A 57,671-nucleotide genomic window follows, 5' to 3' on the forward strand; every position below is an offset into this window, starting at 1 on the left:
CGTCTTCTTTTTTAACAGATACAGGAGCTGATATAAATGAAGCTATTTCATCAGGATTCTTACTCATAATATCAATTATATTATTTAAATTTTCCTCTGTTAAGCCTGAAGTTTTTTCTATTAATTGACTTATTGCATCTTGGAATTCACTAAGTTTGCTTGTTATTTGATCAGCCTGTTGGCTAGCAACATCACTACTAGCAATTCCAAATGTAGCTAAAGCATTTAACTGAGGAATAACAATCTTTGTTGTCTCTAATACTGAGTTTGCAGTATCTAATCCACCCTTTAATGAATCTCCTATAGTATTTAAAGCCGGCATACCATTACTATAAAAATTATTTGAAACAGTCACTAAAGATGAACTTATTTCATTACTTACATTTGAAATTGAATCTATTGCTTTAGCTATATTTTCCTTACTTTCATTATTTGATAAAGCTGTTTTTAAGGCAACTAATTGCTCTCTTTCATTTGTTACTAAATCTTTTGTTTTATTTAATTTATTTATTAAATCGCTTATTGCAGAATTTGGTTTTACTGCATTAATTTTTTCTAATGCTTCTATATTACTAGTTATAACTTTATTTAATGAATCTGTTGATGCTATTAATTTATCTATGGTCTCAATCATTTTTGAATTATCCATAGCTGCACTTAATTCTTTAAGCTTTGTAAGTAAGCTTTGTAATTCTTGATTCATTGATTGCATTGTTATAACATCACCGCTAAAGCTATTTGAAACTGAACTAACTGTTTGTTGAGTTGATGTTATTAAACTCTTACTTGCCTCAACAGTATTTTGTAGGTTATTTATTTGCTCAGTTACCTTTGGCAAATCACTTTTAACACTAGCTAAGTAAGTACTTAAATTCTTTGAATCACCATTAGCTTTTTGAACAAAATCTTGAATTTCTTTTAAACTACTATTAGCACTTTCTAAAGTATTTCTTATTTGTAGTATTTCCGGTTTATTAGTTTCTAGTTTTCCTCCTAATTGGTTTAAAAGATCAAAAGCTTCTTTGTTTACTGTATCAACGAAGTTAGATTTTATTTCTTTTGTAACTTCATCCTTAGCAACATCTGTTATTTTATTTGCTATGGCATTTGTTTTCTCGTTTACCTTATATATAATATCTGGCTTCTGAGGATTTCCTGTAGTTAAACTTGTTAATCCTTCTGAAAAGTTTGAAGGTATTTCAATCATTGCATAATACTTACCTTCATTTAATCCATAATTTCCTTGCCAACTATCTACAAATTGCCATCCTATATTATTATCTTTTTTAAGTTCATCTATTATCTCATTTCCTACATTTGCCTCTTTACCATTTACCACAGCGCCCTTGTCATTATTGACAACGGCAACTGGTAAATTTCCTGTATTAACATAAGGATCCCAACATGCTTTAATGTTAATCCATGCGTAAAGAGATGGTATTATACATAATCCAATGACTATTGCTAAAGCCGCTGGATTTTTTCTTATATTTCTTAAATCTCTTCTAAAGATTTTAAAAATTTTCTTCATATTTCACCTCTTAAAATACAGCTTATTCTGCTATTCCAGATTCCTCAAACATATCTTCAAACTTTCTAACTCTAGGATTTAAAGGTCCTTTTAATAAGTATCCTAGAAGTATAAATGCTAATCCCATTAAAGATAAAACAGCGAAATCTAGAATCACAGTACTTACTAAAGGCCCAGCAATAGCTTCTCTATACCCTGATATAGCATAGGTAAATGGGAATGCTGGTTGAACTATTCTAAAGAATAATGGGTCAACTTGTATAGGATATGATCCACCACTTCCTGCTAATTGTAAAACCATAAGTATAATAGCTAAGGCTTTACCTAAGTTTCCGAATACTGACATAAGAGTAAAGACTATTATAGTAAATATAGCTGATGCAAACATTGATATAAAAATCAATAATGCTGTATTAACACTTTGAACTCCTAAAAGGAATTTATCTCCAAAGGCTACTATAAATCCTTGTATTATACCTAAACTCACGAAAGTCATCATCTTTCCGAAATGTTTTTCTCTTAAATTAATCTTTTCACTACCTTCAAACTCAGCAGATTCTGTTTTTAATAGAGATATTAATATTAATGAACCAACCCATAGAGCTAGAACTGAATATATAGGAGCCATACCTGATCCGTAGTTTGCAACCTTATATATTGCATCAACTTTTATATTGAATGGGTTCGCAATAAAATCTCCCATAAATGCTGGGTTACTTTGAAGAATGCTTACTATTTTCCCTAATTCATCATCGCTAACATTTTGAAGCTTAGAACTTAACTCACTTATGACACCTGAGAATTCATCTAAACTATCTTTAAGCTTCTCTGATGTTGAATTTGCAAGCTGAGCGCCTTGATTGGCTGTACTTAGTAAATTATTTATTTGATCAACTAATCCATTAGCTTTATTTAATAAATCTGATGCTCCTTGAGTAGCCTTAACAAGTCCATCTGCCATTGTATTTAAAGCTGGTCTTGTATCATTATCAAATCTATTTATTGCATTTCCTACTTGGTCTTCTATTTGCTTAGTTAAGTCATTTATTGAATTAACTAATCCTTTATCTACACTTTGACCATTATTAACTTTATTTTGTAAGTCATTAAGTTTATTTTTTTCTTCATTTAATGAAGTTTGAACTCCTTTTAAAGAAGTTATCATACTAGATATCTTATCATTAGGATTTGTTTTATTAATGGCCTCTAAGAAATTAATTACAGCTGTAACACTATTATCAACCTTGTTAACTTCACTAATAGCTCTGTTTATTGTAGCACTAATTTTAGCAGAACCAGCATCACTTGCCATCGATGATAGCTCATCTAAACTATTTTGAACCTTATCTAAAGAAGTTTTTGATTCTGTTAAATTTAACCTGATATTATCAAAGGTATTATTTAAAGACTCTTTAGAGCTATTTATTAAATTCCCTGTATTCTCTGCCCCTTGTGATATATTATTTAAACCACTTGTTATTGAAGGCATTGTTTGTTGAACTTGTTGTAAATATGTGCTTAAATTTGCTGAGTTACTATTTATATTATTAAGCATATTTTTAATAGAGCTCATATTTTTATCTATAGCTATTATAGAATTTTTCAATTGAATTATATTTTCTTTATTTTTATCAATGTCGTATCCTACTCCATTTAATGAAGAGAATATAGTTTCATTAACAGTTGTTATAAAATTAGATGTTATCTCATTTACAAGAGTACTCTCTGCAACCTCAGTTATTTTTCCTGCAACAGGATTTGCTTTTGTATTAACCTTATATATTATTTCTGGTTTCTTTGGATTTTCAGACATAACACTAGTTAAATCTTCTGAAAAATCCTCAGGAATTTCTATCATTGCATAGTAAGTACCATCTATTAGTCCCATATCTGCCTGTTTAGCATTAACAATTTTCCATCCAATGTCATGGTTATTTTTAAGTTCATCAATGACATCATCTCCTACATTCATTTCTTTGCCATTGAATGAAGCTCCCTTATCATTATTTACTACAGCAATTGGGACTGTACTTGTATTTTCATAAGGATCCCAACATGCTGCTATATTTATCCATGCATAAAGTGATGGTATAAAGCATATTCCACCTATTATTAAAAGTGCTATTGGATTTTTTATTATTGCTTTAATATCTCTCTTAAACACTTTTAAAATATTACTCCACTTCATTTACACACCTCCATTTAATAAAACTAAAATAACTAAGTCCCCTTATATTCTATCTTAAATCATAAATTTAAAGAGATTCTTAAAAACTCTTAATTACTATAGTATCAAAAATTAGTTTACAAATAAACCTTTTTAAAGTGATTTTATAGATTTTTATTAGTTTATCGTTTTCAAATTAAAGTATTTTAATTAATTCAACAAATCATTGTATTATATATAAATACGTCTAATTGATTCTTTTCCTTAATATTATTTATTATTTTATTGAAATTATTATTTATATATAAATTTTTGCTTTAAATCACATAAAATATTTAATATTATTTATATTATAAATTTACAAATAGAAAATAAGTTTTGGGAGATGTTTATTATGAAAAAATTTGTTTGTAATGATTGTGGATATATTTATGATCCAGCTGTAGGTGATCCAGATAACGGAGTTGCTCCAGGAACAGCTTTCGAAAATCTTCCTAGCGATTGGGTTTGCCCACTTTGCGGTGCTGAAAAAAGTGAATTTTCTGAAGCTGAATAATCTTTAGAATATATACCTAATAAATATAAATTTATATTTACTAGGTATATATTTTTGCTCTATTGTTTTAAACTTATAAAAAATACTTAAAATTATAATATAACTAAAAAACAAAAAGGAACATAATATTATTATGTTCCTTTTAATTAATTATATTTTTTTAACAAACTCTGATTTTAAACTCATAGCTCCAAATCCATCTATTTTACAGTCTATATTGTGATCACCTTCAACTAGACGTATGTTCTTAACTTTTGTACCCTTCTTTAAAGCTGATGAAGCTCCTTTTACTTTAAGGTCTTTTATTATAGTTACAGTATCTCCATCTTGAAGTATATTTCCGTTTGAGTCTTTAACTACTAATACATCCTCATCTGCGTTTTCACTTCCTGGAGTCCACTCGTAAGCACACTCTGGGCAAACTAAAAGATTTCCATCTTCGTAAGTGTATTCAGAATTACATTTAGGGCAATTTGGTAATTTATCCATTCTACATATCCTCCGTTCATTAGTTTCAATTCCCTTAGTATAAACAAGCTTAATTCTTTTATACATATAGGGATTTACTTATAGGCTTATATAATATCATAGTCTAGCAATAATGACAAATTTTAAGCTTTTTTAAGATAAATTACTATAATCTTCTAAAATCTTAATTAATAATAAAATTTATTCTAATTTACTAAAATTCTAGGTAATTCTATCCTCAATATAAGATTTTTATCTTTTAAATTTATATTAAACTCTCCCCCCATTTGTTCTGTTAATTTTTTTGCTATGAATAATCCTAAACCATTATTTTTATTGCTTCTAGATTTATCAGCTGTAAAAAATCTGTTATGTAAAAGCTCTACGTCATCTTTATTTAAATCAAGAGCTTTATTTTTAAACTCTACAAATACCCACTTTTCATTGCAATATAAATTTATTGATACCTCATTTTCTGCATGCTTTAATACATTTTGAATTAAATTTACAAAAATTCTTTTTAAAGCCTTTTTATCTGCCAATGCCAATATATTTTCTTCAAGAATAGAAACCTTAGGTTCTATTTGTTTCAAATTAAAATCCTCATAAAAACTAAGTATAATATCAGTAAGTATGCTATTCACATTTACTTTTTCTATTTCTATTAGGTACTTTTTTTCTTCTATATTTGATAACTCAAAAAAGCTATCAAGTAATTCTTGAAGTACTATTGCTTTTTCATTTACTATATTCAAATAATTTTTTATTTCTTCTGTATCCATAGATCTATTATTAACATACTGAATATATCCTTTTATTGAGGTTAACGGAGTTCTTAAATCATGAGATATATTAGTTATCATTTCTTTTATATTTTTATTATTCTTTTCATAATAAATCCTATTTTCATCTTTCTCATCTAATATAGAGTTTATCTCATTGATTAACCCAATAATTTGTTTGTCCATAGATACGCTTGTTATTCTCTTATTTGTATTATTGTTCTTTATAATGTTCAAATTATCATTTATGTTTTTTATATCTTTCTTAAATGAGAATATTTTTATCATAGCTAGTACAAATGCACATAAAAGAATTCCTATAAATATGTTTCCCATTTCACTCATCCTAAACCTACTCTTATTTAAAATCTGTTTAATAAAAAAATTCTACTTAATATCCATCCTATTTATTTTAGTTAAGCCAATAAACATTGTTACTACTAATATTACTAATCCAATTGCTATAAAAATTAAATTATCACTAAATGTATTAGAACCTATATGTGCCACCTTATCTAAGTTACTTATTGGTTCATATTGCATTATGTTAGAAATTTTATCTCCTAAAGCTATAAATATAGTTTCTGCAACAAATTGATATAATAAATAAACTGTTATTACAACTGTCTTGTTTTGAGTTAATACTCCAATCATAAAGGCAGTTGAGATTATGCCTATATATATTGGCATTTGTATAACTATAACCTTTAATGTGTTTAATATTAAATTTAAATCTAAGTTTCCATCGTATCCATTTTTTATTGTAACCATTAAAAATGCCACAATTACATAAAACAAAACTATAAATATACATGTAATACTGCAAACTACTAATTTACTTAAATAAATTTTACTTCTAGAATATCCTGATATTATATTGTTTTTTACAGTTCCTGCTGAAAAATCTGTCATAAGCACAGATGAAATTATAGGTAAAAATAATAATATTAAAATATCTCCTGACTTTAATATCTCAACAGTAATATTAGATCCACTATTAAAATTAACTCTATTAGTACCTAAAATATTTTTTAATCCTATGACTATATAATCATGTGCAAATTTAGACATAATAAAAAATAGTAGAACTATGAGTAATAAAACAATATAAACATTTTTTTCTTTTTTTAACTTAAAAAACTCAGATCTAATTAAATTCATCATTATATATCACCTCTTTTTTCATCAGCAATCAGGCTTATAAAATAATCTTCTAAATTTAATCCTACCTCTTTAATAGAATTAACTCTTACTCCATTGCTGTTTAATTGAAATGATACTTCAGATGGATTGTCTAAATAGTCATATAATCTTATTTCACGATCATTAATTACAGTAAAATTATTTGTATTTAAATTTTCTTCTATTATTACAATAGCTTTTTCCACATTATCAACTACAATCGAAATACTCTTATTACATTCATCATTAAGTTCATCAATTGTTATTTCTTTTAATAAACATCCATTGTCAATAAACCTAAACTTAGTGGCAACTTGTGCTAATTCACTTAATATATGACTTGATAAAATAATCGTTATGTTTTGCTCCTCATTTAACTTTTTAATCATCTCTCTTAATTCTGCTATTCCCATAGGATCAAGTCCATTTAAAGGTTCATCTAAAATCAAGAAATCTGGATTATTCATAATAGCTAGAGCTATTCCAAGCCTTTGTTTCATTCCTAAAGAAAAATTTTTAAACTTCTTTTTTCCTGTATCATCTAAGTTTACCTTCTCTAGAACTTCATTGATTATGTTTTTATCCACTATTCCTTTTTGTATTCTATAAAATTCTAAATTCTCTTTAGCTGATAGATTAGGATAAAATACTGGATTTTCAATAACAGCTCCAATTCTACTCTTTGTTAGCATATCACTCTTTTCTATATTCTCTCCAAATATCATAACCTCTCCACTACTTGGAAATATTAAAGATGTTATTAATCTTAAGGTTGTAGTCTTTCCAGAACCATTTTTTCCTATGAACCCATATATATCTCCCTTTTTTATTGTCATATTAAGATTATTTACTGAACATACATTCCCAAAGTTCTTAGTAAGGTTATTGGTTTTTAAAACTAATTCTTCCATAATGTCCTCCTTGTCCATATCTTATATATTAATCTTAAAATTTACTTTTTAAGATTATTTAAAGAAAAACCTTAAGAAAGTATTAAGTTTAATCTTCCATCTTAAAACCAATTCCCCAGACAGTTCTTATATAATTTTCCTCACTATTTATTTTATTTAATTTACTCCTTAAATTACTGACATGAACATTTACAGTATTCTCATCTCCAAAAAAATTATCTTTCCAAATGCTTTCAAATATATTACTCTTAGAAAATACCTTCTTAGGATTAGTGAGAAGCAACTCTAATATATCAAATTCTTTAGTCGTTAATTGAACTTCCTCTTCCCCAACAAAAACTTTTCTACTTAAACTATTTAATTCTATATCTTTATAAAAAAATGTTCTTTTTTCATCTTCTTTATTATTGAGTGTTCTTCTTAAAACAACCTCTATTCTTGCTAAAACCTCTCTTTCATCAAAAGGCTTAGTTATATAATCATCAGCTCCCATTTTTAAAACACTTATTTTACTATCAATATCACTTTTCGCTGATATAACAATTATTGAACTTTTATATTTTTCTCTTATTTCTTCTATTAAATTTTCTCCTGAAACCCCAGGCAACATTAAATCTAATAAAATAACCTGATATTCTTCTTCTTTAAGGCAGAATTTAGCCTCAGTTCCTGAAAAAGCTTGAGTAACTTTATATTTTTCATCTCTTAATATATTTGCTAATAAGTCATTTATAGCATTGTCATCTTCAACTACTAAAATCTTCATCATTTTTTCTACTCCTAAGCTTAAGACCCTGATAAAACACTTCCATCAGAACCAACTACAAAAAGTTCTGAATTATTGATATCACCATTCTTTTTCACAATTACCTGATAGACTTTTGCACCATGTATATCTGTGTATTCTTGAAAGTTTTCATAAACATTATTAGGGTTATCTCCTATTTCTTTCTTTACAAATTCAACAGCTTGTTCAAAAGTAAAATTACCATTCAGATTATTCTCTTCCTCTGGTGTAACTTTCGAACTTGCTTTTTCGTATATTTCATTAGCTCTAGCTTCTTGATTAGGTGACATAGCATTTCCTCTAGTTAACTTACTCATAAATATTTTTGCCTCAAGATATTTACCTGAAGCATAAAGTTTTTGTCCTTCCTCTATCTGGTCATTTACCTGTTTTGCAAAATAAAATCTATCTTTCTCAAGTTCAACCTTTGCTAAAGCATCTCTATTAGTTATAGTTTCATATAATCTTATAGCCTCATCAAAATCTTCTCTATCGTAGGCATCACGAGCTTTATAAAAAATCTCATATCCCTCCATTATATCTTGTTCCTTAGGCTTTATATTTTCATCACCTTGCTTTTCCTTCTTGTTAGAGTTATCTTGGTCACTATTTTCTTGAGCTATTTCCACTTGTTCTTCTTTATTAGATTCCTCTTGTTTATCGTCCACTTTCTCTTCCATATTAACTACTTCTTTACTTTCTTCTTCTTTACTACTAGTAGCCTTTTCATTTTCACTAATACTCTCTTTCTTAGCTTCAGAATAATTATTATTCAAGGCTATAGCAGCCGTGGTTCCTCCAACAAGTATAGTCCCTACTATAGCCACAATAATTAACCTCTTTTTCATATCTTATCCCCCTAAAAATTAATTTAACATTACAAATTATTACTTTTAATTATACTATTGGAAATATTAAAAAACCATAAAAACACCTGATATTTAATTGATAAAAAATAGAGGATTACTAAAAAGTAATCCTCTATTTTTAAGCCTTAACAGCGACTATTAAATTTCTATTTATTGATTGGTCTACTCTATGTAAATAATTGTGGTAAGGTGCTTCATCAAGAACCTTAAAGCCATTTTTCTCTAAAACCACAGCTACATCATCATACTTCATAGTAAATTCGTTATATGATAAAACAAGACTTCCTTTAGTTTTTAATGCATTGTGCCATGCTGGAATTGCTTCTTTTAAAAGACCTAGTGGACTTCTCTCCATTAAAGAATCTCTATCATTTTTACTTCCATGTTGAACTCCATAAGGTAAATCAGATATTATAATATCACATGATTTTTTCTTAATAAGAAAATCTGCTTTTCTAGTATCTGAGTTAAATAATTGGAATGATTGTACCTCTCCTGAGTTAAAAGCATCCTTCTCTGAGGCTGCAGTTAAAGTAAATACATTAGCAATCTTTTTACCTTTAGCATCAGATTGTTTTGATTTCTGTGTTTTATGCTTATATTTTCCTTCTTTTAAGAATCTAACAATATATGTTTGAATTTCTTGAGTCCATTGCTCATTTATCTCAATTCCTTTAACATCAAACCCTCTTATAAAACCTTCATATAAGGTTGTCCCTTTACCACACATAGGGTCAAATAAAGTTATCTTTTTACTTCCAGTTTTACATGCACTTAAAGCAAGATTTACCATAAGCCTAGTAAATTGCTCATTAGTCTTTCCATTGTATTTTAATATTTGAACCATACTCTCTGGGAATGTATGAAAATCAGGTACACTAATAGGTCTTAATAGATTTCCTTCTACTATTTCAAATAAAGCATAGTAAATTGACGAAAAACCTAATGCTTTAAAATCCTCTTCCTTAAGCTCTCTATTTGTGCTGAAACATATTGAAGCTGGAAGCCCTAAATTTCCTTCCTCAATCTCACTAATCTCCATATCATAAGCTTCTGCAATTGCTTCTAATTCTGAGACTGCAATCTTAAGCGCTGTATCAAAATAGATACGATTATGTCCTGGATTTGCAAGTATCGCATATCTGCTCATATAAAAACATCCTCATTTCTTCTTATCTTGTACTTCTATTTTTTTATCCATAATATTATAACATCACATAGATTAAATATTAATATAAAAAAACAGAGTACTTTTTACCAAAAATACTCTGTTTTTTATATTTTATTTAAATGATTTGTTTAAGATAGATACAACATCTTCATCAGTTATTACAATTGGATCTACTTGAAATAATCCACCCATAGTTTCTCTTGCATTCCTAGCATACTTCTCCATATCTTCTTTTTTAATTTCCCAATCAGACATCTTTAAATTGTCAACTCCACAGCCTTTCATTAAGTCTTTTAAAGCTACAACAAAATCCATAGCTTTGTTAGCATCTTTTTTACCTAGAGCTTTAGCCATGTCTATCATTCTATCATCGTATTTTCCACTTTGAGCAATATGAGTATAATAAGCCTCACTTATCATTATTAATCCAGCTCCATGAGTAAGTTCAGGATGATATGCGCTTAATGCATGTTCAATTGAATGTTCTGATGTACACCCTGAAGTTGATTCAACAAGACCTGATAATGTGTTAGCTAAAGCAACATCCGATCTTGCCTCTTCGTCATTTCCATCTTCAACAGCTTTAGCTAATGACTTACCTATTAACTCAATAGCTTTAATAGCATACATATCACTTATAGCATAAGCAGTATTATTTAAATATCCCTCTGTGCTATGGAATAAAGCATCAAATCCTTGAAATGCTGTTAGCATTGGAGGCACTGTCATCATTAATTCTGGATCAACTATTGATAAAGTAGGAAATGTTTTTTCATAACCAAAGCCTATTTTTTCATTAGTATCTTCATTTGTTATTACAGTCCATGGATCAGCCTCTGTTCCAGTGCCTGCTGTAGTCGTAATAGCTACTATAGGAAGTGGATTGTTTTTAACTTCAAATCCTTTTCCTGTTCCTCCATCGATATAATCCCAATAATCACCTTCATTTGTAGCTATTACAGCTATGCTCTTAGCCGTATCAATACTGCTTCCGCCTCCTAGTCCTATAACAAAGTCACATTCATTATCTTTTGCTATTTTAGCACCCTCCATAACATGTGATTTTATTGGATTTGGAAGAATCTTATCAAATAAAATATATTCAATATTAGCTAATTCTAGTTGTTCTTCTAGCCTTCTCAAATATCCAAATTTCTTTGTTGATTTTCCTGAAGATATTATTATCAAAGCTTTCTTTCCTGGTAACTTCTCCTTATGAAGATTATTTAATTGTCCTTTTCCGAATAAAAGTCTTGTTGGCATGTAATAATTAAAATTCATATTCCCATCTCCTTTTAGAATACCTTTTATTTATATCTTTATCATAACTCTTAGAGTAAACTCCAAGTCAAGATATTATAATTCCTTCTAACATTTATATTCTAAAAATCAGAATTTAATATAAAAAAAGGAATGACTAATCATTCCTTTTTTTATGACAACAAATCCTATACTATTTTATTTCCTCTAAAAACTTATTCATAATTTCACTATTTTCACTTGTTAAAACCAATGTATCACTAGGTTTAATAATAGTAAATCCTTTTGGAATAACAACCTTATTCTCTCTTTTTATCATAACAATTAAAATTTCATCTGGAATTTCTGAATCCATTATAGCTTTATTTACAATCTTATTGTTCTCTCCAACTTTGACTTCAAATATATAGTCTTTTATCCTATTTTTAAGCTTCTTTTTATTCTCACTTTCATCATTTTCATGACATATTAGATCTAATTTCTTTGCAAACCAAGGTATTAATGTTCCCTGAATTGCTACTGAGAATAATGCAATAAAGAATATAATATGAAAAATATCATTTTCAATTGCTGAAGTCCTAGTTATTGCATATATAGCAAAAACTAATGAAGCTGCTCCTCTAAGACCAACCCAAGATATGAATACTTGCTCCTTTATAGGAACTTTAAACCAACTTAATATTGAGAATACAGCTATTGGTCTTCCTACCAATATCAAAAATATTGAAATAGCTATTCCCTCAAATGCAACGCTTGGAAGTTGTGATGGAAATGCTAAAAGTCCTAACATAAAAAATAGCATTATCTGCATTATCCATGATAACCCATCAAAAAACTGATTTAAACTCTTCTTGTGAGGTATTTTAGAGTTTCCCATTACTATACCAGCAATAAAGACACTTAAGTATCCATTTCCACCTAAAAATTCACTGATTGAATAAGCCAAAATAGCCACTGTTATAGTGAATATAGGATATAATCCCTCAATTTCAAACTCTACTTTTCTTAATATAAAAACTGCAAGCTTTGATAAAAGAAAACCAACTGCTACACCAAAAACCACTTGTTTAAATATCATACCAACAAGTCCGATACCTATTGATTCATTGCTTGTAATAAAAATTAACATAACACTTGTTAGCATATATGCAGTTGGATCGTTACTTCCACTTTCAAACTCTACTAATGTATCAATATTATTTTTTAGCTTTAAATTTCTTGAACGTAAAATGGACATAACTGAAGCTGCATCTGTAGAAGCAACAATACATCCTAATAATAATCCTTCAAATATGCTTGTTTTCAATACAAAATAACAAAATAGACCTGTAAGTCCTGCGGTTATTACAACACCTAAGGTAGACAACATAATTGCAGGCACAGATATAGTCTTTGCCTTTTTCCACTCAGTGCAAAAACCACCATAAAACATTATAAATACCAAGGCTATTGATGATAAAGAATAGGTAATATTATAGTTATCAAAATATATTCCACCAATACCATCAGATCCAAATAGCATCCCTATTATAATAAATACTAAAAGTACAGGCACCCCCCACTTATAAAAAATCTTACTAGATATTATGCATGTAAGTAGTACTAGTCCACTTAGTATCATTAAATTCACCATATTAAAGTACCCCCTTAAATTTATTTGCAAATACCTCTTTATTTTTTCCTCGACTTTTAAATTTGATTTCCCCAATTATACTTTTTATATTAAATTATAATTTTTAAGATTTTATGTGCTTAAAATTAAAAATATAAAAAAAATAAAAAAACTGCTGTTAACTTAGTTATCAGCAGTTAATAAATTATAATTTTTAATACTCTCAATTTTGTTATATAAATCTTTAAAATTACATAACTTTAGTAGGAATTACTGCATCTATAATTCCAATAACTAAAGCGGCTAATAACGCACCTATAATAGATACACTCATGCTTGGAACTAAGAATTGTGTTACGTATATTATTATTGCAGCAATTATAAATCCTTTTATTCCTTTACCAAAAGGTGATGCATCAACACCCATAAATAATTCTACTAAATAATCTAGTACTGATATTATAACAGCAGCTATTAAAAATGGCCAAAATCCCTTTATTGAAAAACCTGGAGTTACAAATGATGTTACTAATAAAACTATTGCAACTAATATGAATCTTCCTATCCATTTTAATATGCTACCTTCACCTTTTTTATTATTTTCGTTTCCCATAAGATTTCCTCCTTTGATAAAATTATGTTTTTTACAAAACACCTTTTAAATTATTATTTTAACTTAATCCATAAAACTATATCTAATTTCCAAGTATTGATTGAATAATTAGATATTAATTGTAAAATAAGTAATACATGTTTATATAATTACTTATTTTATTTACACTTATATGTTGACCACTATATGAAATAATATTCTCTATAATGTTTTTAAGATTAAAATTTTCTATAAAAACTTACTTTATAATATAAATATTAATACTACTGATATCTTTAAAATTTGTAATGATAAAATTAACTCTTACTTCTTCTTTCAATTTTATCCTATGTATAATCATGACGACTATAAGTCTACTAATCAATGAGCGTATCATTGTGGTCAAATCACCTTAACTCAAGCTAATACATATGATAATTAATAATCAATATTCTTTAAAAATTATAAAAGTGAGTTTAGATAAATATACAAACTCACTTCTAAAATAAAAAAGATATAAAAGTAGGTTTAACCTTCTACTTTTATATCCGTTTATTATATATTTTATTTTCTAGGTACTTAATCCTCCTGTATTAGACTCTTCTTTCACTTGAATTTCTCCAGACATTTTAAATGCTTGCTTAGCTAAAAATACTGCTATAATCTCATTTATAACTGCCGCCGCTGCAATAGTACCTTGTATCATCATGGCGTACTCTGGCTCAAATGGAAATAATGCATCAACTGCAATTCCTGTAAATATAAGAGATACTCCTGAGTGAGGTAAAAGAGATAAACCCAAATATTTACATACCTTATCATCAGCTTTTACCAACTTACCACTTGTGTAAGCACCTAATATCTTACCAATTCCACGAGATACTATATATATTACAGTAAGTAATCCTGCACCAAATATTAAATTATAATCTAGTGGTGCTCCTAAATTTACTACCATTACAACTAAACCTATGCCTATTATAGGATTAAAAAGTTCCATTATCTCATTTAATCTTTCTTTTTCAACTTTATTTACAATAATAGCGAAGAAAGATATACCAGAAAGTAATAAGTTTATTGATAGTATATTATCATTTACATATCTTCCAATAATAACTGTAATGCCTATAAGGAATGAGAGCTTTAATAAAATTTCTAACTTTGAATTTTTATTAGGTAAAACTTTATTTTCTGTTTCATCTGAGTCATCTACGTCTTTACATTTTTTATTTTGTAATATTTTAGCTCCTATAATACCTGTAAATGCTCCAATACCTAATGGCAATATTATCATCATTAATATAGAAATAATATTTACCGATTCTCCAGTCATACTTCCTGAAACTACACCTATAACTAAGAAGAATACAATTAGTGCTAACACATCATCTAATGCAGCAAGAGGTATTAAAGTCTTTGAAACCGGCCCCTTAGCATTATACTCCTTAACTATTGACAAAGATGGTGCTGGTGCTGTTGCTAAGGCAATTGCTCCAAATATTAAAGCTATAGAAATTGGAACATCTGCAAATATTAAAAATGCCACTGTAACAACTATAAATGCCGTCATACCTTCAAAAAGGCATATAGTCAATATTTGTTTTCCCGACTTCTTAAGCTCTTCTAATATTAACTCAGCACCTATTAGCATACCTACTAAAACTTCTCCAACATTACTTATAATATGAAACCAACTTGTATCCATTATGCTACTATTCATCCAATTTAGTGCATGTGGACCTATTATCATGCCAGTTAATAACCATCCAAGTATAGATGGTAAATTAAGCTTTGAAACTAATTTTCCGACCATTAATGCTATAATTGTAAATACTGCTAATAATATAATTCCTTTTATCATTTAGATAACCTCCCTTATATTCATCAATACCCTTAAATAATATTTATATTATTATTCTTACGTAGTAATACCTCTATTTTAAATTTTTCTTTATTTATAACATCAACAAAAGGTTAATAAGGTATTAATAAAGTGTTATCTTTGGATTTTATTATTTTTTATGGAATTTCATATACTCTTTTTTGTATATTTTATAAATATTTACAATAAAACAACTAAAAAATATAAAGAAATACCTTTTTAAGATATTTCTTTATATTCTTATTACACTTTTATTCTATAAATTTATTTTATCCTAATTAATAAAGATATAAGCTTCTAAATTAATATAACTTAATTCATTTAATTAATGTTTATAAAATTATATATAATTCATTTTTTTAAAGGCATATATTAAAAATTCCTCTGCTAAACTTTCACTTTTAATATTCTCTAGTGCATCTTTAAAAGTAAACCATTGTGCTTTATCAATTTCCTCATTAACTTGATTTAAATCTTCACTGTCTACTGTACAAATAAAATTGCACATTAGTGTATTAGTTCTTTCAAAATATCTACTCTTCATATATTGATAATCCTTAACATTAAGACCTGTTTCTTCTTTTATTTCTCTTACTAAAGTCTGTTCTGCATCTTCACCTTTATTGATATATCCTGCTACAAGTATATTATCTACTCGTCCATACTGTTGTATAAGCAATACTTTATTTTTATCAGGATTTAAAATAATCGCACTTATGGCTGAACTAAAGGTAGGAAAACGAAATACTTCACATTTACTGCAATATGGAATTTCTCCTTCATTATTACATGGCTTATTTATTAACTTAGTTCCACATTGAAAACAATAACTCATATTATTACTCCTTTTACATCTATATGGTCTATAAATTATAATACTATATTACCATTCAGTTATAAAGTAAATAGAAAAAAGAACCTCATTCATATAGATTCGGTTCTTCTTTATTATTTTGCTCTGGTATTAACTCATTTAAACATCTAATTGCATTTAATCATCTATAATGTCTTTAGTCGCTGGACTTCCTATTAATCGTCCCTTATAATCAAATCTTGATCCATGACATGGACAATCCCATGTTAATTCATCTGCATTCCAACTAAGTTGGCATCCTAAGTGAGCACATTTTGTTGATACAATAAATTCTTTTCCCTCTTTATTTTTATAAACACCGACCTTCTCTCCATTATACTCAACAATTCCAGCATGACCATTTTGGATATGTTCTATATCACTACTTGGAATATATATCTTTTGTGCAATAAAGTTCTTAGCTGTTGTAATTAAATCATTAGCAATATTATTTATTGATGATGATAGCTCAAACCTTTTTGGAGAAAATATTTCTGAAAAATCATTTTCTTTTTCTAATATCATATCTGATATTATCATGGCTGACACCATAGAACTTGTCATTCCCCATTTATTAAATCCTGTGGCAACGTATATATTAGGTGTTTCATCAGAATATTTCCCTATGTAAGGTATTCCATCCACAGTCATACAGTCTTGAGCTGACCAATGATACCTTTCTTTTGACTTTGGATACAATTCTTTTGCAACCCTTCTTAACTCATCATAGCTTCCACCCTCTTCATTTTCTCCTGTTCTTTGCTTTATACCGCCTAACAATAATAAATCTTTATACATTCTAAAGGAGTATCCGCTTTTATCAACATCTATATACATACCATCAATATCTTTTACATTTTCTAAAGCTATAACATATGATCTTTCTTGATGCATTTTCATAAAATAATACCCTGGTGCATTCATTATTGGATAATGTGTTGCTACCACTATATTATTTGCAGTTATATTTCCACCCTTTGTAACTACTAAATTTTCTTTAATTTCTAATGCTTTAGTATTTTCATAGATAATTAAATCCTTTGAAATATCATTTAAAAATTTAAGTGGATTAAATTGTGCCTGATTATTAAATTTAACGGCTCCATTAATTTCAAAAGGAAGATTAGAAGTTTCTACAAATTCAGCATTAATACCGACTTTATTAGCTGCTTCTACCTCTTCTTTAAGACTATCTATTTCATTTAAAGAATAGACATATGCTGCTTTCTCTTCAAAGTCACAATCTATTCCCCTTTCTTCAATAATTTCTTTATATTTTTTTATAGCAAGTTCATTTGCTTTCGCATATTGTCTAGCCTTTTCTTCTCCAAATTCTGATATTAATTTATTATAAATTAAGTCATGTTGAGATGTTATCTTTGCAGTAGTATTTTTAGTATTTCCACTTGCTATTTCAGCTGCATCAATTAAAACTACATCCTTACCATTTTGCTTTAACATGTATGCTGTTAATATCCCTGCTATTCCAGCACCGATAATTACAGTATCTATTTTTATATCTTTATTCAAACTATTTCTTTTTCTTAGTTTACAACTTTCACTCCATACTGATTTCACAAAATCACCTCATTTTAGTATTCTATTTTTAAAATTATATACATAAGATATATTTTGCAAACTTTCACAAATATATGTAAAATCTCATAGAATAATTACTGTTATAAATCTTTTAGGAGAATTAAATGAATCCATATCATGATAATGATATAAACATTGAAAATTTACCTAAAAACTTTCCACCTCAACATCAAATGCTTCAACCTGGAATTGAATCAATAATGGATCCCCTACCTATATTTGATAACCCTAATTATAAAGGTAGTGGTAAATTAAAGAATAAATCTGTATTAATCACTGGAGGAGATAGTGGAATTGGTAGAGCCATCTCAGTAGCTTTTGCAAAAGAAGGAGCAAATATTGTAATTTCCTACCTTTATGAACATGATGATGCTGAGACTACTAAAAAATATGTTGAAAAATATGGTGGTAAATGTTATCTAATACCTGGTGATATAATGCATAAAGAGTTTTGCAAAAAGCTAGTTCAATTTACCGTTGATACTCTTGGAGGTATAGATATTTTAATAAATAATGCAGGTGTTCAATTCCCACAAGATAGCATAGAATGTATTTCAGAATCTCAATTAGAGCTAACATTTAAAATAAATATTTTTCCTATGTTCTATCTTACACAAGAAGCTCTAAAACATATGAAAAGAGGAAGTAAAATAGTAAATACCACCTCTATTACAGCCTATCAAGGTAAAAAAAATCTTATAGATTATTCATCAACTAAAGGAGCAGTTGTAACATTCACAAGATCTCTATCTCAATCCTTAGTTAAAGACGGAATAAGAGTTAATGCAGTTGCACCTGGTCCCATTTGGACACCACTTATAGTTTCAAGCTTTTCAGCTGAAGAGGTAGCTAAATTTGGATCCGATGTACCTATGAAGCGTGCGGGACAACCTTTTGAACTTGCTCCTGCTTATGTCTACTTAGCATCTGATGATTCCTCCTACGTAACAGGACAAGTTATTCATGTAAATGGTGGTGCAATGGTTGAAAGCTAAATGAATTAAGTAAATAAAAATATGTGCTTATAAACTTAAGCACATATTTTTATTAATTAATTTCTAAATTGACTTATACTAATACAAAATAAGTATTAATATATGCTATCACTTTGTTTTTTTATTTTATACTTAGTAAAAACCTCATTTACTTGTGATACGGTTCTCCGTATCATATTTAAGTGATATTTTTTATAATAAGAAATTATCCTTTTAAATCTAATTACTATCATTATTTTCTATTTTACTTTTTTGTTGATAATACTCTTTAATCATTTTTTCCAATTCATTATCATCATCAAATATTGAACTTTTTACTTTTTCCTTATTTATAAAACTCTCCTTAAATACTTTTATAATCTCTATATCTTTATTCTTTTCAAAATTAAAAAGTGCATAATTTACATATCTATTATCTTTTACAGATTTATATGCTACTCCATTATATCCAATTTGCTCACATATCATTTGAATTATATTAGTAATTATATACTTTTTCTTTAAACAATTATCATCTACAGAATTATCATTTATGAAGCCATCAAAATCATCAAAAATCAAATCTACTGGAAGTAAATTCATAGGCTTTAATAACCTAAGTACTGCAAAATTATACTCTTCATCTTTATTAGCCTTTATCTCTTTTTTTAATATCTCAATATTATTAGAGCAATATAACACAGACTTACCATGGAAATTATATCTACCTTGATTAGGTTTACCACTTGGTGGATTCCACATTGATTCTTTTGTATATATTTGTCCAGTTTTATTTAATCTTGTTCTAAATAATCTTTTAGAAGAGTATAGTAAAATAATTTGTTTTTTTCTGTAAGTTTCTTCTAATTTTGAATATATAATTTTAAATACTTTATTATTAAAAATAAATATTGGATTTTTCATATATTCATCTCTAAATTTTTCAAGTTCATCTACAGTTATTGTTTCATCAACTAGTTTTAAGTATTTCTTTATTTCTGGATAATCTCCATAAAATTTTTCATCAAATAATTCAATATCTCTTCTAGTATATACCTCTGAATATTTATCAAATTTCTCATAATCCATTGTATCTTTACTATATGCACCTCCACCATTTCCACATTTCGGACATCTAATATTATCTATTATTAAATAATAATATTCTTCATCTATTAAACTATTATCACATATTAACTCTTGTAATTCTGTAGATACATTATATTTATCCCATAACTCCTCATATTCATTATCTTCTTTGAAATAAGTATATAAACTTGCTTGAAAATCTTTCATTCTATTCCCATGTCCACAATTTGAACATGACTTAATATTTTTTTCTATAGCTTTTGCAACTTCATAACACAAATCTTCTTTAATATCATCAACTTCCGAATATTCCTCATCTAAATAATAATCTCCATATAATATATCTTCATTACAACTATTACACTTTAAAATTTTATTTGACTCGTTTTTACTTAATCCATATTTATCAGGATTGAAACTAATTAATAAATTATCTATACTATTTATCAAATTAGAACAATTTAAACATCTCATAAACTATATCTCCTTTTATATTAATTAACATAATTTATACTAATTTCTTCTTTACTTTATATTATAACTTTTTTATTTTAAAGACTAAACACTTATAGTCTTATATTAAAATCCAATATTTTAAATCACTAAATTCAACTTCATTCTACCAAATCTAAAATGTTGCATAAGAAAAGAAGAAGCACCTTTCATAGGCACTTCTTCTTCATTACTTAAATAGTCTATTAAACCATCATTTATTTTTAGTTTTATTGAATCTATTTCTCTATCTTTTCCTATTGTTATTTCTGAAACTATCATATGTAGTAACATCTTTTGTTTTTCTCTACTTGTGCAATTACTCATTATTCTTCCAAAGCTTTGTAGAATTTCTTTTATTACATCATATGAAACTTCTGTTTGATTTTCGTCTGTTACTGTTATTAAAAGTTTTTGTCTTTCTTCTTCTAATGCACTTATATTCTTATCTAGCTCTGATTTCCTTTCAACTAATTCTTCCTTTGTTATTAAGTCATCTTCATATGCTTCTAGTATTTTTGTTTTTCTACTTTTTAGCTTACTTAGTTCTTTATCTATTTTCTCTAACTTTTTCTTGTTTGGTTCTACATTGCTTCTTCTAGTGTTATTTATGTTTTCTATTATTGATTTAACCATCTTTTCATTAGACAGTAGTTCTTCTATCTTTCCAAAGACATATTCATTAGCTTTATCGACTCTTATTGCATTAGAATTACAGACTGCTGTACCTTTATTCTTCCAGTTCCCACAAGCATAGTATGTTATTCTTTTCTTAGTTCCATCTTTTAGTTTATTGGTTGTTCTCATTATGACCATTCCTGCTCCACAAACTGGACATCTAAGTATTCCTGTTAAAGGATATTCACCATCGTATATTCTAGCTGGCTTACCTTTCTTTGATTCTAGTATTTTCTGAACCTTGTCCCACAATTCTTCACTTATTATTGCTTCATGAAGTCCATCAACCATTATTGGATTAGGGTTTATATTCTTTCTTCTCTTTTCTGACCAATCTTGTCTTACATTATATCTAATTTTTCCTATGTAAACTGGATTAGTTAGAATGTCTTTGATTGAACCAACTGAAAAGTTATTTCCCTTTTTAGTTTTATATCCTAGTTTATTTAGCTTATTAGTTATGGCTTTATATCCATTACCATTACTGTATTCATTGAAAATTAGTCTAACTGTTTCAGCTTCTTTTTCATTTATTACTAACTTAGTTTCTTTTCTCTTTTTATTTAGTGAACCTTCAACAGGAACTATATCGTAGCCTAGAACTCTATTTCCACACCACTTACCTTCTCTGGCTCGTGCTAACATTCCCATCTTAACATTCTGCGCTATTGTTCCTCTTTCAAACTCTCCTATTAATGCCATCATCTGAAATTGCATTTTTCCTGCTGGTGTATTGGTTTCAAATGGCTCTGAGTATGATTTAAATGTTACATTATTCTTTTCAAAGAGTTCTACCATTTTTAAAACATCAGCTAGCTTTCTACTTAGACGATTTATCTTCCAAACTAAAACCATATCAAACTTATCTTCTTCCGAATCTTTCAACATTTCTTTTAGTTCTGGTCTATGTTTTATATCTTTACCACTTATCCCTCTATCAGAATAAGTTTTATATACCTCTAAATCATGCTTATCACAGTATTCTCTTAGTAGCCTTTCTTGTTCATCTATACTATATCCTTCTTCTGCTTGTTCAACAGTTGAAACTCTAGCATATATAGCAACTTTTTTCTTATCCATATATATCACTCCTTTAATTAACTAATCCTAATCAAAAAAATAATATATATTTATTCTTTTTCTTCAATTCCTTCTCTATCAGTTACTATTTTCTGTCTTAACTCATCAAAAATCATATCTACAACTAAATCTATTACATCTTTTATATTAAAATTTTCATTCATCTTAATTACCTCTTTCTTTAGAAACTCAACTTTAATTTAAAAATCCCGTTTTCCCGTAGATTTTTAAACATCTCAAAATTTTTAGGCTCTATTTACTAATTTATACAATTAAAAAATTAAAATTTAAGAAAAAAATATTTATGTTTTAAAATTGACGGGGAAACGGGGTTTTCTCCCTTTTCCCCTTATGGATTTTAAGAACTCTTTGTTAATATAGCCGTACATTGATTTAAGCTAACAACTATGTAATCAACAGTTATCCCAAATTCATTTTTTCTACTTCTAGTGTATCTATCCGATTCACAGTTTAAAAATCCACTAGCTTTTAATTCTTTTAGAACAACATTTTTATCTTCAAATCCACCTTCTTTTATCATTCTTTCAAAAGAAATCTTGTCCATTTGGACTTCAATGTTATTGTTATTATTTTTATTTTTAATTAACTTACCAAAAATGTCATTTGATGAATTTGTATTACCTTCTGTTATGAATTTATTTTTGTATTTTTCAACATATTGCTTTATGTAGTCTATTGCACTTTCTTTAAAGTTTCTGTTCTTAATTGATTCTTTTTCAACTTCAATTAACATTTCCTTTATTTCTTCTATTTTTAATTGAACATTCATCATCTCTTCAAACAAGTAAGCTGTTTGTAGAATTATTGCATACTTCTCACATCTTCTATCAATCATATTATCTGAAATTTCCTTTTGCTCTAACTCATCTTTAAAACTATTTTTAACTTCTTTAAATTGATTTATTAATGCTTCTTTTTCCTTTTGCATTACAAACCCAGCAAATTCAAGCCCTATATGACCATAGCTTTCAAGTATAGCTTCTTTTATATTCTCTGCATTTTTAGCGTCCTTAGTCCAAGTAACATTTTCTAACTCTATTACTCTTATTTGAACACCAGCATTTTTATTAGATGATGAAATTAGTGACCTTTCACCATTAGACAAAATTGTCGTTAGCCAAGTTTCTTTTTCTTTAAGTTCAGAGTCTTTATTAAGACGATCTTTATCAGTTCCATTTGCTACACTATAGACAAAATTAGTAAAGTTATTTGTGTGTGACATTGAAATTTCATCTAATGCAAGTGGAACACCTTTTAATCCTGTAAGTTTCTTTAAAATTGCATTGTTTGTTGAGTTATATGTACTGTATAATCCATTTCTTTTTACATCAGGATATCCAAAGCATGAAATTGCTAGTTTTAATGCTGTAGACTTTCCTGTTGTAGAATTTCCTACTAAATGTATCAACAGTGAATCTAGCCCAAGTTCTTCTCCTATGTATCCTAATGTTACTGCTGACAATGATGAAGCTATGACAAATTCTAATTCACATTTCCCAAAGACTTCATTTTTAAGCATTTCTATGTACTTTTCTTTAGAACCTCTTGGTTTAACATCATATTCTCCAACATATTCTGATTTTATGCCTATTGCATTGTAAAGTTTGTAGATTTCATTTCCGTTGTAATTTGAAAATCCTAATTTAGAGTGAACATTCTTTTTAACTGCTTTGTATTCGCATTCTCTTAAATATTCTATTAAATCGTTAACATTACTACTTACAACATCCAAACCTTTATTTTGTAAATCTATTAACTTATTTTTATTTAAGTATATTTCCCTACCAACTGTTATATTAGAAATTCCATTTAAGGTAAGAAACTCTAAGTTTGCTTTAAAAGTTTTATCATCTATATTATTCAGAATTTCTGTTATTTTCATGTATCTACTTAATCTCTTCTTTTCTCCGTTATTTTCGATCCATAAGAATTTTTTATCAGTTGTTATATTTTTAGTCATTTTTAATTACCTCCAAGTTTTGATTTATTTTTAGTTTTGTTCCCCTAGATTTTCTAGGGGAACTCTATTACTTATCAAACTTCTTCTTGGTAATCATCTTCAATGACATTTTCTTCTTCAAAGTAACTTTCTTCTGGACATTCCATTATTTCAAGAATATTAAGGTATTCATTTCTAAAACCAACATTTATTCTAATTTTCAGACCAACAAAATCTTGTTCATTTATCGCAAAATCTATTTGATTTATGTTTTCATCATTAACATCATTGTACCTTAGCTTTAAAAGAGTATCTATCTTTTCATTATCTGATGTTTTTATGTTAAAACTTTTAATAGTACCTTCATGATTTACAACATATAATTTAAGCAATTCAAATCCATTTTTACTAATGTTTACCTCTGCTTTTATTATTTCAACATCGTTTAATCCTACTGTTATTCCTTGTTTTCTAAAAAAATTCATTTGAAATTCCTCCTTATTTCAAGGAGTGTGCACACCCTATTATTAAATATTTTTTCAACTAGCTTGTCTATTATATTAAAATATTTGAAGTTTACCTTCAACTTCCTAAAAACGCGGAATTTCGCGATTAACATTTTTTTCTCTTTACATTTTTTGTTAATTTAGGAGTACGCGGCAACACGCCGTCGGCGCGTCTTCCTCAGACTTTTTTGGCAATTTTTACATAAATATTGTAAAAAAAGATAATATATTCTAATATTTTTTCAATATCTTAGCAACTTATACATAATCTATCTTTTTTGTAAAATAGGAACAGCTCTTGTTTCCTCTTTAATTCTTTAAATTTCGAATTTTACAAAATTTAAATTGTAAAATATAATTTTTCAATTATTACATATTGTATTTTCAGCTATTTTTTATTAAAATTACTAAAAAAAATAGGAATCTAAAATAGAATTCCTATTTAGTAATTAACTTCTCTTTTAACATCATCTACTATTTCACCAGTTACAATTATTGTTTTGTATTTATCATCTATTGCATCTTTCATTGCTTTTCTTGTATTTACCCATATTCTTTCATTAATTTCAAATCTCTCCTTACTTTTCTTTATCACTTGCTTCTGAATTATCACTTATTTCTTTATTATCATTTTCTTCTTCACTTCCACTTAACTTACCAGTTATTAATCCTATTACTGCTAAAATTACTGCTCCTATTAAAATCCACTTTAAAATTTTAAATCCAAAGATTAAAACTCCACTAAATGACTTTAATAAGAACTCTGTTATTGTTGTTCCTATTATGAAACATACTACCCATTCAGTTACAACTGCTCCACATCCAAAGTATGCAACATCAAACATACTATGGTATAGTCTGTTTATTAAAACTGCTAAACCTGTTCCTACTACTAAAACTATTAATCCTAAAAGCATGTCCATTTTATTCTTCTCCTTTGCTAATTATTTTTTTCATTTACAATCTCATCTAGTTCTATTTCAACGCCTAACTCTTTAAACAATCTAAGCATTGTTTTTACAGATGGATTTGTCCTTCCTTTTTCTATATCACATAGATATGAACAAGAAATCTCAGCCTTTTCAGCTAATGTTTTTTGATTTATCTTTTTATTCTTTCTTATATTTTTAATACTTTCTCCTATTTCCATTTAATCCCTCCCTAAGACAATTTTACGTTATTTAAGTATAAAATGCAATATTTTTACGCTAAAAAAGAATATTTTAGCCTTATTTTACAAAAATTATGCTTTATTCTATAATGTATCTAAGTAAAAATACGTTATTTACGTATTGAAAGGAGTAAAATTATGAGTATAGGTGCTAAATTACAAGAAGCTAGAAAGAAAAAAGGATTTAGTTTAAAAACTCTTTCTTCTAAAATTGGAAAGTCAACATCTTTTTTAAGTGACATTGAACATGACAGAAGTAAACCATCTATTGAAACATTAAAAAGTCTTTGTGATGTTTTAAATCTTTCCTTAGATTCTTTATTTGATGAAACTCCTTCTAAAAATCAAACTTTAATTCTTGATTTATCTGAACTGCTTCCCTATCTTGAAGATTTTTCTACATGGAATGACTATGACAAACAAGAATTAATTTGTTATCTTAAAGCAAAAAATTTAGTTAGAAAGCAAAATTAAGAGGACGTTTTTACGCCCTCTTCTTACTTTTAATTATTTTTCAGTTTTAGTTTCTCCTTCATCTAAGATTGTTGCTATTACAGTTAAAACAGTTCCTATTATTTTTATTATTTTATTTAACTCCATTACTTTTCCCCCTTCAAGTAAGTATAGATGTATGAGTAACTATCTCTAACAGGAACTAATTTGATCACATACTTAGCAATTTCTAAATCTATGTAGACTAATGTTTCATTATCATATCCTCTACCATTACAGAACCTTACTACAGTATCAAAGTTATTTATTAAATCAAATTGAATGTAGTTTAATTCTTTCTGTAACTTCTTTAAATCTATTTCCTTTTTATCATTTAACTCAATTATTAAATCTCTAGGATTCCATTGATTAGCAAGTCCTCCATCATAGAAATCAAATCTCATTACCCCAAGTAGTTCCTTAGAACTATACTCAAAAGTCTTTTCTTTACTTAGTTCTTTCATTTTCTTACCTCCTAATATTCTTCTGCTAACATCATAGTTGAGTATTCTTCATCATCTATTACAAATACTTTTAAGGTTTCATTAACCTCTACATCATTTAAAACTAGAACATACTTTTCTTTGTAATTTGGTACTTCTTGACTATGTTCAATTACAATTCCTTCTTCACATTTTCTCACTTTGAAAACTTGCAAGTAGTCTAATTCCTTACCCTCTTCATTTAACTTATCAATCATACTCCAAAGTATAAGTTGTAATCTTAAATCTAACTTTTCATTAGCTCCTCTCGTTATATATCTGCTCTCTTTCTTAAACATATTAATCCTCCTAAAAATAAATAAAGCTACCTAATTACTTTTCTTGTAATTAGGTAGCTATTTTAATTCTTGCTTTAGCATATCTATGAAATCATCTGAAAATACTTTCTCTTTAATGGACTTCTTTATTAATTCCATTAACTCTAATTCAGTTACATCTAAACTTCTTGGAACATAGATATCATCACCTCTTACAGTATCTTTGTAAATAGCGAATCTTATTTCATATCTGTTCATAGATTTGACAAAAATCTTCTCTATGCAATATGTGTAATCCTCATCTTTTAGACTAGCTTGTTTTAGAAGATTACAATATCTAGTGCTTTTTATTATTTCCTCTTCAACCTTTTTAGCCACACTATCACCTCCTTAATCTAGTAGGAACTTAGAAAGTTCTTCATCAGCTATTACTATTACTGAAAAATCACTAGAAAGTAAAAATAGTGAAGAAGTATAATTAACTCCTCCACTACATATAATCTCATCTGTGTATTCTGGTAGTATATCTTTCAACATTCCACTTTTAAGCTCTTTAACATCTTCTATGTTTTCAACTACTAAAACATATCCTCCTAAATCTTTATCTACATTTCTGTTTTCTCCATAGTTTTCATTAAATATATCTATATTTTCAAAAATACTTTTGATTACTTCTACAGGATAATTATTTAACTCTACTAATTGTTTCTTTAAATAAATTTTCTTCATTAACTATTTCTCCTTTCTAAAGTAAAAAAGACCATTACCCATATCTAAAATATAGGTAATAGTCCTCTTAAATTAAACTTCTATAAAATTCTTCTGTTGGATTTTCATTCTCTACTAAAAGCATTAACTTTTCATATGTATTATTGTAAAATCCATTATCTTTAGCATATTTAATTGCTTCTTCATATGTTAACTCAAAAATATTGTCTACTATGTTATAGTAAAAATCATCATTTAACACACCAAAGAAATATTTAACTGCCTCTTCATAAGTCATTCTTGGTTCTTCTTCTAAATCACATTCTTCATCTATATAGTATCCATTTTTATCATTCCATTGAAGAAATTTTGTTATTTTAATTTTCTGACTATTCATAGTAAAATTTACCTCCTGTATATCCTTTCATTATAATAATATATATTTATATATTATTTAAAATACATAAGTTATCCAGTATAATTGCTTTAACGTGAGGTTTTATACTATCATTATTTTTAATTTCTTCTTTACAAAAAAAATTATCCTTTGAATTGAATTTTTTCACCTTTTGAACCTGTTGCATATGTCCATGATAATCCAGTACCAAATCCTCCCTTTGCAGGATTTCCTTTTTTATCTGTACTTATATGTCTTATATATTCATCTATATTATAAACGCCTGATTCTTTTACTTCTAAACTTTTCTTATCTAATTGAAATTTAATTATATATCTTGGAACTCTAATATCATTCTTATCCTTTACTGGACTCATTGTTAATATCCATCTTAATAGCTTTTCTTTATTATGGTCTTTCTCCAATTCTCTTTTTAAAACTTCCTTTTCCTCTACTGAGAAATTTTTTGCACTTGCATCCTTTTGATGTTTTTTCATTAGTCTTTCAACTTCTGTATTTTTTATCCCTGTTTCTTTTAATATTGTATCAACATCATATTCAGCCATAGCAACCTTAGCTACAGTAGTTTGTTTTATACTAATTGGCGTATTGATTATTTGTCCATCTTTTTTATAAATTGTTAATAATACATCTGTTTTTGGATTCCCACCGTTATCTCTTTTAGGAATTTTATCTGTTGCTTCAATTTTTAATATTTCATTAATATTTATCCCTTCTTTTTCAATAATACTTTTAAATATACTCTCGTCTAATTTTGAATTGCTAAGATTTTCAAAGTTACTTATGTAACTTCTGTCACTAAACACACTTACTACAAAACTCTCATAAGCATCTCCTAGCTTATCTCCTATTTCTCCATATGATAAATTTTCTATATTATACTTTGCATATGCTTGCTTTATTTTATTGCACATAAAAATACCCCCTAATATAGTATATATATATATTATATACCATATTAGAGAGTTATTTCTATAAATTTACTTAGTTATTATAACTTCACTTAACGAATTACCATCTATTTTATCTAATGCCATTTTTAACTTTTCAGCTAATGCTTTAACTAATAACACCGGAATTGCATCACCACATTGTTCATATTTGTCTTGAAGTGGATCTGAATGAAATTTAACATAATCTCCTTCAAAAACATACCAATCTGGGAATGATTGTAACCTAGCTGTTTCTCTTGGTGTTAATGCTCTATTACTAATTGGATGAACCATCTCATCTAAACAATGACTTGTTACTGTAAATGAAGGTTCATTTTCTTTTAATCGCCTATTTCTAGCCGCATATAATTTCTTAGGAAAATACATTTCAACAATTTCTTTTCTTCCTTCATCAATTAATCTTTCTGCAGCTTTTTTCATTCCTTCACCTTGATTTATATAGCTTAATCTTTGCACCATTTTTTCTCTATGGTTTACAGCCTTATGATTAGCTATCTCAGTTACATATTGGTTATGATTTATATGACTTGGAATATATCCCTCTTTACCAGAAATGAACTTTATATATTTATAAAATCCTTCATTTATTTCATTATTATTAAATTCCTCTTCATACGAATAATTAATATCTTGAATATCTTCTCCTTCTCCACTATTTAATGATGGTAAATATTTCAATGCTTCTCCTACAGTTATATATGGATATTGTCTACCTTCTCCATGAGTTTTTTCTGGATAATTAAATTTATTTTCCCCATATTTATCATTCATAGCTATTAGAAAAACTCTTTCTCTATTCTGTGGCACTCCATAGTCTGCCGCTAAGCACTTAATTACATTTCTATCTGTACTTGCTAACTTATATCCATGATTATTAAATTCATCAACAATAATATCAAATACATTAATATCATTACTTTTTTTAGTTAACAATCCTGGTACATTCTCAAAGAAGATATACTTACTTTCAGTTGCTTGAGCTATTCTTAACATATTTTCAAACAAGTTGTCTCTTTCATCTCCATCAGCTCTTTTCCCAGCCATTGAAAATGACTCACATGGTGGTCCACCAGCAACTACATCAACACTAGTTACTTTAAATTTCTTATATAAAATTTCCTTTATTATTTCATTATCTACTAATCTAATATCTCCATGTATTAATGCAGTATTATCACTCTCTATATTTAATATAGCTTCCAAACTTCCTTTATTATCAATCAAATCTTGTAATTTATATATTTCTGCATCATGGTTTCTAGCATAAGTTAATACTGTATTATCACTCATTTCAACCGCTATTAATGGTTTAAATCCAGCATTTTTAAATCCTGTACATAATCCCCCTGGCCCTGCAAATAAATCTATATATGTATACATTCTTTTCTCTCCTTGTAACCAATTTAACTTGATGTTTCTTATTCTAAACTAATTTAATAGAGATACCAATATTAATTGATATCTCTAAAAGTTTTATTTATGTATTTGTATTATAGCATATAATTTTTATTTTTATTTATCCAATTTTAGTAAAAACCTCATTTATTTATGGTACGGTTCATTCTTCATTATTCTAAAAGCCCTATAGATTTGTTCTAAAAGCATAACTCTAAATAATTGATGTGGAAAAGTCATTTTAGAAAAACATAGTTTATAGTCTGCTCTTTTTATTACTTCCTGTGATAATCCAAGACTTCCACCTATTACGAAAGTAATATTTGAGTTTCCCATAACACCACAATTCTCTATGTATTTTGAAAACTTCTCTGAAGTTATTTCATTTCCTTTTAAGTCCATTGCAATAACATGCATATTATCTTTTATCTTTGAAAGTATTAACTTTCCCTCTTTTTCTTTTATTTGTAGTTCTTCTTTTTCAGATGCATTATCTGGTGTTTTTTCATCTGGAAGTTCTATTATTTCTAATTTGCAATATCTACTTAATCTCTTTGAATACTCATCAATAGCTTGCTTTAAGTATTTTTCTTTTAACTTCCCTACTGAAATCACTGTTATATTCATCTTTTTCTCCTCCTAGGCATTACTACAAATAATATTACCATAAAACTTTGAACTATTCTAAAAATAAAAGGCCATGTAAATTTAATATTTTACATAACCTTAGTCTTATTTCTATATAATAAATAAATTCAATTTAAATAAAAAAGAGAGTAAAAACTCCCTCTAAAAAATCTAATCCTATAGCATATGCATTGCGGCTCCAGTAAAGAAAGGTATTAACCAAATCACCCAAACTATTATACTAAATTTGTGGAACTTAGCCATCATATTTCTATCTTTCTTAATAAGAACTATAGTTGCCCAGATAGCATGTACTAACATTAATATTAAAGCTGCTGCTCCAGTAATTGTGTGGAAACTTAAATTTATTCCACCAGCTATTTTTTCCATTGCGCCAGTTCCTGTAGTATCACATATTAAACCTAAATAGAAAAATGCTAAATGCCATGGTTTTAAAGTTTTTTGTATCTTCTCAGACCAAACCCCTATACTATAAAATAATAGTGCTAAATTCATAAATACGATTGCTATAATTAATTCTTTTGACATTACTTTTATCTCCTTTTCTGAACTATGTTCATATTATAATACTATTATATTATACTTACAATTCATAAATATTAATTTCTTAATAAAAAGGCCTTATTTATTTTTAAAATTTAATAATTGCAAAGCAATACATTTAATAATAATTATCTGTAAATTATTATTATTTATTAAATTTAGATTTATAATAAAAAAAGTAAGAACACTTTAAAATGTTCTCACTTTTTCTGAAATTAAACTATATATTAAACTAGAGTTGATTTTTAGCTAGATATGAAAGTCTATCTAGCTAAGAATTAACATTTATCTAAAATAATGCCTAAAATTAATATCCTAATTCCTCGTTTAAGAATATTACATGTATTCTATCTGTATTACTTTGACTTCTTATTAAAGTGTATTCTCTACATAATCTTTCTGGACTCTTACAATCCATACAAAATCCTACCTTAGCACAAGGTGTTTTCTTATCTAATCTCTTAGCATTAGCAGGTGCCGAAATCATTCTATTTCTTTTTATTGCTTCATCTAAATCTCCCACAATTTTATTGTATCCCGCTACAATTATAACTTTATCTGGTCCATAAAGCATTGCCGCTACTCTATTTCCATTACCGTCAACGTTATATATCTCTCCATTCTCAGTGATTGCATTTGCACTTGTAAAAAAAACATCAGCTGAGAAAGTTTCTCTGAGTATTTTCTTAGTATCTTCTGGTTTTAATCCTTCTTTGTATCTGTCTAAAAACTCATATCTTCCACTTCTAAGATGCTCTATAACTCCAGCTTCAAATAATGACATAGATCCTCCACAAGCTACTACATCTCCCTCTTTAGTTAATTCATCAATCTTATTTATAAGTTCTTCTTTTGAATTAACTAAGTATCCGTTCATTCTATTTACTTCTAAAGCTTTTATAGTCTTATTAATTCTGCTTTCTCTTAACCATAATACATTCTTATCCATAACATAACCACCTTTGAATAAATACTATCTAAATTATATCACAATAGAATATGTTAAAAATATATGAAAAAATAGGTAGACTAAAGTCTACCTATTTCAAAAAGTGAATTATTTTCCACAACATTTTTTATATTTCTTTCCGCTTCCACATGGGCAAGGATCGTTTCTTCCAACTTTAACTTCTTCATTTCTTACAGTTTTTGAATCTCTGTATTTTAATTGAATTTCTCTTCTCTTTTCTCCTGAGAATATAGCATCCCATTGAGGTAAGTTAAATAAGTAATCTGCTTTTGCATCTAACATATTGTAGAATAAGCTTTCGAAGTCTATATCAAATGCTAACTCTGTATCGCCTTCAACTTTTTCTAAATCATATGGATTTTTTAAACTATCGTTTATTCCATCTATGAATCCCATTACGAATTCTTCTGTTGTATCATATTCTTTTGCTAAGTCAGCAATTGTAGCTTTCTTAACTTCTGTATGATTAGCTAATAAATCTTTATATATTCTAGTTTCTACGTCACTATATTCTTTCCAGAATGCAGCTTCTCCCTTAACCTTAACATATTCTACAACCATATCTGTCCATTGCTTATATAAACTCATACTTCCTTCTCCTTTTTAATCAACTCTATATGAAAATTATAATAATTTATTCAATATTTTTCAATATTTTACTAATTAATATATATACAAATATATATATTTAATATATCTGAAATTATTTGTTTACACTTTTTTACAAAATAACCTATTTATTTATCTTTAAACTAGGTATATCTTCTTTTGAAAAAGGCTTACTAACATCAAAATTACCACCTATTGAATTTATCATCTGGTTATCAACAAGTATATTAATCTTGTTAATACTTGGTATTTGAGTTATTGTTGCTGTTATTCCTTCTAAAGCCGCCTGTTCTTTAGATAAGCTCATACTAACAACAGCTTCCTTACTTAGATTTATAATCGCTATATCATCTTTTATATCAAAAGATAATAACTTTGTATCTTTAGGTAATATAGGTGATAAGCTTCCCTTCTGAGATGGCCCCTGTATAAGTGCTTGAATTAGATATTGTCCAATAATTTCATCACCATCTACAAGAATCTCCTGTTGTTCTATTTTAGGATGTGCTTCATCCTTAGTACCATCGAAATATAAAGATAAATCAATATCACCTATTAAATCATTAGCTATTGTTTTTACCCTCTCATTATTGTTAGCTGCTAATTTGTCTACTTTTATCTTGTCACATCCAACTAACAAAAAAGATGATAGGATTAATAAAATCATCCCTTTTTTCATATAAATTCCCCTTACTTAAAAACTTATATAACTACTTGGCTTATGTCTATCTGCTAACTTAAGCTCTAAATCTTTCCCTATATTAATTTTATGTGCGTTTAACACATTAATAACAGCTTGTTCAGCTAATTCCGGCACATTATTAGTATTGCTTAGATGACCTAATATTATTTTTCTATATTTATCAGTTTTCATGATATCAACGATAGCTTTTCCACAATCTTCGTTAGATAAATGTCCAACTTCACTAAGTACCCTTCTTTTTAAGTCATAAGGATATGGCCCAAACTTAACCATTTGAACATCATGGTTTGATTCTAATAAAATCACTTCAGATTCTCTAATATTTCTTAGTATTTCCTCTGTAAATGTTCCTATATCAGTTGCAATACTTGCACTTTTGCCTTTGTGTTTTATGGTATACCCTGTAGAAGCCACAGAATCATGCGGAGTATTAAATGACGTTATGTCTAAATCATTTAAACTCATTGTACTTCTCTTAGGCATAATTTTTATATTCTCTTCTTTTATTTTTCCTAGGGATTTCTCCATGGCTTTCCAAGTAAGCTCATTTGCATATATAGGTATATCAAATTTTCTTGATAATATACCTGCACCCTTTATATGGTCACTATGTTCATGAGTTATAAAAATACCATCAATCTCATTAGGATTTTGCCCTACTTCTTGTAAGCCTTCTATTATTTTCTTGCCTGATAACCCAGCATCTACTAGTATTTTTGTTTTTTCTGATCCTACTAATATGCTATTACCACTACTTCCGCTATATAGTGAGCAAAAAATCATATATTTCCCCCATTTTTTGTTCTTATTTTCTGATTATATCAGCACCAAGCATTCTAAACTTTTCTTCTATATGAGGATATCCCCTGTCTATATGCTCAATACTTGTTATCTCTGTAACTCCATCAGAAATTAATCCGGCAATAACCATTGCAGCCCCTGCTCTTAAGTCAGTAGCTTTAACAATAGCTCCTGTAAGTTTATCTATTCCATCTATAATAGCTGATCTTCCTTCAACTTTTATAGTAGCTCCCATTTTTTTAAGTTCGTCTACATGCTTATGTCTATTTTCCCATATAGTTTCAACTATTATACTTCTCCCCTTAGCTGTGGCTAATAGTGTACACATTGGTTGTTGTACATCTGTTGGGAATCCTGGATATGGAGCTGTTTTAATATTTACTCCTTTTAATTCTCCATCAACATAAACTCTAACACTATCGTCTCCCTCTTCTACTTTAGCTCCCATTTCTAAAAGCTTAGCTGAAATTGATTCTAAGTGCTTTGGTATAACATTTTGTATTGTTACATCTCCTCTAGTAGCTGCCGCTGCTATCATAAATGTACCAGCCTCTATTTGGTCAGGAACAACGCTATAGTTGCATCCTTTTAATTCTTTAACACCTTTAATTCTTATAACATCTGTTCCAGCACCTTTAACATTAGCACCCATAGCATTTAAGAAGTTTGCTACGTCAACTACGTGTGGTTCTCTCGCTGAGTTTTCTAATATAGTAGTACCTTCTGCTAATGTTGCTGCTATCATAAGATTGATTGTAGCTCCAACACTTACAACATCAAAGAATATATTTGTTCCTACTAATTTTTCAGCCATTATATTTACAGCACCATGCTCGATTGAAACCTTAGCTCCTAATGCTTCAAATCCTTTTATATGTTGATCAATAGGTCTAACTCCTATTGGACATCCACCTGGAAGTTCAACTTTAGCCTCTTTGAAACGTGCTAAAAGTGCACCTATAAAATAATAAGAAGCTCTCATTTTTCTTACATCATTTCCACAAGCATTAACTGTTTTTATATCTTCTGCATTTATTTTTAATGTATTGCTATCTAATTTTTCAACACTACATCCTAATCCTTTAATTATTCTTTCTAAGCAATGTACATCAGCTATGTCTGGTACATTATCAATAACACATTCACCTTTACTAGCTAGTATAGCCGCCGGTAATATAGCTACGGCCGCATTTTTAGCGCCGTTTATATCTATGGCTCCCTTTAAAGCTTTACCACCATTTATAATTAATCTATTCATACAATTCACCCTTGCTAATTTTTTATATGTATACAATTACCATTTTCTTCTTTTTTTATTCTTGTTTAATTAATTTTTTAATTTCATCTAACCACATTTAAACTGGCTAAACAGTGAAATTTAAAGTATTACTCATAATTTTCATTATATCATAATAAGCCAATATTTAAAGATTTTTTTTATTCATTACTTTTAAAATTTAACCAATCCGTATTATCTAAAAATACTTTTTATTCTGAAATTTCTCTCTTATTATTTTTTTTAAAAATTCTATATGTTATAATTTATAACAAAGTTTGTATTTATTTGGAACAAACTAATATTCAAGAGAGGTTTTGTTATGAAATATTATTTAGTAGCATTGTTTGATCAGGAATCTTGTAAATCCCTTGAATCACTTCAAAGAGGCTTATTAAGAAAATACAAGTTACCAAGAAATCATATAGGTTTACACATTCCCCTTGAAACAATTGATAACCCTAATCTAGACAAACTAGATGAAGTGGTTCTTAAATTAATTAAACCTTATAAAAAATTTAAGATAGAGTTAACTGGTAGTGTTGAATTTAATGAAAGTACCAATAAAGCTCTAAACTTACAAATTGAAAACAAAGGTTATATAAAAAAAATGCATAGACTATTTAATGACATGTTAAAGTTACATGGTTTTAATGTTAGAGAACGTATAGATTCACCCCTATATATTCCTATAAATAATACTAACTACAAAGAACATCATAAAAAGAATAATGCACAACCTACTGTTTTTAACTTAAGAGAATCTTCCAAGAAGAACATATTAAAAATTTCTAAAATAGAACTTTGGAGATTTCAAAATAACAAAAGAGAAATCCCTGTAAAATCATACGATCTAAGAAATTACTAAATAATCTATATTATGTATATTTTTATAAGCATTTTTATAGTATATATATAATTACCTTAGGTTAAAATAATTGCAAATTAAACATTTCGTAACTTTTTAGATTTGTATTCGTTTTCTAATCTTTTCAATTGTGAAAAGATTCTGTAAAATTAACTGGTAAGCATTTTTTTGCTTAAGAAGATAGGGGGATATACTCATGGAGTTAAATAATTTTTTTATTCAACAAGATAAGTTTAACAAGGAACTTGTTATCGATAATAATTTAAGTACCTATAAGGTTACTACTAGAATGTACTTAGCTCTTCAAGTTAAGATAAGCGAATTAGCAGATGAAACAAAATGTTTTATTTATTGGAATGATAGTAATAGATCTAGAGTTTCAAAACAATTAATTTTAGAAAAATACGTCGATTGTTTAAAACAAATCCTTACTATAGGCTTAAATAAAAATTATACTTGCTTAAAGACATTAATAGTTAAACCAAATGATTATTGTTTAAGCGATCAATTTTTAACTTTACTTATAGATGTAAATGACTTAATAATATCTCCATCTATTGATCACTATAAAACATTATTTGAAGATTTTATAAGCTTAGGAATAAGCTTAGGCTTTTCAATAAATCAAATAGAAGAAAATTTTTTCAAAAATGATTGTTGTAAGATAGCTCTCTAAAATTTAGAGAGTTATTTTTTTTTATTTTGGAATACTAAGCTTGAGGTGATTATTATGCTTGGTATTATTTTAGCAATTATTTCAGGTGCAGCTATGAGTATCCAAGGAGTTTTTAATACAAGAGTTTCAGAAAAAATAGGAGTTTGGGAAACAAACACCATAGTTCAGGGATCTGCTTTTGTTCTAGCTTTATTAATTATGCTTATGTTAAGAAGTGGAAACTTCTCTGAACTTCGCGCTGTAAACAAAGTATATCTTTTAGGAGGGGCAATTGGTGTTGTTATAACCTATACTGTTATGGCTGCTGTAGGAAGTTTAGGACCAACCTTTGGTATATCTATAATTTTAATATCTCAACTCCTAACAGCAGGGATAATTGATGCTTTCGCTCTTTTTGATACTGAAAAAATCAAATTTGCTGCACATAACTATCTTGGAATTATAATAATGATAATAGGAATTATCATATTTAAATGGAAAAGTTAATACATTGTCAAAATCATACTCCCATTCATATATTATAAAATAATAAATAATATGGGAGTATTTATTATGTTTTCAATAAAAAATAAATTGGATAGCAATCTAAAAATTTATATAAATCGCTCTTATTATACTAAGTATCGAGTTTTAATCAAATGTAAGAAATTTATGAAAGATATGGCAAAGAAAATGCCTCAACTAAAAGGTACTATTGTAAGAGAAATTGAATCACTAAATTTGATTTGCGCTATTCTTACACCAAAAGCCATTAATAGATTAATTGAATATCCTGAAATAGAATTTATTTCTTTTGATGACCATGCTATTCTTTGTGGTCTTAGTATTGGAACAGCAAATAGACTTCCCTCTAATAAGTCTTTTAATTTTACTGGCAAAAATATATCTATAGGATTAGTTGATAGTGGCGTTTATCCTCATCAAGATTTATTGAATCCTAAAAATAAAATAGATATGTTTTTAGATTTACTAAATAACTATTCCTATCCTTATGATGATAATGGGCATGGAACAGCTCTAAGTGGAATTATATGTGGTAGCGGTTATTCCTCTAAGTTCGTTTTTAAAGGTATTGCAGAAAACACTAAAATAGCTTGCATTAAAGCTTTTGATGCTACTGGTAAAGGATATGTATCAGATATACTATTTGCTATTCAGACCCTTATATATCAAGAAGAAAATCCTATAAGAATTTTATGCTTACCATTTGAACTTACTAGCCATAATATTAGAATCTCAGATTATTTTAATGAGATTTTTAAATTAGCTGTTAGCAAAAATATTATTCCTATTGTTCCTTCTGGAAGCATAGAAGGAGATAACACTATTCAGGGCTTAGCATTATCTCCTTGGTGTATAACAGTTGGCGGTATAGATTCTACAAAGACACCAACAACAACTTTTAAATTTTCTTCATCTGGAAATTCTAACTTGAAAAAACCAGATTTTTGTTCTGCTTGCGCTAATATAATGTGCTTAAACTCAGATAAGCAATATATCTCTGAGAGAAATGGCATAAAGCTATACCCTCATAAATTGGATAGTAGCTACACTGTTTTTCAAGGAACTTCTTTAGCCTGTGCCTACATATCTGGAGTATGTGCATTACTTTTAGAGTCTAAGCCAGAACTAAACTATAAAGATTTATGTTCACTATTAAAAATAGCTTCTAACAATAAATATGAACTTCCTTCAGATTCTGTTGGAGAAGGAGTCATTGATTTATCCTTCTTACTAGAAAATGTATAGGACTAATTTATATAATCTACGGGATTAATAGGATTCCCTTTATATCTCAATTCTAAATGTAGGTGAGGCCCAGTACTTCTTCCAGTACTACCGACTTTTGCAATAGTCTCACCTTTTTTCACTTCTTTTCCCGATTCGGTTAATATCTCACTAGCATGTGCATATAAAGTTTCTGTGTTATCATCATGTTTTATTATAACCATATTTCCATATATATCATCATAGCCTACAAAGCTTACTACACCATCGCAAGCTGCTTCTATAGGTGTTCCACTTGGTACAGCAATATCTACGCCTCTATGCCCCCCTCTGCTCTTTTCTCCAAATACAGATGTTACAACTCCACCTCTCGTTGGATGTGATAAGAAGGTCATGTTGGAGTTAATAGGATTCTTTACTCCCTTATAAATCTTAGTACTCTCTGCCTCTTTTAAAATTGATTCAGATATTACTTCACTATTTTCTTCTTTTCCATTTATAAAGGTCATTTTCTTTTTAACCTTTTTTTCTCCCGCTTTTCCATTTTCAACAGTATTATCACCTAAGTACTTATTATCTACTTTTATAATCTCCACGGCTGGATCTATTGGTACAGTCTCTTCTACTTCAGCTTTAACAGTTATTTCTACTAAAGGCTCATCTAGAATCTTATTACTTAACAGAATTTTAGATGAAATTTCATCAACTGAACTGATATCTTGAGATAAAACACTATTTTTTTTCAAATCTACTTTTGTATCAAATTCTACCTCTTTAACTAAAACTCCACTTTCAGAAGCTTTTTTAACATATTTTTCTTTGATTTCATTTAAAACATCCTCTACAGTATCTTGACTATCTATATAACCTACCACATTGTTATTTAAAGATAGCTCATAAGCCTCAACATAAATATTAGCCATACGGCTTACACCCTCAACAACATATTCAAATCCTCCTTTTTCTGCATACAAGGAATTTGCAAATACCTCAGTTTTAACTGTAGAAAATAAAATAATTAAGGTAAAAAGAAAAACTCTACTAAAGTTTCTCCCCTCGCCCTCCGAAATACTCATATTCAAAATTCTCCTTTTAATAAAAATTTTAGTTTAAAATTAAACACGTAAATTAATGTGCCCATTAAAATAAAACTTATTCATTCAAATAAAATATTTTTTATATTTTATAAGAGATTACTTTATTGTTATAGAAAAGACACTTTGATATAATTAAACATAGTCTAAAATTTTAATTTATTATAAATCTTTAATTATTAGACTATTTATACAAAACTAGAAAGGTGGTTATTTTTTGAGTACTTTTATGTTAAAAAACTCAGCCACTAAATTTACTCCTGTTAGTAATGTATTCATAGAAGAATATATGCCTAAAGCTCGTGGGGAATTTATTAAGGTTTATTTGTTAATGATAAAATATAGCTTTACGGGGGAACCTGGAGTTAACTCTTCAATTTTAGCAACAAATTTGAACCTTTTAGAATCAGATATAATGAATGCTCTTAATTATTGGCATGAAGAAGGTGTCATAAAATTAGTTCCTATAGATAAAATGAATAACTTTAAAATAGAGTTTGTAGACTTATCGGAAGGCAATCATTCATCAAATCAAAATTCTGTTGATTTATTGTCAGCACTTGATGAAAATAATACTAAAGATATGCTGAAAGATATAGAAAAACTTATATGTAGACCTTTATCAACAAAGGAAATGACTACCTATCTTTCTTGGCAAACAGAGCTTAATTTTTCCTCTGAGCTTATACTAATATTAATAGAGTATTGTGTATCTAAAGGAAAAAAAGATGTTAGATACATAGAAACAGTGGCTCTTGGTTGGCATAACGCCGGAATAAAATCAATAGAGGAAGCTCAAGCTTACATAACTAAAACAGAAGATAAATGGGTTAAAATAAGAAAAATACTTAAGTATTTAGGAATACAAAATACTGAGATAATGAAGCCTCAAGAAACTATGATGGAAAAATGGCTTCTAACTTATAACTTCTCTGTTGAGTTAATACTTAAAGCTTGTGACATATGCTTTGAAAGACTAAATAGAGCTGACTTTAAATATATAGACGGTATTTTAGCTAAATGGTTTAAAGACGGTATAAAAACTCTTGATGATGTTGCTAAGAAGGATGTTAAGAAGTCATCAAACATCAAAAAACCATTTAATACAAACAATACAGCTCAAATTCAAAAGAAACCAGCTAGAGAAGCAAACTTTACCCAAAGAGATTATGACTATGATTCCTTAGAAAAACAATTGTTAGGATGGGATACTGAATGATTAAAGGTTATAAAAGTCAATTAATGGATATGTACGAAAAAATTCGTCAAAAAGAAAAATCAAATCTAGCTAATAGACAAAAAGAAATAAAAGAAAAAATACCTCAAGTATTTGAATATGAAAGAGAAATAAGTAAGCTTTCTCTAAAACTTTCAATGCTTGCTTTAAGAAAGCATGAAAAAGAAAGTTTTGAAAAACTAAGAAAAGAAATCGAAAATCTTAGAGATGAAAAAGATCAACTGCTTGCTATGAATGGATATTCAAAAGATTATTTAGATATGCATTATAAATGTGAAAAGTGTAAAGATACAGGATATATAGGCGCTGAAAAATGTGTTTGTTACAAAAGAAAACTTGTAGAGATATACTATGAGAATTCTCATATGGCTGATGCCTTAAAATTAAATAACTTTTCAAAATTTGATATAAATGTTTTTTCTTCTATGAGCAAAGGAAATGAAAAGTATTCTCCAAGAGAAAATATGCAAATCATTATAGACAAAATGATTAATGGATATATTCCAAAATTTAATAGCCATAATGAAAATATACTTTTCTATGGAAGTCCTGGTACCGGAAAAACATTTATGACTTATTGTATAGCTAAAGAGTTATTAGATAATGGATTTCTTGTAGTTTATAGAACTTCTGATGAGCTTATTAGAAATCTTAGAGAAATAAGGTTTAATAATGATCGTGAATTAGAAGGATTGCTTATAAATTGTGATTTACTTGTTATTGATGATTTAGGAGCCGAACAAATAACTGATTTCTCAACTACTGAGTTATTTACTCTTCTAAACAAAAAAATATTATTAAATAAAAAAATGATTATATCAACTAATTTAAATTTACCTGAACTCAAACAGGCTTATGCAGAAAGAATAACTTCAAGATTACTTGGAAACTTTATTCTGTTTAAAACCTATGGAGATGACATAAGAATAAAGAAAAATCTTCAAAAAAGAAAGAATATATCTTATCTTACTTAAAAGATAAGATATATTCTTTTGGCATAAATAAATTAAATATCGAAATATTCTTTTGAAGAATAAAAAAGAACTTCAGTTAAACTGAAGTTCTGTGGAGCTGATGATCGGACTTGAACCGATAACCTGCTGATTACAAGTCAGCTGCTCTGCCAATTGAGCCACACCAGCGCATGGCGACTCAGAAGGGGCTCGAACCCTCGACCTCCGGCGTGACAGGCCGGCACTCTAACCAACTGAGCTACTGAGCCATTTAAAGTTTATGGTGGTCGCAACAGGGATCGAACCTGTGACCCCCTGCTTGTAAGGCAGGTGCTCTCCCAGCTGAGCTATGCGACCTTATATGGTGACCCCTAGGGGAATCGAACCCCTGTTACCACCGTGAAAGGGTGGTGTCTTAACCGCTTGACCAAGGGGCCAAAACTGGCGACTCAGAAGGGGCTCGAACCCTCGACCTCCGGCGTGACAGGCCGGCACTCTAACCAACTGAGCTACTGAGCCATTAAAAACTTTAATGGTGGTCGCAACAGGGATCGAACCTGTGACCCCCTGCTTGTAAGGCAGGTGCTCTCCCAGCTGAGCTATGCGACCGTAATATGGTGACCCCTAGGGGAATCGAACCCCTGTTACCACCGTGAAAGGGTGGTGTCTTAACCGCTTGACCAAGGGGCCAAAAATGTGGCGACTCAGAAGGGGCTCGAACCCTCGACCTCCGGCGTGACAGGCCGGCACTCTAACCAACTGAGCTACTGAGCCATTAAAAGTTTTTATGGTGGTCGCAACAGGGATCGAACCTGTGACCCCCTGCTTGTAAGGCAGGTGCTCTCCCAGCTGAGCTATGCGACCGTGATGGTGACCCCTAGGGGAATCGAACCCCTGTTACCACCGTGAAAGGGTGGTGTCTTAACCGCTTGACCAAGGGGCCACATTAACTCTTAAAACCACATCATTTTTGACCAGTTTTAGCTTTAAACTAAATTTGTTTATTTTGTTTTTGTCTTTCGCACTTGGCGACCTGACAAGGAATATAATACCCAAAAAATAATCTTATGTCAACACTTTTTTCAGTCATTTTAGTCTATTTATAGCTATTTAATAAAATTATATTTATTATTCGCTTTTTTACTCAAAATTACTCTCATTTTCTATTTTTTCAACTATTTTTTTATAAATTTCTAATTGTCTTTCTCTCCAAGCTCTCTGCTCTTTTAATTTTTCCATGTTAAAATGACAGATTTCAAGGAATTCTGGCTCTTCTAGGACCTTAATATTGAACTTATAGCTGTCCTCTCTGAAGTTTCTTCCACTAGCTTCGATTTTTATTGGATATTGTCCATTTAAGTATATCAATATATCTTTATCCCAGAATCCTCTTTTATTAGCGCCTTTAGAAAAATCATTTAAAACTTCTAAAGATTTTACCTCTTCAATTGATTCCTCAAGTGAATCAATTATTCCTTTATAAAATAAAGCCGAAATTCCTCTATTTATTTTTATTTTTAATAGATTAAGATTTTTTTTAATAATATCATCAATTTCTCCTTCTGAAATAAGTTCTCCATCTTTCATTTTGAAAGTTTTTATTCCTGACTTATCAGAATAATCTACAACTACTTGATCATAATTCATCCTTCTAATCTTTAATTCTGTATTGTGTCCCTCCATAGTACTATTTGTAATTTTAAATTTCATAATACTCACCTCATTATTTAGTATTGCTCCTAAAAAAAATAATATGACTTATGATTTTTATCATTCTTTAAGTATTTAATAATAAGTAAATATGATACAATACAAACTTAGAAATGTTATCATTAAATAAACAAGACTTTTAGAAAATTATTTTTAGGTTAGTATAAAAATTAAGATATAACGATACGAGAAGGGAGAAATTAAACTTATGATATACCATGACGTAGTTGTTCTAGGCGGTGGAGCTTCTGGTTTAACAGCTGCAATTACAGCAAAAGATTTTGGTTTAGATGTTGCTATAGTCGAAGGAACAGACAGAATAGGAAAAAAGATTCTTACTACAGGTAACGGTAGATGCAATATAACTAATTCATTAATAGGATTTCCATTTTCAAATTTTCACAGTAGTAATGATGGATTTTTTATTAAAACATTAAGCAAGTTCTCTGTTGAGGATACAAAGGCTTTCTTTCTTAATCTAGGATTACCAATAATAGAACTTGAAAAAGGTAAAAGTTATCCTCAATCTTTACAAGCTTCTTCTGTTGTGGATATATTAAAAATATCTTTAGAAGAACGTGAAATTCCTCTTTATAATTCATATAAGATAAAATCTATCCACAAATCAAAAGGAAAATTTGTTTTATCCACAGGAAATGAAGATTCTCCTGTGATTAAGTGCAAAAAGTTAATTATGGCTTGTGGAGGAAAATCTGCCCCTAAAACTGGTTCTGATGGTTCAGGTTATACTTTAGCTAAAAATTTAGGACACTCAATTGTTGAACCTAATCCAGCTATTGTTCAATTAAAACTCTCTCATAATAAATTAAAAGCTTTATCTGGAATAAAGTTTAATGGCTATGCTGAAGTTTTATGTGATAGAGAAAGTATTAGAAAAGACTTTGGAGAGATTTTATTCACAGACTATGGAATATCAGGTCCTCCAATACTACAAATTTCTAGAGAAGCATCTTTAGGATGTTTTAAAGGTAAAGATGTTAAGATTGTAGTTGATATGATGCCTGAAAAGTCATTAACTGAATTAGAAGATTTCTTAGAAGGACACTTTGCTGTTTTTTCTTGTAGAGAAGTTATAAACTCGCTTATAGGTATTGTTAATAAAAAAATGATACCTATACTTTTAAAAGAAGCAGGTATCGATAATTTACATAAACCATGTTATGAACTTACTTGGAAAGAGAAAAAATCATTGATAAATCTTATGAAATCTTGGGAATTTAAATGTACTGGAACAAATGGCTTCCAAGCAGCTCAAGTAACTACTGGTGGAGTAAACACAAAAGAAGTTGATCCAGAAACCCTTCAATCAAAAATCGTAGATAATCTTTATTTCTGTGGGGAATTATTAGATGTTGATGGTGATTGTGGTGGATTCAATTTACAATGGGCTTGGAGTTCAGGATTCACTGTTGCTCTTTCCTGCACACTTTAATAAGTAGACTATTGAAATAATCATATATATTAAAATAAAAAATTATAAATATTAAATTAGATTAATAGTTATTAAAAAAGGTGTTTAATTAGAAAATAAAACTTTCTAATTAAACACCTTTTCTATCTATGAAAATTTCATAACATAACTTCTAAATTTAAATTACCCCTTAACTATTAATTAAAACTCTTTTTTCCAAATAGTTTCTATTAGAGCTGATACTTCTCCTAATCTATGATTAATTATCTTGTAAAGGCACTTATATCCCTCTTCAATCTCGTCCCACTGGCAGACAATACTTACATCATCACCAAGTCTAACTTCTTTCTCATACTTTATTTTAGCTGATATAAGACTATATTCATCTAAAATACACTCTGGAGTAGCTTCCATAGTCCACTCTAAGTATTTAGTGTTATTAACATGCTTATTGAAATCTATATCGCTTCTTCTCACTGAAAGGTTTGCTTCTAAATCTTCTCTTATTAATTTTTCGACTTTAGTTGATTTTAATTCCACCTCTCCAGTATCAGCCATATTTATTAACTCACAATATTCCTTAGGAATCCTAACTGCTCTACGCTTTTCTAAATCTATTAATAAGAATATAATTTTTCCTTCTGCAATAAGTTCATTTTTATCATCATAAACTTTATAAACTCTACTAGCATAGAACTTTTTTATTCCTTCTAAATAAGTTTCTACATTAATAGAACTTTTATATGGTATTGGCTTCTTTATATCAATTGAATAACTATAAATAATCCAACTTAATCCTTGATCTTTTAAGTATTTAATACCCTCATAAGCTAACTCTTCTTCATGAACCGCTGATACATCACCAAAAATTTTCATAAGTGGTACCATTCTTACATTTTTGTTGATATCTGAGTCATAATATAATACGTCATATTTTTTTGCAAATTTATTTTCGCTCATAATTTCATTCTCCTAAATATTTTTTAATACCAATAAGTTTCTGCTAAAGTAATGTTTTTTCCTTCTTCATTCTGTACTTTATGAAGAACTTTTATTTCATTTTCTCCTCTAATTATTTTTGATTTTATATTTACATTATGACCATATGTAATTTCTTTTTCAAATTTTATTTTTATTCTTTTCATTTTATATTTTAAAACAATATCCACTGGAACGGTCTCTAAAACCCATTCTATGTACTTAATATTACTAACATGCTTATTTAAATCTATATCTAAATATCTTATATGAAACTCTAAAGAAATATCTTCTTCTTCGAATTTCTCAAAATCTAGCTTTTTTCTTAATAATTTTGAAGACTCTTTACTTACCCCATGAGCCTCATATTCTGCATCACTTATCCTTGCAGGTCTTCTAGTACTCTTATTTATTAAAAAAGCTAATACATTAGCTCTAGACACTAAATTTCCTTCCATATCATAAGCCTCGAATATTCTATTAGCATAAAATTTTCTTATAGATTCAACATAAGTTCTAACTTTAACTTTTTCCCTATATCTCGGATATCTATTCACGATTATGTCATAATCAAAAAATACCCATGTAGTATCATTATCATTGTTTGTACAATTCATTGAATTTTCTTCTTCTTGACTCAAGCAACAATCAGAAAAGAAATTCATCATTGAAGTTATTCTACAGTCTTTTCTTCCATCAGTTTCTCCATAAGTAATTTCATATATTTTTTCATACGTCTTCCCCATTTATATCACTCCTCATTTGGAAGTATATCAAATCAAAAAATACCTTTCAAACAACAAAAACACCACTAAATTAGCTAATTTAGTGGTGTTCTTTTACAAATATATCAATACAAACAAAGTATTATGGATTCTTATTTAAAGTATCTGTTTAATAATCCAGCGAAAGCTTTTCCGTGTCTAGCTTCGTCTTTACACATTTCGTGAACTGTATCGTGGATTGCATCTAAGTTTAATTGTTTAGCTAAAGTAGCTAAGTCTTTCTTACCTTGACAAGCTCCATGCTCTGCATTTACTCTTGCTTGTAAGTTAGCTTTTGTATCAGCTTCTACAACTTCTCCTAACATTTCTGCGAATTTAGCAGCATGCTCTGCTTCTTCGAAAGCTATTCTTTGATATGCTTCAGCAACTTCTGGGAATCCTTCTCTATCAGCTTGTCTAGCCATAGCTAAGTACATTCCTACTTCTGTACACTCTCCCATGAAGTTAGCTTGTAATCCTTCAATTATTCTTTCATCTACACCTTTAGCAACTCCGATTCTGTGCTCGTCAGCGAATGCTAAGTCTTCTCCTTGCTCTATGAACTTGTCAGCTCCAACTCCACATACTGGGCATTTTTCTGGTGCTTTTTCTCCTTCGTAAACATATCCACATACTGTACAAACAAATTTTTTCATAATATTATTCCTCCTACAAAACAAACATTTATTTAATTTCAATTTATAATCATAATTTAAAAGTCTTTATTATTAAGTCGTTTCTTGTTGATGTTTTTTTCTTCATCAACCTTATGTCATTATTATATAATAATAATTATTATTTAGCAATAGTTATTTCTAATTTTTTTGAAATTTTTTTATAAAAACTATGTTTTAAACTAATTTTTATTTTTAGATAAAATATAAGATCCTCCTTGTAGGTAATCCTTTTCAAAATTTGTTAAACTGAAAAGCTAATTAAAAATCAATATTAATCTAAAATAGAGTTTTATAAAAAATAAGAAGCATTTTAAAAAAATGCTTCTTATTTTTAAGCAGAGTTTAAAATTAGTCTTCTATGTTATTTATAGCATTTACTAAATCATCTAAGTTTATTCCGTGAACCATAGCAGCTTCTTCTAATGTTTCAGATTGAGCTGATGGACATCCAACACATCCCATTCCGAAGCTCATTAATACCTCTATAGCTGTTGGCATTTTTCTTACTATTTCTCCGATTGTCATATCTTTAGTTATCATAATTAACTACACCTCTCTTAACTAATCTTAAATTAAAAGTTATATTTTTAATTATACTCTCTCTAAATTTCAAATACAAGTATTTTACTCTGAATTATCTCTTTAAATTTAAAACTCTTATTATATATAATTTTCTATATTTAATTTTTCTATTATATCCTTTATTACTACTCTATCAGGTGGATTTATATTTTCTAAGTCAGGAACTTCATCTTTATAGAAAAATACAGCATCTGCACTTTCCTCTTCATCTAAAATAATTTCTCCATCATAGTCATTTGTAATAAATATAGAAGAAGCATTATAAATTTCATCTCCATTAGGATATTCATTGTAACAATTCTCACCAGAATAAACATTAAATAAGTTTAAACTCTTAACTTTAAGGCCTACTTCTTCATATGCCTCTCTAACAGCAGCCTCTTGAAAGCTTTCTCCTAACTCTAAACTTCCACCTGGAAGCCCCCATTTATTATTATCAGTTCTTTTTTGTAATAATATTCTTCCTAACTTATCTATTATTACAACACCTGCTGAACACATTATAAGCGGTCTATGTGGATTAGGAAGTTCTTTTCTTAAATCCATTATATATCCCATACAACTCTCCTCTCAACCTATATATTTTTATTCTAAATTAATTTAAAAATATTATACCCTAAAATCAAAAATAGCTTAAGATTAAATAATCTTAAGCTATTTTCTAATTAGTTATTTGTTAGTATTTATTAAAGTTCTTCTCTTACTCTTATAGTTTGGTTTCTCTTTGGTCCAACACCAACTATAGAAACTTTAGTTCCTGTGAATTCTTCTATTCTTCTTAAGTAAGTTTTAGCGTTCTCTGGTAACTCATCATAGCTTCTTGCTTCAGCAACTTCTTCGCCCCATCCTTCGAACTCTTCATATATTGGCTTACATCTAGCTAAATCTTCTAAACTAGCTGGGAAGTAATCTATAACTTTTCCATCTAATTCATATCCAACACACATTTGTATTTTATCTAATCCAGCTAATGTATCTATTTTAGTTACTACTAATGAAGTTAATCCACAAACTCTTGTAGTAGTTTTTAAGATAACAAGGTCTAACCAACCACATCTTCTTGATCTTCCTGTAGTTACTCCATATTCATGACCTTTTTCTCTTATCCATTCACCAGTTTCATTTTCAAGCTCTGTTGGGAATGGCCCTTTACCAACTCTTGTAGTATAAGCTTTAGCTATACCAACAGCATTAGTTATCATGTTTGGACCTACACCAGCTCCACTTGGAACTCCACATGAAGTTGTGTTTGATGATGTAACATATGGGTAAGTTCCATAATCTATATCAAGAAGCATTCCTTGAGCTCCTTCAAATAATACATTCTTATCAGCTTGGATAGCATTGTATATTTCAACTGAAGTATCTTTAACATATGGTCTTAATCTTTCAGCAAATGCCATATATTCATTGTATATTTCATCAAAGTTTAATTCTTCTCCACCTAATAATTTGATGTATCCATTTTTCATTTCGATGTTTATTCTTAATTTTTCAGCAAAAGAATCTTTGTGCATAAGGTCACAAACTCTTATTCCTGATCTTTCATATTTATCTGTATAACAAGGACCTATTCCTTTACAAGTAGTTCCTATATCATTTTTTCCTCTAGCTTTTTCTTTTAACTTATCTAAAGTTATGTGGTATGGCATTATAAGGTGTGCTCTATCACTAACTATTAATTTCTCTGGAGTTACTTTTACTCCTAAGCCTTCTAAATAATCTATTTCTGTAAATAGTGCTTTAGGATCTACTACAACACCATTTCCTATTACGTTTAATTTCTCGTCATGTAATATTCCTGAAGGTATTAAGTGTAACTTATATTGTTTATCTTCAACTTCAACTGTATGTCCAGCGTTATTTCCTCCTTGGAATCTAACAACTACTTCTGCTTCTTCTGCTAAATAGTCTGTCATTTTTCCTTTTCCTTCGTCTCCCCATTGAGCTCCTAATACAACAAATGCTGACATTTTTATTTCCTCCTTATAAAAAGAACATTAACATTCTTTCTTTATAAACCATAACGGTTAATCAACTTTTTCCGAGTAGACAATGTTCGTATTTATAGGTATTTTTGCTATAAATTTCATTGTCCTATACCATATTAACAGAGTAAAACCCTTAGGTCAAGGCAATAAAAACGAATGTTTTAACATATTTTCAGCCCTAAAGTTCATTTTGTTTAATTTGATTAAACATTATTTAATTAAATAATATTTCTTCGCCAAATTTCTTATTAATATGATTCATTTTTCCTAATACTTATTCTTAGCAATAAACTGATTTTTTAACAAATATTTTTTTATATTTCTAAAAATTGATTAAATTATTAATAAAATTTTTGCTATTAAATTTAGGTTAAAACTTTCAATTAAATATAAAAAAAATGTTATACTATAGTTAATAAAACACTTACATATTAGAGACTAAAATATCTTATTTTATTACATATAACAAAGGAGAATAAAAATGAATACATATGGTGTTTTCGATATTCTTGGACCAATTATGATTGGCCCATCTAGTTCTCATACAGCAGGTGCTGCGAGACTTGGAAAAGTAGCTAGAGCAATTTGCGGTAAACCAATGAAAAAGGTTACTTTCCTTCTACACGGTTCTTTTGGAAAAACTTATAAAGGCCATGGTACAGATAAAGCTTTAGTAGCTGGTATTCTTGGAATGGAACCTTCTGATACAAGACTTAGAAATTCTTTAGAAATAGCAAAAGAAAAAGATATTGAAATAGAATTTAAAGAAGTTGATTTAGGTGATGTACACCCTAATACGGTTAAATTTATAATTGAAGATATTGATGGTGTTTTTCATGAAATAGTAGGTTCATCAATAGGTGGTGGAAGTATTAAAATCACTGAAGTAAATGGTAGTGTTGTTGAATTTACTGGTGAATATCCAACATTAATAATTTCACATAAAGATATTCCTGGAGCTGTATCTAAGGTAACAACAATAGTTTATGAGCACAATATTAATATTGCCTTCATGAAGGTATTTAGAACAGAGAGAGGAAAGGCTGCAAGAATGGTCTTTGAAATGGATAACCCTCTTACTAAGGAAATAATTGATGAGATTAAAAAAGTTGAAGCAGTTGAAAATATAGTTGTTATAAATCCAGTAAAGGAGGAAATATAAATGCTTGCAAGAAATGGTGCTGAATTATTAGAAATATGTAAAGAGAATAATTTCTCCTTAGCTGAATATGCAATTCAACATGAAATGGAAAGTAAAAACTGTACTAGAGAAGATGTAATTAAAGGTATGGAAAAAGTTCTTCATGTTATGAAAGAGGCGGCTAATGAAGGTCAAGAAAAAAAAGTTTATTCTGTTAGTGGATTAATCGGTGGAGATGCTTACAAACTAAGAAAATACTTAAATAAAGGAAATACTCTAACTGGAGATGTAATGGTTGGAGCTATGGCTAGAGCTTTATCTTGCTCCGAAGTAAATGCTTCTATGGGAAGAATAGTAGCCTGTCCAACAGCCGGTTCTTGTGGAATATTACCTGCTGTAATCCTAACTGTTGGTGAAAGATTAGAATTGAGTGATGAGGAGCTTATTCAAGGATTATTAGCTTCTTCTGCTGTAGGAATGATTATTGCTCAAAATGCTACTTTAGCCGGTGCTGAAGGTGGATGCCAAGCTGAATGTGGGTCTGCAGCCGCTATGGGTGCTGCTGCCACTGTAGAAATGATGGGTGGTACTCCAGAAATGGCCCTAGATGCTGGTGCCATCGTCCTTAAAAATATCCTTGGACTTGTTTGTGATCCAGTAGCTGGCTTAGTAGAAGTACCATGTGCCAAGAGAAACTTTGCTGGTGCTGTTAGTGCTTTAACTACCGCAGACCTAGTTATGGCAGGAGTTCATAGTAAAATACCTTTTGATGATACAGTTGAAGCTATGTATAGAGTAGGAAAATCACTTCCTGCTGCCTTAAGAGAAACAGCTTTAGGCGGCTTAGCTATCACTAAAACTGGTCTTGAATTAAAAGAAAAAGTTTTTGGTAAAGATAAATAAATTATTATTTATGAGCATATATTTTTATATGCTCATTTTATTTTAAATTAATATTCTAAAAAATAATTTAAATACAGTTCTATTTAAAATAAAGCATATTTTAAAATTTTATTTCAAAAGCTATAAGTAAATTATTGACATTTCTTACAATAATATTGTAAGATTAACTTGTAGTAACATCATTACTTATGATGATTTTTATTTAAATCAACTGGTAATGACAACATGATAAATGAGGTGAGAATTATGAATAAAGTTTTTGGTTTTACACAGGAAGAATTAAAAAGCTTAAAAGCTATCTATACAGCTAATGAAATATATCAACAACCTGAATTATGGAAAGAAACCTTAAGTATAGTTGAAAATAATAAAGAAGACATTGTTAATTTCTTAGATAAAAATCTAAACAAAGAAAATGTAAGAATAATCTTAACTGGAGCTGGAACTTCAGCTTATGTTGGAGATACTATTTACCTTTACTTAGCTAAGAAATTAGGTAAAAGGGTTGAAGCTATAGCTACTACTGACTTTGTTGCAAATCCTGATGAATATATAGATGAAAACGTAGCTACTATCTTAGTTTCTTATGCACGTTCTGGAAATAGTCCAGAGAGTGTTGGAACTTATGATTTATTTGAAAAGAAGGTTCCAAACCTAGCACATATAGTTGTTACTTGTAATAAAGATGGCCAACTAGCTAAGAAATCTCAAGAAAAAGAAGGAAACTTAGTTTTATTAATGCCAGAAAAATCAAATGACAAGAGTTTTGCTATGACAAGTTCATTCACTTGTATGACATTAGCTACTCTACTTTTATTTGATATAGCTAACCTAGAAGAAAACAAAAAGATTGTTGAAGAATTAGTTATTAAAGGACAAGCTTCTCTTGATAATCAATGGGAAGATGCAAAAACAATTTCAGATTTAGGTGCTGAAAGAATTGTTTACGTTGGTTCTGGCGCTTTAAAGGGTCTTTGTCATGAAATGGCTCTTAAAAACTTAGAATTAACTTCTGGTAAACAGGTTACTGTTTGCGAATCAATCTTAGGATTCAGACATGGTCCTAAATCAATAATAAATGAAAATACCTTAGTTATATTCTTATGCTCTACAAATGATCATACAGCCCTTTATGATTATGACTTAATAAAAGAAGTTTATAGTGATGAAGGAACTCAAAAGGTTGCTGTTTTAAGTTATTTAGATAAAGAAAATCTTAAAGAAATTTCTCATAACTATATAACAGCTAATGGATCAAAATTAGATGATACATTTGTAGCATTTAACTATATAATCTTTGGACAAATGATTTCTTTATTCAACTCTTTAAGACTTGGAATTTCTCCTGATAATCCAAGACCAGATGGAACCGTTAATAGAGTTGTTCAAGGTGTTATAATTCACGAATATGAGAGTGAGCTTAATTCAAAAGAAGTTCTTACTAACTCTTAATTAAAACTTATTTAAATAAAAAAGCAATTGGTGTAAAGTGGTTAACAATTAAAATAAATTAATTTATGAGAGGTGTTTTTTATGAATAAAATTAAATCTACTAAGGATATGCTTATAAGAGCTCAAAAAGGAGGATATGCTATTCCTGCTTTTAACATACACAATCTAGAGACTTTTCAAGTAGTTGTTGAAACTGCTGCTGAACTTAATTCTCCTATTATAATTGCAGGTACTCCTGGAACAATAGATTACGCTGGACCAGATTATATTGTAGCTATGGCTGAAGTTGCATCACAAAAATACAATATTCCAATAGCAATCCATCTTGATCATTTTGAGGATACTGAACTTATAAATAGTCATATACTAACTGGATTTAAATCTTGTATGATAGATGCTTCTCATCGCTCTTTTGAGGACAATGTAAATATAGTAAAGAAAGTTGTAGAATTTGCTCATAGATATGATGCTACTGTTGAAGCAGAACTTGGTAAACTTGTTGGAGTTGAGGATGACTTAGTGGTTGATGAAAATGAAGGAGCTTACACAGACCCTGATGCAGCCTTAGAATTTGTTGAGAGAACAGGTATAGACTCTCTTGCTATAGCAATTGGAACTGCTCATGGATTATATAAAGGAACTCCTAAATTAGATTTTGATAGATTAGTAAAAATAAGAGAAAAAGTATCTGTACCATTAGTTTTACATGGTGCATCAGATGTTCCAGATGAATTAGTTAAAAGAGCTATAGAACTTGGAATATGTAAGGTTAATGTTGCTACAGACTTAAAAATTCCATTCTCAGATGCAGTAAAAAAATATTTTAACGAAAATCCAAAAGCTAACGATCCAAGAAAATATATGACTCCTGGTAAAGATGCTATGAAAGAAATAGTTAAACACAAGATTCTTCTTTGTGGTAGCAACGGCAAAGCTTAATTCTTTAATTTAAGGAGGTTTTTAAAGTGTTACACCCAATGAAAGATATAATAATAAAGCAAAAGAGCGGAATACCAGCTGGTATCTACTCTGTTTGTTCTTCTAATAATTATGTTATTGAAGCAGCTATGGAAAGTGCTTTAGAAAATAATGAATGCTTGCTTATAGAAGCAACGGCTAACCAAGTTAACCAATTTGGTGGTTATACTGGTATGAAGCCAATAGATTTCAAAGAGTTTGTTTTTGAAATTGCTGATAAAGTTGGTTTTCCTAAAGATAAAATAATACTAGGTGGAGACCATTTAGGCCCACTAGTTTGGAAATCACTTGATGAAGATACTGCTATGAACTATTCAAAATTCTTAATAAGAGAATATGTTTTAGCAGGATTTACAAAAATACACATAGATACAAGCATGCACATTGGGAACGACTTAAAATCCGGAAAATTTGGTGATGAAGTTATAGCTGAAAGAGCAGCTATACTTTGTGAGGTTGCAGAGGATGCCTTCAATCTTTTAAATAAATCTGATAAAGATGCCATGCATCCTGTTTATGTAATAGGTAGTGAAGTTCCTATACCAGGTGGTGGACAAGATGAAGAGGAAGAAGAACTTCAAGCGACTAAACCAAGCAACCTCGAAACTACAATAAAAACTTTTAAAGATGCATTTACTGATCATGGTCTTGAAAAAGTATTTAATGAAGATGTAATTGCAGTGGTTGTTCAACCTGGAGTTGAATTTAATGGAGATACAATTTGGGAATATAACAGAGAAAAGGCATCTGCATTATCTGAAACTTTAAAGAAATATCCAACACTTATTTTTGAAGCTCACTCAACAGATTATCAAACACCATATGCTCTAAAAGAATTAGTTGAAGATGGATTCGCAATATTAAAGGTTGGACCTGCTCTAACCTTTGCTTTAAGAGAAGGATTATTTGCTCTTAGCTGTATAGAAGATGATTTATTCTCAAGAGATGAAAATATAGAGCTTTCTAACTTTAAAACAATCTTAGATTATACAATGGTTAAAGAGCCAGATAACTGGAAAAATCACTATAAAGGCAGTGGAAATAAAATCAAATTTGAAAGAAAGTATAGCTTCTCTGATAGATGTAGATACTATCTTCCAAATTCAGATGTTGATTATTCATTACACAAAATGCTATCTAACCTTAATTCAACTGAAATTCCACTAGCTCTTATAAGTCAATATATGCCTACTCAATATAAGAAAATACGATTAAACCAATTAAAAAATGACGCTGAATCTTTATTAAAAGATAAAGTTAAAGAATGTATTGATGATTATACTTTCGCAACACAATACTCACTTGAAGAAGATTTAGTTAATGTTTAAAGTTTAAAATAAAAGACACCGTCTTAAGACGGTGTCTTCTCTATTTTATTATCCTATTTATCTAATCTTCCTCTAAAACTACAGTATATTCAAATTTATCTCCTCTTGAAACACTTACTGTATATTCTATAACTCTATTATTTTCGAAGGTTATCCTTTCAATTCTCATTGCCGCTGTACCGTCTTCTACATTTAATATCTTAGAATCACTCTTTGATATTAGTATTGGTTTAAAGCTTTCCTTTGCCTTAGTTAGGCTAACATTATAAACCTCTCTAAATATATCATACATAGGCTTCTCTTTAAGCATTTCTTCTTTTAATTCTATGAACCTATACTCAGGTAAGTAAGTAAACTCTAACATCATTGGAGTGTCATCAGCTATTCTTAATCTTAGTATCTTATATACTTGTGAACTCTCCTCAATTCCTAACTTTTCAGCAATCTTATTATCAGCTCTTATTAAATCGAAAGATAATATTTCAGAAGATGGATTCTTTCCAAGCTTTCTCATTTCTTCTGTAAAACTATAAAATTTTAATAATTGTTGCTTATAAACCTTAGGAGATACAAAAGTTCCTTTTCCATGAACTTTAAAAACATACTCTTTTCTTTCTAACTCTCCAATAGCTTGTCTTGCTGTTGTTCTACTAACATTATATTGATCACATAATTCTCTTTCAGATGGCAACTTATCATTTTCCTTAAGTTCTCCTCTATTTATAAGATCA

60 protein-coding genes and 10 tRNA genes (2 of these 70 running past the window's edge) are annotated in these 57,671 nt (G+C 28.6%); 15 read left to right on the forward strand and 55 right to left on the reverse strand.

All coding sequences use genetic code 11. The features are described 5' to 3' along the window. Together OIF33_RS13810 and OIF33_RS13815 are read right to left on the reverse strand one after the other, a co-directional pair. Window positions 1-1,531: the 5' portion of a YhgE/Pip domain-containing protein gene (locus OIF33_RS13810; protein WP_322504847.1), read on the reverse strand. It extends 626 nt beyond the left edge of the window; only the first 1,531 of its 2,157 coding nucleotides appear in the window; its start codon is at window positions 1,529-1,531; its stop codon lies beyond the left edge, outside the window. A gap of 22 nt (window positions 1,532-1,553) precedes the next feature. After that, on the reverse strand, window positions 1,554-3,719 hold the full coding sequence (locus tag OIF33_RS13815; protein ID WP_322504848.1) for a YhgE/Pip domain-containing protein: 2,166 nt from the start codon (window positions 3,717-3,719) through the stop codon (window positions 1,554-1,556). 373 nt (window positions 3,720-4,092) lie between these two features. On the opposite strand from OIF33_RS13815, the gene rd reads away from it, so the two are divergent. Then, window positions 4,093-4,254, forward strand: coding sequence for a rubredoxin (rd, locus tag OIF33_RS13820; protein ID WP_322504849.1), 162 nt, complete (start codon window positions 4,093-4,095; stop codon window positions 4,252-4,254). A 150-nt stretch (window positions 4,255-4,404) separates the two neighbouring features. Here the strand turns inward: rd and OIF33_RS13825 are convergent, their stop codons facing one another. The 13 genes from OIF33_RS13825 to OIF33_RS13885 form a co-directional block, all read right to left on the reverse strand. Further along, window positions 4,405-4,743, reverse strand: a complete 339-nt coding sequence (locus OIF33_RS13825; protein WP_003469869.1) for a zinc ribbon domain-containing protein YjdM — start codon at window positions 4,741-4,743, stop codon at window positions 4,405-4,407. 185 nt (window positions 4,744-4,928) lie between these two features. Then, window positions 4,929-5,840 (reverse strand): HAMP domain-containing sensor histidine kinase, encoded by a 912-nt coding sequence (locus tag OIF33_RS13830; protein WP_322504850.1) that lies wholly within the window; start codon window positions 5,838-5,840, stop codon window positions 4,929-4,931. A 51-nt stretch (window positions 5,841-5,891) separates the two neighbouring features. Further along, window positions 5,892-6,668: an ABC transporter permease gene (locus OIF33_RS13835; protein WP_322504851.1), complete on the reverse strand. Its 777-nt coding sequence runs from the start codon at window positions 6,666-6,668 to the stop codon at window positions 5,892-5,894. Beyond that, a complete protein-coding gene (locus OIF33_RS13840) occupies window positions 6,668-7,597 on the reverse strand; it encodes an ABC transporter ATP-binding protein (protein ID WP_322504852.1) in 930 nt (309 codons plus the stop codon). Before OIF33_RS13840 ends, OIF33_RS13835 begins: the two co-directional genes overlap by 1 nt. A gap of 88 nt (window positions 7,598-7,685) precedes the next feature. Beyond that, entirely contained in the window at window positions 7,686-8,366 is a 681-nt protein-coding gene (locus OIF33_RS13845) for a response regulator transcription factor (RefSeq protein ID WP_322504853.1), read from the reverse strand. Window positions 8,367-8,383: 17 nt separating this feature from the next. Then, window positions 8,384-9,232: a hypothetical protein gene (locus OIF33_RS13850; protein ID WP_322504854.1), complete on the reverse strand. Its 849-nt coding sequence runs from the start codon at window positions 9,230-9,232 to the stop codon at window positions 8,384-8,386. Between the two features lie 139 nt (window positions 9,233-9,371). Then, a complete protein-coding gene (locus OIF33_RS13855) occupies window positions 9,372-10,403 on the reverse strand; it encodes a DNA methylase (protein ID WP_322504855.1) in 1,032 nt (343 codons plus the stop codon). 132 nt (window positions 10,404-10,535) lie between these two features. After that, on the reverse strand, window positions 10,536-11,705 hold the full coding sequence (locus tag OIF33_RS13860; protein ID WP_322504856.1) for an iron-containing alcohol dehydrogenase: 1,170 nt from the start codon (window positions 11,703-11,705) through the stop codon (window positions 10,536-10,538). Between the two features lie 172 nt (window positions 11,706-11,877). Next, window positions 11,878-13,317 (reverse strand): potassium/proton antiporter, encoded by a 1,440-nt coding sequence (locus OIF33_RS13865; RefSeq protein ID WP_322504857.1) that lies wholly within the window; start codon window positions 13,315-13,317, stop codon window positions 11,878-11,880. Between the two features lie 229 nt (window positions 13,318-13,546). Further along, complete coding sequence (locus OIF33_RS13870; RefSeq protein ID WP_322504858.1) at window positions 13,547-13,909, reverse strand: phage holin family protein; 363 nt, start codon at window positions 13,907-13,909, stop codon at window positions 13,547-13,549. Window positions 13,910-14,459: 550 nt separating this feature from the next. Continuing rightward, window positions 14,460-15,749 (reverse strand): cation:proton antiporter, encoded by a 1,290-nt coding sequence (locus OIF33_RS13875; RefSeq protein ID WP_322504859.1) that lies wholly within the window; start codon window positions 15,747-15,749, stop codon window positions 14,460-14,462. A 361-nt stretch (window positions 15,750-16,110) separates the two neighbouring features. Next, window positions 16,111-16,605 (reverse strand): NAD(+) diphosphatase, encoded by a 495-nt coding sequence (locus OIF33_RS13880; RefSeq protein ID WP_322504860.1) that lies wholly within the window; start codon window positions 16,603-16,605, stop codon window positions 16,111-16,113. 156 nt (window positions 16,606-16,761) lie between these two features. Then, the gene (locus tag OIF33_RS13885; protein ID WP_322504861.1) at window positions 16,762-18,201 is read right to left on the reverse strand and encodes an FAD-dependent oxidoreductase; all 1,440 of its coding nucleotides are present in this window, start codon (window positions 18,199-18,201) and stop codon (window positions 16,762-16,764) included. Between the two features lie 125 nt (window positions 18,202-18,326). On the opposite strand from OIF33_RS13885, the gene OIF33_RS13890 reads away from it, so the two are divergent. Further along, window positions 18,327-19,217, forward strand: coding sequence for an SDR family oxidoreductase (locus tag OIF33_RS13890; protein ID WP_322504862.1), 891 nt, complete (start codon window positions 18,327-18,329; stop codon window positions 19,215-19,217). A 219-nt stretch (window positions 19,218-19,436) separates the two neighbouring features. Here OIF33_RS13890 and OIF33_RS13895 read toward each other — a convergent pair whose 3' ends face one another. From OIF33_RS13895 to OIF33_RS13925, 7 genes are all read right to left on the reverse strand, one after another. Then, entirely contained in the window at window positions 19,437-20,759 is a 1,323-nt protein-coding gene (locus OIF33_RS13895) for an RES domain-containing protein (protein ID WP_322504863.1), read from the reverse strand. Between the two features lie 120 nt (window positions 20,760-20,879). Then, window positions 20,880-22,535, reverse strand: coding sequence for a recombinase family protein (locus OIF33_RS13900; protein WP_322504864.1), 1,656 nt, complete (start codon window positions 22,533-22,535; stop codon window positions 20,880-20,882). 358 nt (window positions 22,536-22,893) lie between these two features. After that, on the reverse strand, window positions 22,894-24,516 hold the full coding sequence (locus tag OIF33_RS13905; protein WP_322504865.1) for a DUF927 domain-containing protein: 1,623 nt from the start codon (window positions 24,514-24,516) through the stop codon (window positions 22,894-22,896). A 74-nt stretch (window positions 24,517-24,590) separates the two neighbouring features. After that, a complete protein-coding gene (locus OIF33_RS13910; protein WP_322504866.1) occupies window positions 24,591-24,980 on the reverse strand; it encodes a hypothetical protein in 390 nt (129 codons plus the stop codon). Between the two features lie 463 nt (window positions 24,981-25,443). Then, window positions 25,444-25,596, reverse strand: a complete 153-nt coding sequence (locus OIF33_RS13915; protein ID WP_322504867.1) for a hypothetical protein — start codon at window positions 25,594-25,596, stop codon at window positions 25,444-25,446. After that, window positions 25,580-25,924, reverse strand: coding sequence for a hypothetical protein (locus OIF33_RS13920; protein ID WP_322504868.1), 345 nt, complete (start codon window positions 25,922-25,924; stop codon window positions 25,580-25,582). The genes OIF33_RS13915 and OIF33_RS13920 overlap by 17 nt, the downstream gene beginning before the upstream one ends. Before the next feature lie 17 nt (window positions 25,925-25,941). Next, entirely contained in the window at window positions 25,942-26,151 is a 210-nt protein-coding gene (locus OIF33_RS13925; protein ID WP_322504869.1) for a helix-turn-helix transcriptional regulator, read from the reverse strand. 159 nt (window positions 26,152-26,310) lie between these two features. Between OIF33_RS13925 and OIF33_RS13930 the strand changes: the two genes are divergently transcribed. Further along, window positions 26,311-26,646, forward strand: a complete 336-nt coding sequence (locus tag OIF33_RS13930) for a helix-turn-helix transcriptional regulator (RefSeq protein ID WP_322504870.1) — start codon at window positions 26,311-26,313, stop codon at window positions 26,644-26,646. A gap of 125 nt (window positions 26,647-26,771) precedes the next feature. Here the strand turns inward: OIF33_RS13930 and OIF33_RS13935 are convergent, their stop codons facing one another. From OIF33_RS13935 to OIF33_RS14000, 14 genes are all read right to left on the reverse strand, one after another. Then, complete coding sequence (locus OIF33_RS13935; protein WP_322504871.1) at window positions 26,772-27,128, reverse strand: hypothetical protein; 357 nt, start codon at window positions 27,126-27,128, stop codon at window positions 26,772-26,774. 11 nt (window positions 27,129-27,139) lie between these two features. Further along, window positions 27,140-27,445: a DUF960 family protein gene (locus OIF33_RS13940; protein WP_322504872.1), complete on the reverse strand. Its 306-nt coding sequence runs from the start codon at window positions 27,443-27,445 to the stop codon at window positions 27,140-27,142. A gap of 57 nt (window positions 27,446-27,502) precedes the next feature. Then, window positions 27,503-27,802, reverse strand: coding sequence for a hypothetical protein (locus OIF33_RS13945; RefSeq protein WP_322504873.1), 300 nt, complete (start codon window positions 27,800-27,802; stop codon window positions 27,503-27,505). 12 nt (window positions 27,803-27,814) lie between these two features. After that, entirely contained in the window at window positions 27,815-28,153 is a 339-nt protein-coding gene (locus tag OIF33_RS13950) for a hypothetical protein (protein WP_322504874.1), read from the reverse strand. A gap of 67 nt (window positions 28,154-28,220) precedes the next feature. After that, on the reverse strand, window positions 28,221-28,529 hold the full coding sequence (locus OIF33_RS13955) for a hypothetical protein (protein ID WP_322504875.1): 309 nt from the start codon (window positions 28,527-28,529) through the stop codon (window positions 28,221-28,223). Between the two features lie 143 nt (window positions 28,530-28,672). Continuing rightward, the gene (locus tag OIF33_RS13960) at window positions 28,673-29,464 is read right to left on the reverse strand and encodes an MspI family type II restriction endonuclease (RefSeq protein WP_322504876.1); all 792 of its coding nucleotides are present in this window, start codon (window positions 29,462-29,464) and stop codon (window positions 28,673-28,675) included. Window positions 29,465-29,530: 66 nt separating this feature from the next. After that, complete coding sequence (locus tag OIF33_RS13965; RefSeq protein ID WP_322504877.1) at window positions 29,531-30,883, reverse strand: DNA cytosine methyltransferase; 1,353 nt, start codon at window positions 30,881-30,883, stop codon at window positions 29,531-29,533. A 162-nt stretch (window positions 30,884-31,045) separates the two neighbouring features. Further along, window positions 31,046-31,525 (reverse strand): 23S rRNA (pseudouridine(1915)-N(3))-methyltransferase RlmH, encoded by a 480-nt coding sequence (gene rlmH, locus OIF33_RS13970; protein WP_198612663.1) that lies wholly within the window; start codon window positions 31,523-31,525, stop codon window positions 31,046-31,048. 177 nt (window positions 31,526-31,702) lie between these two features. After that, window positions 31,703-32,074 (reverse strand): HsmA family protein, encoded by a 372-nt coding sequence (locus OIF33_RS13975; RefSeq protein ID WP_322504878.1) that lies wholly within the window; start codon window positions 32,072-32,074, stop codon window positions 31,703-31,705. Between the two features lie 322 nt (window positions 32,075-32,396). Then, window positions 32,397-33,038, reverse strand: a complete 642-nt coding sequence (locus OIF33_RS13980) for a lactate utilization protein (RefSeq protein ID WP_322504879.1) — start codon at window positions 33,036-33,038, stop codon at window positions 32,397-32,399. 108 nt (window positions 33,039-33,146) lie between these two features. After that, window positions 33,147-33,647: an SEC-C metal-binding domain-containing protein gene (locus OIF33_RS13985; protein WP_322504880.1), complete on the reverse strand. Its 501-nt coding sequence runs from the start codon at window positions 33,645-33,647 to the stop codon at window positions 33,147-33,149. A gap of 145 nt (window positions 33,648-33,792) precedes the next feature. Then, window positions 33,793-34,347, reverse strand: a complete 555-nt coding sequence (locus OIF33_RS13990; RefSeq protein ID WP_322504881.1) for a GerMN domain-containing protein — start codon at window positions 34,345-34,347, stop codon at window positions 33,793-33,795. 15 nt (window positions 34,348-34,362) lie between these two features. After that, entirely contained in the window at window positions 34,363-35,154 is a 792-nt protein-coding gene (locus OIF33_RS13995) for an MBL fold metallo-hydrolase (RefSeq protein ID WP_322504882.1), read from the reverse strand. A gap of 22 nt (window positions 35,155-35,176) precedes the next feature. Further along, a complete protein-coding gene (locus OIF33_RS14000) occupies window positions 35,177-36,430 on the reverse strand; it encodes a UDP-N-acetylglucosamine 1-carboxyvinyltransferase (RefSeq protein WP_322504883.1) in 1,254 nt (417 codons plus the stop codon). 340 nt (window positions 36,431-36,770) lie between these two features. Between OIF33_RS14000 and OIF33_RS14005 the strand changes: the two genes are divergently transcribed. From OIF33_RS14005 to OIF33_RS14020, 4 genes are all read left to right on the forward strand, one after another. After that, window positions 36,771-37,316 (forward strand): hypothetical protein, encoded by a 546-nt coding sequence (locus OIF33_RS14005; RefSeq protein WP_322504884.1) that lies wholly within the window; start codon window positions 36,771-36,773, stop codon window positions 37,314-37,316. A 196-nt stretch (window positions 37,317-37,512) separates the two neighbouring features. Further along, window positions 37,513-37,992 carry a dUTP diphosphatase gene (locus OIF33_RS14010; protein ID WP_322504885.1) on the forward strand — a complete coding sequence of 160 codons (480 nt, stop codon included), beginning with the start codon at window positions 37,513-37,515 and terminating at the stop codon, window positions 37,990-37,992. A gap of 54 nt (window positions 37,993-38,046) precedes the next feature. Then, a complete protein-coding gene (locus OIF33_RS14015) occupies window positions 38,047-38,478 on the forward strand; it encodes a DMT family transporter (RefSeq protein WP_322504886.1) in 432 nt (143 codons plus the stop codon). Between the two features lie 66 nt (window positions 38,479-38,544). After that, complete coding sequence (locus tag OIF33_RS14020; protein WP_322504887.1) at window positions 38,545-39,741, forward strand: S8 family serine peptidase; 1,197 nt, start codon at window positions 38,545-38,547, stop codon at window positions 39,739-39,741. Between the two features lie 2 nt (window positions 39,742-39,743). Here OIF33_RS14020 and OIF33_RS14025 read toward each other — a convergent pair whose 3' ends face one another. Then, complete coding sequence (locus OIF33_RS14025) at window positions 39,744-40,796, reverse strand: peptidoglycan DD-metalloendopeptidase family protein (protein ID WP_322504888.1); 1,053 nt, start codon at window positions 40,794-40,796, stop codon at window positions 39,744-39,746. A gap of 235 nt (window positions 40,797-41,031) precedes the next feature. Between OIF33_RS14025 and OIF33_RS14030 the strand changes: the two genes are divergently transcribed. Both OIF33_RS14030 and OIF33_RS14035 read left to right on the forward strand, forming a co-directional pair. After that, a complete protein-coding gene (locus OIF33_RS14030; protein WP_322504889.1) occupies window positions 41,032-42,033 on the forward strand; it encodes a DnaD domain protein in 1,002 nt (333 codons plus the stop codon). Then, window positions 42,030-43,025 (forward strand): ATP-binding protein, encoded by a 996-nt coding sequence (locus tag OIF33_RS14035; RefSeq protein WP_322504890.1) that lies wholly within the window; start codon window positions 42,030-42,032, stop codon window positions 43,023-43,025. The genes OIF33_RS14030 and OIF33_RS14035 overlap by 4 nt, the downstream gene beginning before the upstream one ends. Before the next feature lie 92 nt (window positions 43,026-43,117). On the opposite strand, the gene OIF33_RS14040 is transcribed toward OIF33_RS14035, so the two are convergent. The 11 genes from OIF33_RS14040 to OIF33_RS14090 all read right to left on the reverse strand — a co-directional run bounded on the left by OIF33_RS14040 (window position 43,118) and on the right by OIF33_RS14090 (window position 44,714). Continuing rightward, window positions 43,118-43,193, reverse strand: a tRNA-Thr gene (locus tag OIF33_RS14040). 3 nt (window positions 43,194-43,196) lie between these two features. Next, window positions 43,197-43,273: transfer RNA gene (locus OIF33_RS14045), tRNA-Asp, on the reverse strand. 12 nt (window positions 43,274-43,285) lie between these two features. Next, window positions 43,286-43,361: transfer RNA gene (locus tag OIF33_RS14050), tRNA-Val, on the reverse strand. 5 nt (window positions 43,362-43,366) lie between these two features. Then, a tRNA-Glu gene (locus OIF33_RS14055) sits at window positions 43,367-43,441 on the reverse strand. A 5-nt stretch (window positions 43,442-43,446) separates the two neighbouring features. Next, window positions 43,447-43,523: transfer RNA gene (locus OIF33_RS14060), tRNA-Asp, on the reverse strand. A gap of 14 nt (window positions 43,524-43,537) precedes the next feature. Beyond that, a tRNA-Val gene (locus tag OIF33_RS14065) sits at window positions 43,538-43,613 on the reverse strand. A 6-nt stretch (window positions 43,614-43,619) separates the two neighbouring features. After that, window positions 43,620-43,694 (reverse strand) — tRNA-Glu (locus OIF33_RS14070). A gap of 7 nt (window positions 43,695-43,701) precedes the next feature. Next, window positions 43,702-43,778: transfer RNA gene (locus tag OIF33_RS14075), tRNA-Asp, on the reverse strand. Between the two features lie 14 nt (window positions 43,779-43,792). Then, window positions 43,793-43,868 (reverse strand) — tRNA-Val (locus OIF33_RS14080). 4 nt (window positions 43,869-43,872) lie between these two features. Then, a tRNA-Glu gene (locus tag OIF33_RS14085) sits at window positions 43,873-43,947 on the reverse strand. 197 nt (window positions 43,948-44,144) lie between these two features. Continuing rightward, entirely contained in the window at window positions 44,145-44,714 is a 570-nt protein-coding gene (locus OIF33_RS14090) for a hypothetical protein (protein ID WP_322504891.1), read from the reverse strand. A 208-nt stretch (window positions 44,715-44,922) separates the two neighbouring features. Between OIF33_RS14090 and OIF33_RS14095 the strand changes: the two genes are divergently transcribed. Next, on the forward strand, window positions 44,923-46,167 hold the full coding sequence (locus OIF33_RS14095) for an NAD(P)/FAD-dependent oxidoreductase (RefSeq protein ID WP_322504892.1): 1,245 nt from the start codon (window positions 44,923-44,925) through the stop codon (window positions 46,165-46,167). A gap of 180 nt (window positions 46,168-46,347) precedes the next feature. Here the strand turns inward: OIF33_RS14095 and OIF33_RS14100 are convergent, their stop codons facing one another. The 6 genes from OIF33_RS14100 to OIF33_RS14125 all read right to left on the reverse strand — a co-directional run bounded on the left by OIF33_RS14100 (window position 46,348) and on the right by OIF33_RS14125 (window position 51,120). Further along, window positions 46,348-47,106, reverse strand: coding sequence for an acyl-ACP thioesterase domain-containing protein (locus OIF33_RS14100; RefSeq protein WP_322504893.1), 759 nt, complete (start codon window positions 47,104-47,106; stop codon window positions 46,348-46,350). Between the two features lie 23 nt (window positions 47,107-47,129). Beyond that, window positions 47,130-47,870, reverse strand: coding sequence for an acyl-[acyl-carrier-protein] thioesterase (locus OIF33_RS14105; protein WP_322504894.1), 741 nt, complete (start codon window positions 47,868-47,870; stop codon window positions 47,130-47,132). A gap of 131 nt (window positions 47,871-48,001) precedes the next feature. Then, entirely contained in the window at window positions 48,002-48,544 is a 543-nt protein-coding gene (locus OIF33_RS14110; RefSeq protein WP_322504895.1) for an NADH peroxidase, read from the reverse strand. A 369-nt stretch (window positions 48,545-48,913) separates the two neighbouring features. Beyond that, a complete protein-coding gene (locus OIF33_RS14115; RefSeq protein ID WP_322504896.1) occupies window positions 48,914-49,105 on the reverse strand; it encodes a DUF1858 domain-containing protein in 192 nt (63 codons plus the stop codon). A gap of 120 nt (window positions 49,106-49,225) precedes the next feature. Then, window positions 49,226-49,705 carry an NUDIX hydrolase gene (locus OIF33_RS14120; protein ID WP_322504897.1) on the reverse strand — a complete coding sequence of 160 codons (480 nt, stop codon included), beginning with the start codon at window positions 49,703-49,705 and terminating at the stop codon, window positions 49,226-49,228. A gap of 128 nt (window positions 49,706-49,833) precedes the next feature. Next, window positions 49,834-51,120 (reverse strand): adenylosuccinate synthase, encoded by a 1,287-nt coding sequence (locus tag OIF33_RS14125; protein WP_322504898.1) that lies wholly within the window; start codon window positions 51,118-51,120, stop codon window positions 49,834-49,836. A 499-nt stretch (window positions 51,121-51,619) separates the two neighbouring features. On the opposite strand from OIF33_RS14125, the gene sdaAB reads away from it, so the two are divergent. The 5 genes from sdaAB (at window position 51,620) to OIF33_RS14150 (ending at window position 56,940) form a co-directional block, all read left to right on the forward strand. Then, a complete protein-coding gene (gene sdaAB, locus OIF33_RS14130; RefSeq protein ID WP_322504899.1) occupies window positions 51,620-52,300 on the forward strand; it encodes an L-serine ammonia-lyase, iron-sulfur-dependent subunit beta in 681 nt (226 codons plus the stop codon). Beyond that, window positions 52,301-53,182 (forward strand): L-serine ammonia-lyase, iron-sulfur-dependent, subunit alpha, encoded by an 882-nt coding sequence (gene sdaAA / locus OIF33_RS14135; protein WP_322504900.1) that lies wholly within the window; start codon window positions 52,301-52,303, stop codon window positions 53,180-53,182. A gap of 246 nt (window positions 53,183-53,428) precedes the next feature. Further along, window positions 53,429-54,634 carry an SIS domain-containing protein gene (locus OIF33_RS14140; protein ID WP_322504901.1) on the forward strand — a complete coding sequence of 402 codons (1,206 nt, stop codon included), beginning with the start codon at window positions 53,429-53,431 and terminating at the stop codon, window positions 54,632-54,634. Between the two features lie 81 nt (window positions 54,635-54,715). Further along, window positions 54,716-55,573: a tagatose bisphosphate family class II aldolase gene (locus tag OIF33_RS14145; RefSeq protein ID WP_322504902.1), complete on the forward strand. Its 858-nt coding sequence runs from the start codon at window positions 54,716-54,718 to the stop codon at window positions 55,571-55,573. 38 nt (window positions 55,574-55,611) lie between these two features. Further along, a complete protein-coding gene (locus OIF33_RS14150) occupies window positions 55,612-56,940 on the forward strand; it encodes a class II D-tagatose-bisphosphate aldolase, non-catalytic subunit (RefSeq protein ID WP_416173363.1) in 1,329 nt (442 codons plus the stop codon). A gap of 61 nt (window positions 56,941-57,001) precedes the next feature. On the opposite strand, the gene OIF33_RS14155 is transcribed toward OIF33_RS14150, so the two are convergent. Then, window positions 57,002-57,671, reverse strand: the 3' portion of a protein-coding gene (locus tag OIF33_RS14155) for a GntR family transcriptional regulator (protein ID WP_322504904.1). The gene runs 56 nt beyond the window's last position; 670 of the gene's 726 nt are visible here — the last part of the coding sequence; the start codon falls outside the window, past its right edge; its stop codon occupies window positions 57,002-57,004.

Origin of the sequence: Clostridium sp. LIBA-8841 (assembly GCF_034439435.1) — a bacterium.
Classification (GTDB): Bacteria; Bacillota; Clostridia; order Clostridiales; family Clostridiaceae; genus Sarcina.

What these genes read in the sequence shown, in the direction of transcription:
- OIF33_RS13815 (WP_322504848.1), bottom strand. Translation starts at nt 3,719, where the DNA reads ATGAAGTGGAGTAATATTTTAAAAGTGTTTAAGAGAGATATTAAAGCA.
- rd (WP_322504849.1), top strand. Translation starts at nt 4,093, where the DNA reads ATGAAAAAATTTGTTTGTAATGATTGTGGATATATTTATGATCCAGCT.
- OIF33_RS13825 (WP_003469869.1), bottom strand. Translation starts at nt 4,743, where the DNA reads ATGGATAAATTACCAAATTGCCCTAAATGTAATTCTGAATACACTTAC.
- OIF33_RS13830 (WP_322504850.1), bottom strand. Translation starts at nt 5,840, where the DNA reads ATGGGAAACATATTTATAGGAATTCTTTTATGTGCATTTGTACTAGCT.
- OIF33_RS13835 (WP_322504851.1), bottom strand. Translation starts at nt 6,668, where the DNA reads ATGATGAATTTAATTAGATCTGAGTTTTTTAAGTTAAAAAAAGAAAAA.
- OIF33_RS13840 (WP_322504852.1), bottom strand. Translation starts at nt 7,597, where the DNA reads ATGGAAGAATTAGTTTTAAAAACCAATAACCTTACTAAGAACTTTGGG.
- OIF33_RS13845 (WP_322504853.1), bottom strand. Translation starts at nt 8,366, where the DNA reads ATGATGAAGATTTTAGTAGTTGAAGATGACAATGCTATAAATGACTTA.
- OIF33_RS13850 (WP_322504854.1), bottom strand. Translation starts at nt 9,232, where the DNA reads ATGAAAAAGAGGTTAATTATTGTGGCTATAGTAGGGACTATACTTGTT.
- OIF33_RS13855 (WP_322504855.1), bottom strand. Translation starts at nt 10,403, where the DNA reads ATGAGCAGATATGCGATACTTGCAAATCCAGGACATAATCGTATCTAT.
- OIF33_RS13860 (WP_322504856.1), bottom strand. Translation starts at nt 11,705, where the DNA reads ATGAATTTTAATTATTACATGCCAACAAGACTTTTATTCGGAAAAGGA.
- OIF33_RS13865 (WP_322504857.1), bottom strand. Translation starts at nt 13,317, where the DNA reads ATGGTGAATTTAATGATACTAAGTGGACTAGTACTACTTACATGCATA.
- OIF33_RS13870 (WP_322504858.1), bottom strand. Translation starts at nt 13,909, where the DNA reads ATGGGAAACGAAAATAATAAAAAAGGTGAAGGTAGCATATTAAAATGG.
- OIF33_RS13875 (WP_322504859.1), bottom strand. Translation starts at nt 15,749, where the DNA reads ATGATAAAAGGAATTATATTATTAGCAGTATTTACAATTATAGCATTA.
- OIF33_RS13880 (WP_322504860.1), bottom strand. Translation starts at nt 16,605, where the DNA reads ATGAGTTATTGTTTTCAATGTGGAACTAAGTTAATAAATAAGCCATGT.
- OIF33_RS13890 (WP_322504862.1), top strand. Translation starts at nt 18,327, where the DNA reads ATGAATCCATATCATGATAATGATATAAACATTGAAAATTTACCTAAA.
- OIF33_RS13895 (WP_322504863.1), bottom strand. Translation starts at nt 20,759, where the DNA reads ATGAGATGTTTAAATTGTTCTAATTTGATAAATAGTATAGATAATTTA.
- OIF33_RS13900 (WP_322504864.1), bottom strand. Translation starts at nt 22,535, where the DNA reads ATGGATAAGAAAAAAGTTGCTATATATGCTAGAGTTTCAACTGTTGAA.
- OIF33_RS13905 (WP_322504865.1), bottom strand. Translation starts at nt 24,516, where the DNA reads ATGACTAAAAATATAACAACTGATAAAAAATTCTTATGGATCGAAAAT.
- OIF33_RS13910 (WP_322504866.1), bottom strand. Translation starts at nt 24,980, where the DNA reads ATGAATTTTTTTAGAAAACAAGGAATAACAGTAGGATTAAACGATGTT.
- OIF33_RS13920 (WP_322504868.1), bottom strand. Translation starts at nt 25,924, where the DNA reads ATGGACATGCTTTTAGGATTAATAGTTTTAGTAGTAGGAACAGGTTTA.
- OIF33_RS13925 (WP_322504869.1), bottom strand. Translation starts at nt 26,151, where the DNA reads ATGGAAATAGGAGAAAGTATTAAAAATATAAGAAAGAATAAAAAGATA.
- OIF33_RS13930 (WP_322504870.1), top strand. Translation starts at nt 26,311, where the DNA reads ATGAGTATAGGTGCTAAATTACAAGAAGCTAGAAAGAAAAAAGGATTT.
- OIF33_RS13935 (WP_322504871.1), bottom strand. Translation starts at nt 27,128, where the DNA reads ATGAAAGAACTAAGTAAAGAAAAGACTTTTGAGTATAGTTCTAAGGAA.
- OIF33_RS13940 (WP_322504872.1), bottom strand. Translation starts at nt 27,445, where the DNA reads ATGTTTAAGAAAGAGAGCAGATATATAACGAGAGGAGCTAATGAAAAG.
- OIF33_RS13950 (WP_322504874.1), bottom strand. Translation starts at nt 28,153, where the DNA reads ATGAAGAAAATTTATTTAAAGAAACAATTAGTAGAGTTAAATAATTAT.
- OIF33_RS13955 (WP_322504875.1), bottom strand. Translation starts at nt 28,529, where the DNA reads ATGAATAGTCAGAAAATTAAAATAACAAAATTTCTTCAATGGAATGAT.
- OIF33_RS13960 (WP_322504876.1), bottom strand. Translation starts at nt 29,464, where the DNA reads ATGTGCAATAAAATAAAGCAAGCATATGCAAAGTATAATATAGAAAAT.
- OIF33_RS13965 (WP_322504877.1), bottom strand. Translation starts at nt 30,883, where the DNA reads ATGTATACATATATAGATTTATTTGCAGGGCCAGGGGGATTATGTACA.
- rlmH (WP_198612663.1), bottom strand. Translation starts at nt 31,525, where the DNA reads ATGAATATAACAGTGATTTCAGTAGGGAAGTTAAAAGAAAAATACTTA.
- OIF33_RS13975 (WP_322504878.1), bottom strand. Translation starts at nt 32,074, where the DNA reads ATGTCAAAAGAATTAATTATAGCAATCGTATTTATGAATTTAGCACTA.
- OIF33_RS13980 (WP_322504879.1), bottom strand. Translation starts at nt 33,038, where the DNA reads ATGGATAAGAATGTATTATGGTTAAGAGAAAGCAGAATTAATAAGACT.
- OIF33_RS13985 (WP_322504880.1), bottom strand. Translation starts at nt 33,647, where the DNA reads ATGAGTTTATATAAGCAATGGACAGATATGGTTGTAGAATATGTTAAG.
- OIF33_RS13990 (WP_322504881.1), bottom strand. Translation starts at nt 34,347, where the DNA reads ATGAAAAAAGGGATGATTTTATTAATCCTATCATCTTTTTTGTTAGTT.
- OIF33_RS13995 (WP_322504882.1), bottom strand. Translation starts at nt 35,154, where the DNA reads ATGATTTTTTGCTCACTATATAGCGGAAGTAGTGGTAATAGCATATTA.
- OIF33_RS14000 (WP_322504883.1), bottom strand. Translation starts at nt 36,430, where the DNA reads ATGAATAGATTAATTATAAATGGTGGTAAAGCTTTAAAGGGAGCCATA.
- OIF33_RS14005 (WP_322504884.1), top strand. Translation starts at nt 36,771, where the DNA reads ATGAAATATTATTTAGTAGCATTGTTTGATCAGGAATCTTGTAAATCC.
- OIF33_RS14010 (WP_322504885.1), top strand. Translation starts at nt 37,513, where the DNA reads ATGGAGTTAAATAATTTTTTTATTCAACAAGATAAGTTTAACAAGGAA.
- OIF33_RS14015 (WP_322504886.1), top strand. Translation starts at nt 38,047, where the DNA reads ATGCTTGGTATTATTTTAGCAATTATTTCAGGTGCAGCTATGAGTATC.
- OIF33_RS14020 (WP_322504887.1), top strand. Translation starts at nt 38,545, where the DNA reads ATGTTTTCAATAAAAAATAAATTGGATAGCAATCTAAAAATTTATATA.
- OIF33_RS14025 (WP_322504888.1), bottom strand. Translation starts at nt 40,796, where the DNA reads ATGAGTATTTCGGAGGGCGAGGGGAGAAACTTTAGTAGAGTTTTTCTT.
- OIF33_RS14035 (WP_322504890.1), top strand. Translation starts at nt 42,030, where the DNA reads ATGATTAAAGGTTATAAAAGTCAATTAATGGATATGTACGAAAAAATT.
- OIF33_RS14090 (WP_322504891.1), bottom strand. Translation starts at nt 44,714, where the DNA reads ATGAAATTTAAAATTACAAATAGTACTATGGAGGGACACAATACAGAA.
- OIF33_RS14095 (WP_322504892.1), top strand. Translation starts at nt 44,923, where the DNA reads ATGATATACCATGACGTAGTTGTTCTAGGCGGTGGAGCTTCTGGTTTA.
- OIF33_RS14100 (WP_322504893.1), bottom strand. Translation starts at nt 47,106, where the DNA reads ATGAGCGAAAATAAATTTGCAAAAAAATATGACGTATTATATTATGAC.
- OIF33_RS14105 (WP_322504894.1), bottom strand. Translation starts at nt 47,870, where the DNA reads ATGGGGAAGACGTATGAAAAAATATATGAAATTACTTATGGAGAAACT.
- OIF33_RS14110 (WP_322504895.1), bottom strand. Translation starts at nt 48,544, where the DNA reads ATGAAAAAATTTGTTTGTACAGTATGTGGATATGTTTACGAAGGAGAA.
- OIF33_RS14115 (WP_322504896.1), bottom strand. Translation starts at nt 49,105, where the DNA reads ATGATAACTAAAGATATGACAATCGGAGAAATAGTAAGAAAAATGCCA.
- OIF33_RS14120 (WP_322504897.1), bottom strand. Translation starts at nt 49,705, where the DNA reads ATGGGATATATAATGGATTTAAGAAAAGAACTTCCTAATCCACATAGA.
- OIF33_RS14125 (WP_322504898.1), bottom strand. Translation starts at nt 51,120, where the DNA reads ATGTCAGCATTTGTTGTATTAGGAGCTCAATGGGGAGACGAAGGAAAA.
- sdaAB (WP_322504899.1), top strand. Translation starts at nt 51,620, where the DNA reads ATGAATACATATGGTGTTTTCGATATTCTTGGACCAATTATGATTGGC.
- sdaAA (WP_322504900.1), top strand. Translation starts at nt 52,301, where the DNA reads ATGCTTGCAAGAAATGGTGCTGAATTATTAGAAATATGTAAAGAGAAT.
- OIF33_RS14140 (WP_322504901.1), top strand. Translation starts at nt 53,429, where the DNA reads ATGAATAAAGTTTTTGGTTTTACACAGGAAGAATTAAAAAGCTTAAAA.
- OIF33_RS14145 (WP_322504902.1), top strand. Translation starts at nt 54,716, where the DNA reads ATGAATAAAATTAAATCTACTAAGGATATGCTTATAAGAGCTCAAAAA.
- OIF33_RS14150 (WP_416173363.1), top strand. Translation starts at nt 55,612, where the DNA reads ATGAAAGATATAATAATAAAGCAAAAGAGCGGAATACCAGCTGGTATC.